This window comes from Micromonospora sp. NPDC005173 (genome assembly GCF_040608515.1).
Taxonomy (GTDB): Bacteria; Actinomycetota; Actinomycetes; order Mycobacteriales; family Micromonosporaceae; genus Micromonospora.
In genome coordinates this window covers 1-54377 of record NZ_JBEXIK010000005.1, presented here as the reverse complement: position 1 = coordinate 54377, position 54377 = coordinate 1, and the positions used below count along the sequence as shown (strand labels likewise).

At 69.9% G+C, this 54377-nt stretch carries 62 protein-coding genes, 1 tRNA gene and 1 pseudogene (1 of these 64 running past the window's edge); 39 read left to right on the top strand and 25 right to left on the bottom strand.

What is annotated here, in order from left to right:
- On the bottom strand, window positions 1-1202 hold the 5' portion of the coding sequence (locus tag ABZV00_RS08980) for a glycerophosphodiester phosphodiesterase family protein (RefSeq protein ID WP_355603264.1). It extends 841 nt beyond the left edge of the window; 1202 of the gene's 2043 nt are visible here — the first part of the coding sequence; its start codon is at window positions 1200-1202; the stop codon falls past the left edge of the window.
- Between the two features lie 191 nt (window positions 1203-1393).
- Here ABZV00_RS08980 and ABZV00_RS08975 point away from each other — a divergent pair, with 191 nt between their 5' ends.
- Window positions 1394-1816 carry a hypothetical protein gene (locus tag ABZV00_RS08975; protein ID WP_328425165.1) on the top strand — a complete coding sequence of 141 codons (423 nt, stop codon included), beginning with the start codon at window positions 1394-1396 and terminating at the stop codon, window positions 1814-1816.
- 70 nt (window positions 1817-1886) lie between these two features.
- On the opposite strand, the gene ABZV00_RS08970 is transcribed toward ABZV00_RS08975, so the two are convergent.
- Window positions 1887-4106: an ATP-binding domain-containing protein gene (locus ABZV00_RS08970; RefSeq protein WP_355603713.1), complete on the bottom strand. Its 2220-nt coding sequence runs from the start codon at window positions 4104-4106 to the stop codon at window positions 1887-1889.
- 223 nt (window positions 4107-4329) lie between these two features.
- On the opposite strand from ABZV00_RS08970, the gene ABZV00_RS08965 reads away from it, so the two are divergent.
- Entirely contained in the window at window positions 4330-4965 is a 636-nt protein-coding gene (locus ABZV00_RS08965) for an SGNH/GDSL hydrolase family protein (RefSeq protein ID WP_355603261.1), read from the top strand.
- Between the two features lie 139 nt (window positions 4966-5104).
- Here the strand turns inward: ABZV00_RS08965 and ABZV00_RS08960 are convergent, their stop codons facing one another.
- A complete protein-coding gene (locus ABZV00_RS08960; RefSeq protein WP_355603258.1) occupies window positions 5105-6229 on the bottom strand; it encodes a sigma-E factor regulatory protein RseB domain-containing protein in 1125 nt (374 codons plus the stop codon).
- A gap of 96 nt (window positions 6230-6325) precedes the next feature.
- Here ABZV00_RS08960 and ABZV00_RS08955 point away from each other — a divergent pair, with 96 nt between their 5' ends.
- Window positions 6326-6982 (top strand): response regulator transcription factor, encoded by a 657-nt coding sequence (locus ABZV00_RS08955; RefSeq protein ID WP_328425171.1) that lies wholly within the window; start codon window positions 6326-6328, stop codon window positions 6980-6982.
- Between the two features lie 191 nt (window positions 6983-7173).
- Window positions 7174-8535 (top strand): ATP-binding protein, encoded by a 1362-nt coding sequence (locus ABZV00_RS08950; RefSeq protein ID WP_355603711.1) that lies wholly within the window; start codon window positions 7174-7176, stop codon window positions 8533-8535.
- 31 nt (window positions 8536-8566) lie between these two features.
- Here the strand turns inward: ABZV00_RS08950 and ABZV00_RS08945 are convergent, their stop codons facing one another.
- Entirely contained in the window at window positions 8567-10393 is a 1827-nt protein-coding gene (locus ABZV00_RS08945; protein ID WP_355603255.1) for a tetratricopeptide repeat protein, read from the bottom strand.
- Window positions 10394-10450: 57 nt separating this feature from the next.
- Window positions 10451-10912: a MarR family transcriptional regulator gene (locus ABZV00_RS08940; protein ID WP_355603708.1), complete on the bottom strand. Its 462-nt coding sequence runs from the start codon at window positions 10910-10912 to the stop codon at window positions 10451-10453.
- Between the two features lie 49 nt (window positions 10913-10961).
- On the opposite strand from ABZV00_RS08940, the gene ABZV00_RS08935 reads away from it, so the two are divergent.
- Both ABZV00_RS08935 and ABZV00_RS08930 read left to right on the top strand, forming a co-directional pair.
- Window positions 10962-11483, top strand: a complete 522-nt coding sequence (locus tag ABZV00_RS08935; protein WP_252416419.1) for a VOC family protein — start codon at window positions 10962-10964, stop codon at window positions 11481-11483.
- Between the two features lie 24 nt (window positions 11484-11507).
- A complete protein-coding gene (locus tag ABZV00_RS08930) occupies window positions 11508-12401 on the top strand; it encodes a hypothetical protein (protein WP_355603253.1) in 894 nt (297 codons plus the stop codon).
- A 94-nt stretch (window positions 12402-12495) separates the two neighbouring features.
- Here ABZV00_RS08930 and ABZV00_RS08925 read toward each other — a convergent pair whose 3' ends face one another.
- Complete coding sequence (locus ABZV00_RS08925) at window positions 12496-12675, bottom strand: DUF4236 domain-containing protein (protein ID WP_053653605.1); 180 nt, start codon at window positions 12673-12675, stop codon at window positions 12496-12498.
- Window positions 12676-12923: 248 nt separating this feature from the next.
- Here ABZV00_RS08925 and ABZV00_RS08920 point away from each other — a divergent pair, with 248 nt between their 5' ends.
- From ABZV00_RS08920 to ABZV00_RS08890, 7 genes are all read left to right on the top strand, one after another.
- Window positions 12924-13001, top strand: a complete 78-nt coding sequence (locus ABZV00_RS08920) for a putative leader peptide (protein WP_349881247.1) — start codon at window positions 12924-12926, stop codon at window positions 12999-13001.
- Between the two features lie 131 nt (window positions 13002-13132).
- The gene (locus tag ABZV00_RS08915; protein ID WP_355603251.1) at window positions 13133-14164 is read left to right on the top strand and encodes an ABC transporter substrate-binding protein; all 1032 of its coding nucleotides are present in this window, start codon (window positions 13133-13135) and stop codon (window positions 14162-14164) included.
- A complete protein-coding gene (locus ABZV00_RS08910; RefSeq protein ID WP_355603249.1) occupies window positions 14161-15090 on the top strand; it encodes an ABC transporter ATP-binding protein in 930 nt (309 codons plus the stop codon). The genes ABZV00_RS08915 and ABZV00_RS08910 overlap by 4 nt, the downstream gene beginning before the upstream one ends.
- The gene (locus ABZV00_RS08905; protein WP_355603246.1) at window positions 15083-15949 is read left to right on the top strand and encodes an ABC transporter permease; all 867 of its coding nucleotides are present in this window, start codon (window positions 15083-15085) and stop codon (window positions 15947-15949) included. The genes ABZV00_RS08910 and ABZV00_RS08905 overlap by 8 nt, the downstream gene beginning before the upstream one ends.
- An 11-nt stretch (window positions 15950-15960) precedes the next feature.
- Window positions 15961-17295, top strand: coding sequence for an LLM class flavin-dependent oxidoreductase (locus ABZV00_RS08900; protein ID WP_355603244.1), 1335 nt, complete (start codon window positions 15961-15963; stop codon window positions 17293-17295).
- Window positions 17292-17861 (top strand): flavin reductase family protein, encoded by a 570-nt coding sequence (locus tag ABZV00_RS08895; RefSeq protein ID WP_355603241.1) that lies wholly within the window; start codon window positions 17292-17294, stop codon window positions 17859-17861. Before ABZV00_RS08900 ends, ABZV00_RS08895 begins: the two co-directional genes overlap by 4 nt.
- A gap of 67 nt (window positions 17862-17928) precedes the next feature.
- Window positions 17929-18540, top strand: a complete 612-nt coding sequence (locus ABZV00_RS08890; RefSeq protein ID WP_355603238.1) for a malonic semialdehyde reductase — start codon at window positions 17929-17931, stop codon at window positions 18538-18540.
- A 12-nt stretch (window positions 18541-18552) separates the two neighbouring features.
- On the opposite strand, the gene ABZV00_RS08885 is transcribed toward ABZV00_RS08890, so the two are convergent.
- The 3 genes from ABZV00_RS08885 to ABZV00_RS08875 are packed head-to-tail and all read right to left on the bottom strand — an operon-like array spanning window position 18553 to window position 20457.
- Window positions 18553-19071 carry a GNAT family N-acetyltransferase gene (locus ABZV00_RS08885; RefSeq protein ID WP_355603235.1) on the bottom strand — a complete coding sequence of 173 codons (519 nt, stop codon included), beginning with the start codon at window positions 19069-19071 and terminating at the stop codon, window positions 18553-18555.
- Window positions 19071-19526, bottom strand: coding sequence for an Rrf2 family transcriptional regulator (locus ABZV00_RS08880; protein WP_210785538.1), 456 nt, complete (start codon window positions 19524-19526; stop codon window positions 19071-19073). The genes ABZV00_RS08885 and ABZV00_RS08880 overlap by 1 nt, the downstream gene beginning before the upstream one ends.
- Window positions 19527-19569: 43 nt before the next feature.
- Complete coding sequence (locus tag ABZV00_RS08875) at window positions 19570-20457, bottom strand: AraC family transcriptional regulator (RefSeq protein WP_355603705.1); 888 nt, start codon at window positions 20455-20457, stop codon at window positions 19570-19572.
- A gap of 273 nt (window positions 20458-20730) precedes the next feature.
- On the opposite strand from ABZV00_RS08875, the gene ABZV00_RS08870 reads away from it, so the two are divergent.
- The gene (locus tag ABZV00_RS08870) at window positions 20731-21507 is read left to right on the top strand and encodes a glucose 1-dehydrogenase (RefSeq protein ID WP_355603232.1); all 777 of its coding nucleotides are present in this window, start codon (window positions 20731-20733) and stop codon (window positions 21505-21507) included.
- A 114-nt stretch (window positions 21508-21621) separates the two neighbouring features.
- Here ABZV00_RS08870 and ABZV00_RS08865 read toward each other — a convergent pair whose 3' ends face one another.
- Together ABZV00_RS08865 and ABZV00_RS08860 are read right to left on the bottom strand one after the other, a co-directional pair.
- The gene (locus ABZV00_RS08865; RefSeq protein ID WP_007457244.1) at window positions 21622-22053 is read right to left on the bottom strand and encodes an SsgA family sporulation/cell division regulator; all 432 of its coding nucleotides are present in this window, start codon (window positions 22051-22053) and stop codon (window positions 21622-21624) included.
- Between the two features lie 291 nt (window positions 22054-22344).
- The gene (locus tag ABZV00_RS08860) at window positions 22345-22557 is read right to left on the bottom strand and encodes a hypothetical protein (RefSeq protein ID WP_355603747.1); all 213 of its coding nucleotides are present in this window, start codon (window positions 22555-22557) and stop codon (window positions 22345-22347) included.
- Window positions 22558-22587: 30 nt separating this feature from the next.
- Between ABZV00_RS08860 and ABZV00_RS08855 the strand changes: the two genes are divergently transcribed.
- Both ABZV00_RS08855 and ABZV00_RS08850 read left to right on the top strand, forming a co-directional pair.
- Window positions 22588-23010: a TIGR02611 family protein gene (locus ABZV00_RS08855; RefSeq protein ID WP_355603702.1), complete on the top strand. Its 423-nt coding sequence runs from the start codon at window positions 22588-22590 to the stop codon at window positions 23008-23010.
- A 50-nt stretch (window positions 23011-23060) separates the two neighbouring features.
- A tRNA-Val gene (locus ABZV00_RS08850) sits at window positions 23061-23132 on the top strand.
- 77 nt (window positions 23133-23209) lie between these two features.
- On the opposite strand, the pseudogene ABZV00_RS08845 reads toward ABZV00_RS08850, so the two are convergent.
- Window positions 23210-23919 (bottom strand): annotated as a pseudogene (locus ABZV00_RS08845) (site-specific integrase); the annotation flags it as partial.
- A gap of 168 nt (window positions 23920-24087) precedes the next feature.
- On the opposite strand from ABZV00_RS08845, the gene ABZV00_RS08840 reads away from it, so the two are divergent.
- Window positions 24088-24696 carry a DinB family protein gene (locus ABZV00_RS08840; protein WP_355603229.1) on the top strand — a complete coding sequence of 203 codons (609 nt, stop codon included), beginning with the start codon at window positions 24088-24090 and terminating at the stop codon, window positions 24694-24696.
- Window positions 24697-25030: 334 nt separating this feature from the next.
- Here ABZV00_RS08840 and ABZV00_RS08835 read toward each other — a convergent pair whose 3' ends face one another.
- Together ABZV00_RS08835 and ABZV00_RS08830 are read right to left on the bottom strand one after the other, a co-directional pair.
- Window positions 25031-25462 (bottom strand): hypothetical protein, encoded by a 432-nt coding sequence (locus ABZV00_RS08835; protein ID WP_355603226.1) that lies wholly within the window; start codon window positions 25460-25462, stop codon window positions 25031-25033.
- A 102-nt stretch (window positions 25463-25564) separates the two neighbouring features.
- Window positions 25565-25804, bottom strand: coding sequence for a GntR family transcriptional regulator (locus tag ABZV00_RS08830; protein ID WP_282307120.1), 240 nt, complete (start codon window positions 25802-25804; stop codon window positions 25565-25567).
- 418 nt (window positions 25805-26222) lie between these two features.
- Between ABZV00_RS08830 and ABZV00_RS08825 the strand changes: the two genes are divergently transcribed.
- Complete coding sequence (locus tag ABZV00_RS08825; protein ID WP_355603223.1) at window positions 26223-26441, top strand: flavin reductase; 219 nt, start codon at window positions 26223-26225, stop codon at window positions 26439-26441.
- Window positions 26438-26611 carry a hypothetical protein gene (locus ABZV00_RS08820; protein ID WP_355603220.1) on the top strand — a complete coding sequence of 58 codons (174 nt, stop codon included), beginning with the start codon at window positions 26438-26440 and terminating at the stop codon, window positions 26609-26611. Before ABZV00_RS08825 ends, ABZV00_RS08820 begins: the two co-directional genes overlap by 4 nt.
- A gap of 343 nt (window positions 26612-26954) precedes the next feature.
- Here ABZV00_RS08820 and ABZV00_RS08815 read toward each other — a convergent pair whose 3' ends face one another.
- Both ABZV00_RS08815 and ABZV00_RS08810 read right to left on the bottom strand, forming a co-directional pair.
- Window positions 26955-28085, bottom strand: a complete 1131-nt coding sequence (locus ABZV00_RS08815; RefSeq protein WP_355603218.1) for a serine hydrolase domain-containing protein — start codon at window positions 28083-28085, stop codon at window positions 26955-26957.
- 50 nt (window positions 28086-28135) lie between these two features.
- Window positions 28136-28723 carry a TetR/AcrR family transcriptional regulator gene (locus ABZV00_RS08810; protein ID WP_355603215.1) on the bottom strand — a complete coding sequence of 196 codons (588 nt, stop codon included), beginning with the start codon at window positions 28721-28723 and terminating at the stop codon, window positions 28136-28138.
- A gap of 77 nt (window positions 28724-28800) precedes the next feature.
- Here ABZV00_RS08810 and ABZV00_RS08805 point away from each other — a divergent pair, with 77 nt between their 5' ends.
- Complete coding sequence (locus tag ABZV00_RS08805; protein WP_355603213.1) at window positions 28801-30120, top strand: YbfB/YjiJ family MFS transporter; 1320 nt, start codon at window positions 28801-28803, stop codon at window positions 30118-30120.
- A gap of 131 nt (window positions 30121-30251) precedes the next feature.
- Here the strand turns inward: ABZV00_RS08805 and ABZV00_RS08800 are convergent, their stop codons facing one another.
- Window positions 30252-30740, bottom strand: coding sequence for a cupin domain-containing protein (locus ABZV00_RS08800; protein ID WP_355603211.1), 489 nt, complete (start codon window positions 30738-30740; stop codon window positions 30252-30254).
- A gap of 111 nt (window positions 30741-30851) precedes the next feature.
- On the opposite strand from ABZV00_RS08800, the gene ABZV00_RS08795 reads away from it, so the two are divergent.
- Entirely contained in the window at window positions 30852-31328 is a 477-nt protein-coding gene (locus tag ABZV00_RS08795; protein ID WP_355603208.1) for an Rrf2 family transcriptional regulator, read from the top strand.
- Between the two features lie 21 nt (window positions 31329-31349).
- On the opposite strand, the gene ABZV00_RS08790 is transcribed toward ABZV00_RS08795, so the two are convergent.
- A complete protein-coding gene (locus tag ABZV00_RS08790; protein WP_355603206.1) occupies window positions 31350-31946 on the bottom strand; it encodes a TetR/AcrR family transcriptional regulator in 597 nt (198 codons plus the stop codon).
- A gap of 92 nt (window positions 31947-32038) precedes the next feature.
- Between ABZV00_RS08790 and ABZV00_RS08785 the strand changes: the two genes are divergently transcribed.
- Window positions 32039-32971: an SDR family oxidoreductase gene (locus ABZV00_RS08785; RefSeq protein WP_355603203.1), complete on the top strand. Its 933-nt coding sequence runs from the start codon at window positions 32039-32041 to the stop codon at window positions 32969-32971.
- 121 nt (window positions 32972-33092) lie between these two features.
- On the top strand, window positions 33093-33485 hold the full coding sequence (locus ABZV00_RS08780) for a VOC family protein (RefSeq protein ID WP_355603200.1): 393 nt from the start codon (window positions 33093-33095) through the stop codon (window positions 33483-33485).
- 247 nt (window positions 33486-33732) lie between these two features.
- Here ABZV00_RS08780 and ABZV00_RS08775 read toward each other — a convergent pair whose 3' ends face one another.
- The 3 genes from ABZV00_RS08775 to ABZV00_RS08765 form a co-directional block, all read right to left on the bottom strand.
- A complete protein-coding gene (locus ABZV00_RS08775; protein WP_355603198.1) occupies window positions 33733-34617 on the bottom strand; it encodes an RNA polymerase sigma-70 factor in 885 nt (294 codons plus the stop codon).
- Window positions 34618-34730: 113 nt separating this feature from the next.
- On the bottom strand, window positions 34731-35093 hold the full coding sequence (locus tag ABZV00_RS08770) for a sigma factor (RefSeq protein ID WP_355603196.1): 363 nt from the start codon (window positions 35091-35093) through the stop codon (window positions 34731-34733).
- Between the two features lie 29 nt (window positions 35094-35122).
- On the bottom strand, window positions 35123-35557 hold the full coding sequence (locus ABZV00_RS08765; protein WP_355603193.1) for a hypothetical protein: 435 nt from the start codon (window positions 35555-35557) through the stop codon (window positions 35123-35125).
- 209 nt (window positions 35558-35766) lie between these two features.
- Between ABZV00_RS08765 and ABZV00_RS08760 the strand changes: the two genes are divergently transcribed.
- Window positions 35767-36354 carry a copper resistance protein CopC gene (locus ABZV00_RS08760; protein WP_355603190.1) on the top strand — a complete coding sequence of 196 codons (588 nt, stop codon included), beginning with the start codon at window positions 35767-35769 and terminating at the stop codon, window positions 36352-36354.
- Here the strand turns inward: ABZV00_RS08760 and ABZV00_RS08755 are convergent.
- Window positions 36295-37680, bottom strand: coding sequence for a low temperature requirement protein A (locus ABZV00_RS08755; protein WP_355603188.1), 1386 nt, complete (start codon window positions 37678-37680; stop codon window positions 36295-36297). The two genes, ABZV00_RS08760 and ABZV00_RS08755, sit on opposite strands and share 60 nt — an antisense overlap.
- A 223-nt stretch (window positions 37681-37903) precedes the next feature.
- Here ABZV00_RS08755 and ABZV00_RS08750 point away from each other — a divergent pair, with 223 nt between their 5' ends.
- The 8 genes from ABZV00_RS08750 (at window position 37904) to ABZV00_RS08715 (ending at window position 45735) form a co-directional block, all read left to right on the top strand.
- Window positions 37904-38551, top strand: coding sequence for a SigE family RNA polymerase sigma factor (locus tag ABZV00_RS08750; protein ID WP_355603185.1), 648 nt, complete (start codon window positions 37904-37906; stop codon window positions 38549-38551).
- A gap of 140 nt (window positions 38552-38691) precedes the next feature.
- Window positions 38692-38859, top strand: a complete 168-nt coding sequence (locus ABZV00_RS08745) for a hypothetical protein (RefSeq protein ID WP_355603182.1) — start codon at window positions 38692-38694, stop codon at window positions 38857-38859.
- On the top strand, window positions 38856-38945 hold the full coding sequence (locus tag ABZV00_RS08740; RefSeq protein ID WP_355603179.1) for a potassium-transporting ATPase subunit F: 90 nt from the start codon (window positions 38856-38858) through the stop codon (window positions 38943-38945). Before ABZV00_RS08745 ends, ABZV00_RS08740 begins: the two co-directional genes overlap by 4 nt.
- Window positions 38945-40636, top strand: coding sequence for a potassium-transporting ATPase subunit KdpA (gene kdpA / locus ABZV00_RS08735; protein ID WP_355603176.1), 1692 nt, complete (start codon window positions 38945-38947; stop codon window positions 40634-40636). The genes ABZV00_RS08740 and kdpA overlap by 1 nt, the downstream gene beginning before the upstream one ends.
- Before the next feature lie 154 nt (window positions 40637-40790).
- A complete protein-coding gene (kdpB, locus tag ABZV00_RS08730; RefSeq protein WP_355603699.1) occupies window positions 40791-42803 on the top strand; it encodes a potassium-transporting ATPase subunit KdpB in 2013 nt (670 codons plus the stop codon).
- Window positions 42803-43333, top strand: coding sequence for a potassium-transporting ATPase subunit C (locus ABZV00_RS08725; RefSeq protein WP_355603173.1), 531 nt, complete (start codon window positions 42803-42805; stop codon window positions 43331-43333). The genes kdpB and ABZV00_RS08725 overlap by 1 nt, the downstream gene beginning before the upstream one ends.
- A gap of 202 nt (window positions 43334-43535) precedes the next feature.
- Window positions 43536-45071 (top strand): ATP-binding protein, encoded by a 1536-nt coding sequence (locus ABZV00_RS08720; protein WP_355603170.1) that lies wholly within the window; start codon window positions 43536-43538, stop codon window positions 45069-45071.
- Complete coding sequence (locus ABZV00_RS08715; RefSeq protein ID WP_355603167.1) at window positions 45049-45735, top strand: response regulator transcription factor; 687 nt, start codon at window positions 45049-45051, stop codon at window positions 45733-45735. The genes ABZV00_RS08720 and ABZV00_RS08715 overlap by 23 nt, the downstream gene beginning before the upstream one ends.
- A 13-nt stretch (window positions 45736-45748) precedes the next feature.
- Here the strand turns inward: ABZV00_RS08715 and ABZV00_RS08710 are convergent, their stop codons facing one another.
- The gene (locus ABZV00_RS08710) at window positions 45749-46531 is read right to left on the bottom strand and encodes a helix-turn-helix domain-containing protein (RefSeq protein WP_355603165.1); all 783 of its coding nucleotides are present in this window, start codon (window positions 46529-46531) and stop codon (window positions 45749-45751) included.
- Between the two features lie 237 nt (window positions 46532-46768).
- Here ABZV00_RS08710 and ABZV00_RS08705 point away from each other — a divergent pair, with 237 nt between their 5' ends.
- The 6 genes from ABZV00_RS08705 to phnE all read left to right on the top strand — a co-directional run bounded on the left by ABZV00_RS08705 (window position 46769) and on the right by phnE (window position 51240).
- Complete coding sequence (locus tag ABZV00_RS08705) at window positions 46769-47434, top strand: DUF4097 family beta strand repeat-containing protein (protein WP_355603162.1); 666 nt, start codon at window positions 46769-46771, stop codon at window positions 47432-47434.
- Window positions 47406-47708 (top strand): hypothetical protein, encoded by a 303-nt coding sequence (locus ABZV00_RS08700; protein ID WP_355603159.1) that lies wholly within the window; start codon window positions 47406-47408, stop codon window positions 47706-47708. The genes ABZV00_RS08705 and ABZV00_RS08700 overlap by 29 nt, the downstream gene beginning before the upstream one ends.
- A gap of 114 nt (window positions 47709-47822) precedes the next feature.
- Window positions 47823-48410, top strand: a complete 588-nt coding sequence (locus tag ABZV00_RS08695; protein WP_355603156.1) for a DinB family protein — start codon at window positions 47823-47825, stop codon at window positions 48408-48410.
- Window positions 48411-48700: 290 nt separating this feature from the next.
- Window positions 48701-49618, top strand: coding sequence for a phosphate/phosphite/phosphonate ABC transporter substrate-binding protein (phnD, locus tag ABZV00_RS08690; RefSeq protein WP_355603153.1), 918 nt, complete (start codon window positions 48701-48703; stop codon window positions 49616-49618).
- Between the two features lie 4 nt (window positions 49619-49622).
- Window positions 49623-50348 (top strand): ATP-binding cassette domain-containing protein, encoded by a 726-nt coding sequence (locus ABZV00_RS08685; RefSeq protein WP_355603151.1) that lies wholly within the window; start codon window positions 49623-49625, stop codon window positions 50346-50348.
- A gap of 67 nt (window positions 50349-50415) precedes the next feature.
- On the top strand, window positions 50416-51240 hold the full coding sequence (gene phnE / locus ABZV00_RS08680; protein ID WP_355603148.1) for a phosphonate ABC transporter, permease protein PhnE: 825 nt from the start codon (window positions 50416-50418) through the stop codon (window positions 51238-51240).
- A gap of 6 nt (window positions 51241-51246) precedes the next feature.
- On the opposite strand, the gene ABZV00_RS08675 is transcribed toward phnE, so the two are convergent.
- Together ABZV00_RS08675 and ABZV00_RS08670 are read right to left on the bottom strand one after the other, a co-directional pair.
- Window positions 51247-52560 carry a nucleotide disphospho-sugar-binding domain-containing protein gene (locus ABZV00_RS08675; RefSeq protein ID WP_355603145.1) on the bottom strand — a complete coding sequence of 438 codons (1314 nt, stop codon included), beginning with the start codon at window positions 52558-52560 and terminating at the stop codon, window positions 51247-51249.
- Between the two features lie 146 nt (window positions 52561-52706).
- Window positions 52707-53669 carry a TIGR03619 family F420-dependent LLM class oxidoreductase gene (locus tag ABZV00_RS08670; protein WP_355603141.1) on the bottom strand — a complete coding sequence of 321 codons (963 nt, stop codon included), beginning with the start codon at window positions 53667-53669 and terminating at the stop codon, window positions 52707-52709.
- 128 nt (window positions 53670-53797) lie between these two features.
- Between ABZV00_RS08670 and ABZV00_RS08665 the strand changes: the two genes are divergently transcribed.
- The coding region (locus tag ABZV00_RS08665; protein WP_355603138.1) for a transposase at window positions 53798-54377 on the top strand (580 nt) is incomplete at its 3' end.

The following is a 54377-nucleotide window of genomic DNA, read 5'->3' as shown; positions in this document are numbered from 1 at the left end:
CGGTCGTGCAGCACGACGAGCTTGCCGTCGGCCGTCACGCCGGTGTCCAGTTCCAGCGTGGAGATGGCCCGGTTGGCCAGTGCGTTGGCGAAGGCCGGCAGGGTGTTCTCCGGCCGGGTGGCCCGACCGCCGCGGTGCGCCTGGATGTCGAACGGCGCTGCGTACGCCTTCGGCAGCCGGTAGCCGCGCTGCGCCAGCAGGCCGCGCAGCCGGTCCGGGTAGTCGGTGATGATGCCGTCCACGCCGTCGTCGATCAGCTTGGCCATGGTCGGCACGTCGTCGATCGTCCACGGGATCACCTTGATCCCGTACCGGTGCGCCTCGGCGACCATCGCCTTCGTCACGTACGGCTTGTAGCCGGGGTCGGTGACCGTGCCGTTCTGCGGGAAGCCGTGCACCGGCGAGAAGGCGCTGGCGCCGAAGCTGCGGATCGCCCGGATCGGGTCACCGCCGAAGTCGTCGATGTCCAGCCCGCCGAGCCACGGCGAAACGCCCGGCTGGCCGGTCTGCAGGAAGTCGTAGTTGGTCAGCGCGACCAGCGGCAGCTTCGGCTCGACCTGGCGCATCCGCATCAGCGCGCCCCAGTCGAAGCTCTGGATGGTGACCTGCTTGAGCAGCCCGGCCGCGCGGATCTCGGCCGCGGTGACCCGCACGAACTGCTCACGCGGCGCGGTCTCGGTCGGCGCGCCGGCCTCCACCTTGGTCTCGACGTTGAGCGTCACGCCCTTCGCCCGGTAACGGTTGACCAGCGCGAACACCTCACGCAGCAACGGCATCCGGGCACCCGGCACGGCGAGCTGACCGGGCTTGTCCGACAGGGTCTTCGAACCGCAGTCGAGAGTGCGCACCTGGGCCAGGGTGAGCGTGTTGACGTACTTCCCGACGTACGGGAACTCCGGGTCGCCGACGGTCACCGGAGCGGTGTCGACGCACTTGGTGCCGGTGACCTTCCGGTCGTGGGTGACCACGGCCTGGCCGTCCTCGGTGATCTGCACGTCCAGTTCGAGGGTGCTCACCCCGAGCTGGAGGGCGTTGCCGAAGGAGGCGAGGGTGTTCTCCACCCGCAGCCCGAGGCCGCCGCGGTGGGCCTGCACGTCGAATGTCCGGTCCGGTCGCGGCTTCGCCTGGACGGGCACCGCGAGCCCGGTCGTCACCGTCGCGGCCACCAGGGCCGCGATGGCGGTACGGCGTACTCTGCGCACGCTGTCATCCCCTCCTGCCGGCGGGCGTCTCCCACCGGTCGCCGGACAGCATGGACACCGGGAAAGACCTGTGGGCGGCTGGCGGGCGGCGCGACGGTGAACCGGGGTGGACGACCTCCCGGTCACGGCGGGTTTGGTCGGCCGGTGGCCGGGCACGCAGTCAGTTCCACAGCTTCTGCGAGGTGATGGACGTGCGTGAGGACGACATGCGACAGGACGCCGCTCGCCGGGCCGAGGACCGGATCGCCGGCGGTGTGTACGGCAAGGGCGCCGTCGACGAGGTGACGCTGCCCCGCACGGATGTGGAGCGGGTGATCCAGGACGAGGACCCGTACGACCCGGCGCACCAGCCGGTCGACCCGAACGTGCTGCGGGACGGCGGTCCCACCCGGGGGCAGGGCGCGGTGACCACCACCGGCGGCACCGCCGGCCCGGCGAGCGTGCGTCGGGTCGCGCGGCAGCCGGAGCGGCACCGGGGCACGGTGGCGCCGACCACCACCGGCGACGCCACCACCGGAGGCCTGAGCACCCCGGCGGACGGCGGCAACACCAGCGACCAGTCCACCTCCGCCATCGGCCCAGCCAAGTCCATCAGGGACAGATCCCGAGACTGACCGCGGAGCGCGAGCGTGCCAGCCGCCCCCGCCGATCGACGGATCGGTGGGGGCGGCGGGCGGACGCCGGTCAGCGGGTGGGGCGCAGGATGCCCAGGCGTTGGGTGGCGCGGGTGAGCGCGACATACAGGTCGCTGCGCCCGCGCGGTGACTCGGCCACCATCCGGTCCGGGTCGACCACCAGCACCGAGTCGAACTCCAGCCCCTTGGCCTGCGCGACGGTCAGCACCACCACCCGGCTCTCCAGCTCCGGATGCTCGCCGATGGCGGCTTCCGGCAGCGCGGCGGTCACCGTCGCCCCCAGCACGTCCACCCGGCCGGCCGGCACGATCACGCCGAGCCGGCCGTCGGCCAGCCCCGCCGCCTCCCGGGTGGCCGCCGCCACCAACTCCGCCGCCAACTGCTCGTCGGGCACCGCCCGGTCCCACGGCGGTACGCCGCTCTCGCGCACCGAGCGCGGCGGCCGCAGCGCCGGGTCGATCTCCGCCAGTACGTCGGCCGCGACCGCCATGATCTCGGCGGGGGTGCGGTAGCTGACCGTCAGCTCGGTCAACCGCCATCGCTGCGCCACGTACGGGGCGAGGGCGTCCGCCCAGGAGGGCGTGCCGGTGAGCGCACCGGTCTGCGCCACGTCCCCGACGATCGTCATCGACCGGCTCGGGCAGCGGCGCATCAGCAGCCGCCACGCCATCGGCGACAGCTCCTGCGCCTCGTCCACGATGACGTGACCGAACGCCCACTTCCGGTCGGCAGCGGCGCGCTGCGCGGTGGTCAGGCGATCGGCCTCCTCCTGCCGCTCCAGCAGCCGATCCGCGTCGATCAGGTCGATCACGCCGAGGATCTCACCGCCCTCGGCCTCGTCCTCGACGTCGATCGAGCGGGAACCCCGGGCGATCTCCAGCACGCCCTCGGCGTACTCCCGTTCCATCATGCGGATGCGATTCCGCCGGGCGGCGGCGGCGCGCTCGTCCTCGCCGAGCAGCTCGGCGGCCTCGTCCAGCAGCGGCACGTCGGCCGGTGTCCAGCCACCCGGCTCGCGGTGCAGCAGGGCCCGCTCCGCGTCGGTGAGCATCGGGGCGGCGGTGGCGATCCGGTCCGGGTCGGCGTACAGGTCGGCGAGCAGGCGCTGCGGGGTGAGCACCGGCCAGAGCCGGTCGAGGGTGGCCCGGATCTCCGGTTCGTCTCGCAACTCCCGGCGGATCTCGGCCCGGTCGGCCTCGTCGAGCAGGTTGTCCCCGCCCAGCGGGTCGGCGCCGATCCGTTCGGCCACCTGGTCGGCGAGCGCGTGCACGATCTCCACGTCGAACAGCGCCCGGGCCAGGTTGTGCGGCCGGTCGGCGCGGCGCACCCGGTCCCGGGCAGCGCCCACGGTCTCCGGGTCGAGGGTCAGCGCCTCCCGCTCCACCTCGATCTCCAGCGGCTCGTTCGGCACCCACTGCCGGTCCTGTACGGCCAGCGCCAGCACCTCGGCCAGCATCGCTCGGCCCTTGAGCGCGGCGGTCTCGGCCGGCTCGGTCCGTTGCGCACTGACCCCGGGGAAGAGGTTGCCCTGGGTACGCAGCAGCACGCCGGTCTCGGCCAGCGTGGGCAGCACCTGGGAGATGTAGCGCAGGAAGGTCGCGTTCGGGCCGACCAGCAGGACGCCCCGGCTGGACAGCTCCCGCCGGTGTGTGTAGAGCAGGTACGCCGCCCGGTGCAGCGCGACCGCCGTCTTGCCGGTGCCCGGGCCGCCCTGGACCACCATCACCCCCGGCAGATCGGCGCGGATGATCCGGTCCTGCTCGGCCTGGATGGTCTCCACGATGTCGCGCATCCGGCCGGTCCGACCGGCGTTGAGCGCGGCGAGCAGCGAGGCCTCGCCGGTCAGCTCTTCGTGGGCGTTCGGAGCGGCGGTGTCGATGTCGAGCACCTCGTCGTTGAGCCCGGTCACCTTGCGCTGACGGGTACGCAGGTGCCGGCGGCGGCGGACGCCCTGCGGGTTGGCGGCGGTGGCGAGATAGAACGGGCGGGCGGCGGGAGCTCGCCAGTCCATCAGCAACGGGTCGTAGTCGCCGGTGGTGTCGAAGATGCCGATCCGGCCGATGTAGCGGCGGGAGTCGTCGTCGCCGTCGAGACGCCCGAAACAGAGCCCGTCCTCCACGGCGGAGAACTGCTCGACCTGGTCGGCGTACATCGCTACCGAGCTGTCCCGCTGGGAGCGGTCCTGGCGGGTGCCGCCGGTGCTGCGCAGCTCGTCGGTGAGCCGGGAGGCGGCCTGCTCACGCAGCCCGTCCAGCCGGTCGTAGAGCATCGAGACGTACTCCTGCTCGCGGCCGATCTCGTCGTCGAGCGGCAATTCGCCGGAACCGCCGGAGTGCCTTGACAAGCCGTCTCCCTAAAGATTAGAATCCTTTGCAGGAACGGCTTTTAAGCCGTTCTTTTTTGTGCCCTCGAACTGTTGAAGATAGCGCGTCTCGCCGGCTCGGACCAAGCCGGACGGGCGGGCGCGCCCGGTGATCGTGAGGTGGCGGCGGATGATCCTGCGGACCGGGCAACGGGTGGTCTTCATCGGCGACAGCATCACCGACTGCGGCCGGCAGGGCGCCGCCGCGCCGTACGGCGAGGGCTACGTCAGCCTCGTCCGCGCCCTCGTCAGCGCCCGCCACCCCGAGTTGGAGCTGGAGTGGGTCAACCGGGGTGTGAGCGGAGACACCGTCCGGCACCTCGCCGCCCGCTGGGCGGGCGACGCGATCGCCGAGTGCCCCGACTGGCTCTCCGTGATGATCGGCATCAACGACATCTGGCGGCGCTACGGCGACCGGCCGGACGAGGCCGTCCCGATCGACGAGTACGAGCGCACCCTGCGTGACCTGCTCCGCCAGGCGGTGGACGCCACCGGCTGCCGGCTGATCCTCGGCGACCCGTTCCTGATCGAGGCCGACCGCAGCGAACCGCAGCGCGCCGACACCGACCGGTACGCCGCGGTGGTGGCCGCGCTGGCCGCCGAGTTCAACGCGGTGCACGTGCCCACCCAGGCGGCGTTCGACCGGGTGCTGGCGGTCAGTCCGGCGAAGCGCTGGGCCGACGACCGGGTGCACCCCCACCTGCCCGGCCATGCGGTGCTCGCCGACGCGTTCCTCACCGCTCTCGGCGCGACCGTCAGCGCCTGACTCAAGCACTGTCGACGCCGGCGCGCGTCGCTCGGCCGTGCGCGGCGACGCCGGACACCAATGGGCCGGGCGCGGCGGGGCCGTAGACGAAGACGCGCCGGGCCGACCGCAAGGTCGACCCGGCGCGAACACCGCTGGATCAGCCGCGGGCGACCTGGTAGAGCCGCTCCGGCGTCACCGCGCCAGCGAGTACCCGGCCATCGTCGGTGAGCAGCACGCTGAAGAGCTTCCCGCTGAGCAGCCGACCGCTGCCCCAGTCACCGCTGACCGCCGTGAGCCCGCCGAGCAGCTTCGACATGTCCACGTCGGGTGAGCCGGCCGGCTTGTCACCTGCAGGCTTGTCACCGGCCGGCTTGCCGCCGGTCGCTTCGTCGAGGCGGGCGACCAGCACGGTCGTCCAGCCGGCGCCAACCGCCTTGACCTGTGGATCACCGGCCGGCGCGGAGTGGGCGGGTCGGCCCGCGGCCGACGGCTCGGCCGTCTCCTCGGTGACGGTCACCCCGGGCGGCGGGTTGAAGGTGAACTGGTCGGCGTCGGGGCGCTGGTAGTCGACCTGGGTGAAGGCCACCTCGAACGCCGGCTGGTCGCTGCCCTTGGCGAGCACCTCGAAGCGCAGCGGCACGTGCTGCTTGGCGTCGATGGCGATCCGCAGTTGGTGCACCAGCGAGTCCTTGTCGCGCGGCTGGAGCACCAGCTCGTACGCGTCCCGGCCGGCGACGGTGGCCGACCGGCCGACGCTGACCTCGGTGGTCGGGTCGATCGCGCCCAGGGCCAGGTCGGCGGCCTGCTGCGGGGTGGCCGGCAGGCTCGGGTCGGTCTCCGGTGCGGGCTTGCCCGCATCGGCGCCGAGCGTGCGGTGGCTGGCGGTGTTGCTGCGGCTCTGCCACGTCCACAGGTCCCGACCGTTGCGGATCACGTCCTGCTCGCCGAGCGTGTCCAGCAGCGCGACCCGCTGCTGCTCCGGCCCGGAGTACCAGACCCGCAGGGTGTGCGTGCCGGTCAGCAGGGTGGTCAGGTCGTTGCCGGGGACCAGCCCGACCAGCGGCGGCAGGCCGAGGTCGGCGCGCTGCACGACGGTGCCGGACAACCCCTCCAGCCGGGAGGTCTGCAGATCGACCAGGAGCTGGGCGGCGGTACGCGGCGGCAGGCTCGGCTCGGCCTCGGCGGCGAACGTGCCGATCGCCGCGCCGCCACCGATGACGGCGACGGCGGCGGTCGCCGGGACCAACCAGCGCAGGACGGGACGACTTCTCAGAACGGACATGGTGGGCACCTCCTGCGACCATCCTGCCCGGTCGCCGCTGTGAACGTGCTGAGGACGCAGATCCGTCTCAATTGACCCGGGTGGCACCCTTGAGTCGTGCGGTTGCTGGTGGTGGAGGACGAGGCCCGGTTGGCGGCTGCCCTACAACGCGGCCTACAGGCGGAGGGGTTCGCGGTGGATGTGGCGGCGACCGGCCCGGCCGGCTTGGACGCCGCCCGACACGGCGGGTACGACGCGATGATCCTCGACGTGATGCTGCCCGGCCTCTCCGGCTACGAGCTGGTCCGGCGGCTGCGCGCCGAGCAGCACTGGCTGCCGGTGCTGATGCTCTCCGCCAAGGACGGCGAGTACGACCAGGCCGACGGCCTGGACTGTGGCGCCGACGACTACCTCACCAAGCCCTTCTCGTACGTCGTGCTGCTGGCTCGCCTGCGGGCGCTGCTGCGCCGGGGCGCGCCGGAACGCCCGGCGGTGCTCGCGGTCGGCGACCTCCGGCTTGACCCGGCCCGGCGGCGGGTCACCCGGGCAGACGCGGAGGTGGCGCTGACCGCGCGGGAGTTCGCGCTGCTGGACTACCTCATGCGCCGACCCGGTCAGGTCGTCTCCAAGATCGAGCTGCTGGACCACGTCTGGGACGCGAGCCTGGAGACCGCACCGAACGCGGTCGAGGTGTATGTCGGATACCTGCGTCGCAAGCTCGGCCGGGACCGGCTGGAGACCGTCCGGGGCGCCGGCTACCGGTTGGCGACGTGAGCACCGACGTGCCGGCCGACCTGACCGCCGGTGTGTCGCCCACTCCCGCGAACACCCCGCCGCCCGCCGCCGGCCCGACGACTTCCGCCGGCCCCCCGACGCCCGCGGGCCCCCCGACCGCCGCGGGCCCGACGACTGCCGGCAGGCCTTGGCGCGGCCGGCTGCCGGTGCTCGGGCTGCGGGCCCGGCTCATGGCGATCGGGGCGTTCGGCCTCACCGTCGGGCTGGCCCTCGGCGGGGTGGTGCTGCTCGGGGCGCTCGGCTTCGTCCTCCAGCGCACCGTGGACACCGAGGCGTTCCGGACCGCCGACGCGGTCGCTCTGCTCGCCGCCGAGGACGCGTTGCCCGATCCACTGCCGGTGGCCGGCGGGCAAGTCCGCGTCCAGGTGGTCGACGCGCAGGGGCGGGTCCGGGCCGCCTCGATCGACGCCGACCGGCTGGTACCGATGGTCCGCCCGGAGCGGTTGGAGCGCGACCGCCGGCAGCGGCTGGAGGTGTCGGCGGAGCGGGTCGGTCTCGCCGGCCCGGTCCGGGTGGTCACCGTTCCCGCCGGGACCGCAGCCGACCCGCTGACCGTGCTGGTCGCCCGTTCGATGGCCGACGTACGGCACAGCATGCACGTGGTCCGCACCATCCTGCTGGTGGCGTTCCCGCTGCTGCTGGCGGTGCTGGCCGGGGTGGCCTGGCGGGTGGTGGGCGCGACCCTGCGGCCGGTGGAGGCGTTGCGCCAGGGCGCCGAGGAGATCACCGGGCGGGCCGGGACCGGCCGACTGCCGGTACCCGCCTCAGCCGACGAGATCCACCGGTTGGCGGTCACCCTCAACGGGATGCTGGACCGGTTGGAGTCCGCCCGGGTTCGGCAGCGGGCGTTCGTCTCCGATGCGGCGCACGAGCTGCGCAGCCCGCTGACCAACATCCGGACCGAGCTGGAGGTGGCTCAGCGCCTCGCCGGTCGAACGGACTGGACGGCGGTGACCGCCAACCTGCTCGCCGACACCGACCGGCTGAGTCGGCTGGTCGACGACCTGCTGCTGCTGGCTCGCCTGGACGAGACGCCACCGGCCCGGGGGACCGGGCCGGTGGAGCTGGGAGCCCTGCTGAGCGAGGTCGCCGCCCGGTATCCGTCGCCGCCGGTGCGGGTGGTGCCGCCACCCGGCCCGCTGTGGACCGCCGGGAACGCCGACGAGCTGCGCCGGGTGCTGGCCAACCTGGTCGACAACGCGGTCCGGCACGCGCAGGGCAGCGTCCTGCTCGCGGCCGAGGCGACGTCGGTGCAACACCGGGAGGCGGCGTACCACCTGGTGACGGTGACTGACGACGGCCCGGGGATTCCGGTGGCCGACCGGGGTCGGGTCTTCGGCCGGTTCACCCGGGTGGACGACGGGCGGGCGCGTGACGACGGCGGGGCTGGCCTGGGCCTGGCCATCGTGTGGGAGCTGGTCCGCCGCGCCGGTGGCAGCATCACGCTGACGGACGCCGACAACCAGCGCGGGCTACGGGTCTGCCTGCTGCTGCCGGCGTTGCCAACCGAGCCGACCGCCGACACCCCGTGACGGGCCGCCACCACGCTCCGGCTCACCATGCTCAGCGGCGGCGGGTACAGACCTCGTCGGCGCTGGCGATGGTGTCGGTGGACCAGACGACGGCCACCGTGAAGCAGTAGTCGTTGGTGCGGCTCAGCGCGTAGACCACGAAGCTGGTGGCGCCGGCGGGCAGCGTGGCGAACGGGCTCTTGCCCTGACCGACCCGACCGCCGGAGACGACCACCGGCCCCTCGCCGCCGGCCGGGTAGGTCCAGGACAGGGCGATGTTGTCCCGGTTGTCGCGCAGGGCCACCGTGCCCGGTGGGGTGCCGGGTGCGGCTGCGGGCGGCGCCGCGCCGGGCGGAGTCGCGCTGGTGGTGGCCGGTGTGGAGCTGGCCGGTGCGCCCGTACCGGTCGGGCCGGCACTGGGGGAGCCGGTGTCCGGAGTGGGCGCCTGGTCGTCCCGGTCGCCTACCCGGGCCACCCCGGCGATCACCGCTGCGGCGCCCAGCAGGACCACGACCACGCCGCCCACCAGCACCGGCACCAGCCGGTTGCGCTGCGGCGGTGGTGCCCGGTGGACGGGCACCGGCAGCAATCGGGACGGCGTGTACGGCTCGACCGGCCTGTACGACTGGGACGGCGTGTACGGCTCGGCCGATGTGTACGGCTCGGTCGACGTGTACGGCTCGGTCGGCGGACCCGGCTCGGACGGCGCGCCGGGTCGGTGCAGCCGGTACACCCCCGACGCCTCTTCCTCGCCGCCGGCGAGGCCGACCACCGACGGGGGCACCGGCGGGTCGGTGGGGTGGGGCGTGGACTCGTTGGTCGGACCGGGTGGCCACCATGAGCCCGCCGGCCCACCGGGTTCGTCGGCCGGCACACGGGGATTCGGCACCGCACCGCCGCCCGCGACGGCCCCGCCGCCGGCCGCCGCACCGCCGCTGGCCACGGGTCCGCCTCCGGCCGCCGCGCCTCCGGCCGCCGCGCCTCCGGCCGCCGCGCCGCCGGCAAGGGCGCCGCCGCCGGCCGCGGCCCCACCGCCGGTAACGGCAGCGTCGGTGGACGCCGGGCCGGAGTGGTGCGGCGAGGGCTCCGGCGGGTGGTAGCCGGACCCGACCCGCCCGTCGCTGTGCGGCGGGGTGCGGGCGGCCGGCACCGCCGGGGTGTCCGGGGCAGTCGGCGGGTCGTCGGCGCACACGTGGTCGGGGTTGGCCGCCGCGCGGGCCAGTGCCGCCACCTGCAAGGCCAGCGGGTCGTTGGCGGCCAGGTGCTGCCGGCACAGCTCACGGGCCAGCGCCAGATTGTCGTGTGCCTCGGCGAACTGCCCACAGTCTCGCTGCATCGCGCCGAGCCGGGCCAGCATCTTGATGCCGCTGGGATGGCCGTCGCCGTACACCTCGCGGTGCAGCTCCCAGGCGTCCTGGAGCCGGTCGCGGGCCACCGTGCACTGGCCGCGGGCGTACTCGACGGTGGCCAGGTCGGCATGGGCGGCGAGCACCCGCAGCGACTCGGGGCCGTCCTGCGCCGTCAGCTCGATGATGACTTCCTGGTAGAGCCGAGCGGCACGGGAGTGGCTGCCGACCCGGTGCAGCACCGCGGCCAGGGTCGCCGCGGCGGCCACCGTGCGGGGGTCGGTGCGGCCGTGCAGTCGGTTGGTGGCCGCGTACGCGAAGGCGGCCCAGCCCCGCGCGGAGTGCGGCTCGCCGAGGGCGACCAGCACCCGCGCCTGGAGGCTGGCCGCCTCGGCCAGATCGGGGCTGGCGTTGGCCGGGCGGGGGTCGGCGTCGGTGAGCGCGTCGGAGAGCAGCCGCTGCGCGCCGGCCAGGTCACCGGCGGACACGAGGTGGTGCGCCTGATCAGTCAGTTCGCCGAAGCCGGAGGACACGCCCCATCGTGCTCATTTGACGACGGTAAGTACAAGTCCCGCGCCGGTGTCGATCGGTCAGGATCCGGTCAGGTGCTCGGCCAGTGTCTCGCTGATCCGGCGTAGCTGGTCGACCTGGGCCGGGCTCAACGCGTCGAACAGATGTCGGCGTACCCCCTCGACGTGGCCGGGTGCGGCGGCGGCGAGGGTGGCGAAACCGGCGTCGGTGAGCAGCGCGACCTGCCCGCGCCGGTCCGTGGGGCACTCCTCGCGGCGCACCCAGCCGGCCGACTCCAGCCGGGCCACGGCGTGCGAAAGGCGGCTGCGCGACGATCCGGTCACCTCGGCCAGATCGCTCATCCGCAGCTGGCGGTCGGGGGCCTCGGAGAGCCGGACCAGGATCTCGTAGTAGGCGTGCGGCATGCCGGCGTCGCGTTGCAGCTCGCGGTCGAGCGTGTCCATCAGCGCCCGTGAGGCGGTGAGGTACGCCCGCCAGGTGCGCTGCTCGTCGGAGTCCAGCCAGCGGGTCATGACCGCCATCATACCCGAGATAGTTGAACGCTCAACTAAACCGCGCTAGCCTGGGGTCATGGGTATCCACCGGCTCAACCACGCGGTCCTCTACGTCAGTGACCTCGCCCGCAGCGTCGCCTTCTACCGCGACGTGCTGGGCTTCCGCCCGGTGGCGATGACTCCGGACGGCTTCCGGGGCGCCACCTTCCTCCAGGCCCCCGACTCGACCAACGATCACGACCTCGGCCTGTTCGAGATCGGCGCTGGCGCCGGACGGTCGACCGCCGGCCGGGCCACCGTCGGGCTGTACCACCTGGCCTGGGAGGTGGACACCCTCGACGAGCTGGCCGCCACCGCCGAGCGGCTCACCGCCGCCGGCGCGCTGGTCGGCACCTCCGACCACGGCACCACCAAGAGCCTCTACGGGCAGGACCCGGACGGCCTGGAGTTCGAGATCGTCTGGCTGGTCCCGGCCGACCGGCTCGACGACGCCGCGCTGGCCGCGCGCAAGCGGATCGGCCGGCTCGACCTGGCCGCCGAGCGGCAGCGCTACGGCGGGCAGACCCGGGGCGGGGTGGGGATCTCCGTCCCGGCCTGACCGGCCATACGGTAGAACGGACCGATGCCGACCAACCGGACCACCGACTTCCTTCGCGAGCTGCTGGTCCGCCAGTTGACGACCTGGCTGCCCGCGGCCCTGCAACGCTCCCGGCGGGCCACCGTCGCCCTGGCGTGGGCGGGCGCCGACGAGGGCGGCGGCGCGGAGGCCGCGCTGCGGGTGATCGCCGGGCACGCCGACCAGGTGCGGGGCCGGCGGGTGACCGTGCTGGTGCTGGCCGACGGGGCGGCTGACCTGCCGGCCCGGCTCGGCCCGGTCGAGGCGGAGTTGCCCGCCGAGGTCACCGTCCACCTACTGCCCGGTGTTCCGGACCGGCTGCCGGTCGCGGTGAAGGCGGCCGGCGCGGCCGGCTCTCCGCTGTTCTCCTTCGTGGACCTGCCCGGCGCCGCGACTCCGGAGTTGCTCACCGCCACGAGCAACGGCCGCGCTGGCGAGGTGCTGCTGCACGCCGGGAGCGGCGCCCGCGACGCCCTCATCGCTGCCGGCTTCCCGCTGGTCGCCGAGGTGGTGCCGGTGCTCCCGGGCGACGAGGCGGCCGGCGTGATCGCGTTCGGCAGCCGCTCGGACCGGAGCCTGGAGGCGGTCCGCGACGCGCTCTGGGCGATCGGCGCGGATCTCGACGTGCGCTACCGCGACCCGGCCGACCCGGCGGGGGCGCCGGTCGACGTGGCCGGCGATCCCGACCCCGAGGCGCTGGCCCGGGAGCTGCTGGCCGAGCTGCGCCGGGGCGGGTCGCGACCGGTCACCGAACTACGCCGGCACACCCTCACCACCACCGTCTACCGGGCCGCCGACGCCAACCGGGCGCTCGCCGCCCTGCTCGAGGCGGGCGACGTGCGCCGGGAACGCGAGGCCGGCCGACTGGCCGGCGACGAGATCATCACTGTGCGGGGTTGAGTGCGGGCGGACAGCGCCGGACGGCGTTCCCCTGCCCACAGACGCCGAGCGGGGTGCCGGTGATTCACCGGCACCCCGCTCGACTCCCGGGATGCTACGACCGGGACTTGTCCTGCTTCCAGGACAGCGGACCCGGCAGGTCGACCCGGTGCGCCTTGGCCTTCGAGTTCCAGGACCAGCGCCCGATCTTGATGCTCCAGGAGGAGAAACCGTTCTCGGTGAAGTTCAGGATGATCGGACCGTACTTCTTGCGCTTGCGAAACATGAGGCCCATCGGAGGACTCCCTTCGTCACCGTTCCCTGCCGTGTCGAGATCGAACATGCCCGAACCGGCGACTTCCGAAACCCTCTACGGGTCCGGTCTGGACAGTGGACCGCACGCACCACAAATCTCTATCCAACAGATAGATGTTGCCGGGCGGTAAACGCTGGTGGAGGCGGCTCGTAACATAGTCAGGGACATAAATCTCACCTTCTGGAAGACCGTTGACCGGTCGATCCCACCGCCGGCAGCATGGGGTCATGTCGCAGCGGGATGAGCTTCTCCTCACCGCTCGCGTGCACGTCGACCTGGTCCGGCACGCGAGCGCGCTCTGTTGAGCTGACCGGTTCATCCGGCTCGGCTCCAGCACCGCACTCCCACCGCCCGCGCTCAACGCGGAGCAGCGTGCCTTCGCGCCCATCACCTGGGCGTCCTGCGCTCCCATCGTGGACAGATCAGGAGACTCCTCATGTCCCCACCCCGTCGTGCCGTCCTGCGTACCCTCGCCACCGCCGCCGTACTGGCCCTGGTCACCAGCACCGCCGGCTGCGGTGGCGACGCCGAGGCCGGCGCCGGACAGGCCACCGAGCTGCGCTACCAGGGCTCGGTCGGCCAGGTCACCCTCCCCGAACTCGCCGCCGACCTCGGCTACCTCGGCGACGTCCGGCTCAACTGGATCGGCAACGTCACCGGCGGCCCGCAGGACATCCAGGCCACCGCCACCGGGCAGAGCGACTTCGGCGGCGCGTTCAACGGCGCCATCGTCAAGCTCGCCGCCGCCAACGCCCCGATCACCGCCGTGGTCAGCTACTACGGCTCCGACGCCCAGAGCTTCCAGGGCTACTACGTCCTCGACGACAGCCCGATCCGCGGCCCCCGCGACCTGATCGGCAAGAAGGTCGGCATGAACACCCTCGGCGCGCACGCCGAGGCGGTGCTGAAGACCTGGCTCGCGCGCGGCGGGCTCACCCCGGCCGAGATCAAGCAGGTCGAGCTGGTCGCCCTGCCGCCGGTCAACACCGAACAGTCGCTGCGCCAGAAGCAGATCGACGTCGCGGTGCTCGGCGGGGTGATCCGGGACAAGGCGATCGCCAGTGGCGGCATCCGTACCGTCTTCACCGACCACGAACTGCTCGGTGCGTTCAGCGCCGGCACCTACGTCTTCCGTGACGACTTCATCAAGCGCAACCCGGACACCGTCAAGGCGTTCGTCACCGGGGTCGGCAAGGCCATCGAGTGGGCTCGCACCCAGCCGCGGGAGACCGTGGTCGCCCGGATGCGGGACATCATCGCCAAGCGTGGCCGCAACGAGGACCCGTCGCTGGTCGCGTACTGGAAGAGCAGCGGCGTCGCCGGTCGCGGCGGGGTGATCGGCGAGCAGGAGTTCGGCACCTGGATCGACTGGCTCGCCGCCGAGGGCGAGCTCAAGGGCGACCGGCCGAAGCCCGCCGACATCTACACCAACCGGTTCAACCCCTTCGTGGACGGGGGCGGCGCGTGAGCACCGACAAGATCCTCTTCGACCAGGTGAGCAAGACCTTCCCGGTCCGCGCCACCCGGCGTGGCGCTGCGGGCGCGGTCACCGCGCTGGACCGGGTGACCCTCGGGGTACGCCCCGGCGAGTTCCTGGTCGTCGTCGGCCCCAGCGGCTGCGGCAAGTCCACCCTGCTCGACCTGCTCGGCGGGCTCACCGAGCCGACCGGCGGGCAGGTGCTGGTCGATGGCCGCCCGGTCACCGGCCCCGGCCTGGACCGGGGCATCGTCTTCCAGCAGTACGCGCTGCTGCCCTGGCGCACCGCCGCCGGCAACGTCGCGTTCGGGCTGGAGGCCAAGGGGGTGCCCCGGGCCGAACGCGCCGACCTGATCGACCACCACCTGGACCTGGTGGGCCTGCGCGGCTTCGCCGACCGCTACCCGCACGAGCTGTCCGGCGGAATGAAGCAGCGCGTCGCCATCGCCCGCAGCCTCGCCTATGACCCGGACGTGCTGCTGATGGACGAGCCGTTCGCCGCGCTGGACGCGCAGACCCGCGACTCGTTGCAGGACGAACTGGTGCGGATCTGGGCCCGCACCGGCAAGACCATCGTGTTCATCACCCACGGCATCGACGAGGCCGTGCACCTCGGCCAGCGGGTGGCGGTGCTGACATCCCGGCCCGGGCGGGTCAAGGAGGTCATCGACATCGACCTCGGCGACCGGGACGCCGTCGAGGACGTCCGCTCCACCGACGCGTTCCGCCACCACCGGCACCAGATCTGGACGCTGCTACGCGACGAGGTGCGCGCCGCCCAGGCCGCCGAAGGCGCCGCCGCCAGCCGCACCGCCCACACCGGAGCAGCCGGTGGTCGTACCCCTGCCGTGGCCGGAGCCGACGCGCAGCGTGCGGCGCCGGCGGCGACCCGTACCGAGGAGGCCCGCGTTGGTTGACATCGCCGAACGTCCAACCCGGCTGGAGGCGCCACCCGCCGTGCCCGGCGCGGCGGCCGATCCCGCCCCGCCCGGCCTGGCCGGTCGGCTGCTCGGCGCGGGCGGGAGGGTGCTGCACCGCACCGTCGCGATTGCCGCGCTGGCCGCGATCTGGGAGGGCGCACCCCGGCTCGGGCTGGTGGACCGGGTCTTCCTGCCCCCGCTGTCCGAGGTGCTGGTGGCCTGGTGGGAGCTGCTGCGCAGCGGGCAGCTCGCCGAGCACGTCGGGGCGAGCCTGACCCGGTCGCTGGCCGGGCTCGGCCTGGCCGTGCTCACCGCCATCCCGCTCGGGCTGCTGATCGGCTGGTACCGGCCGCTCGCCGAGCTGCTCAGCCCGCTGCTGGAGGTGTTCCGCAACACCGCCGCGCTGGCGCTGCTACCGGTCTTCGTGCTCATCCTCGGCCTGGGGGAGACCTCCAAGATCGCGTTGGTGCTGTACGCCTGCTCCTGGCCGATCCTGCTGAACACCATCGCCGGGGTGAAGGGCGTCGACCCGCTGCTGATTCGGTCGGCCCGCTCGATGGGGCTCAACCACCTGCGGCTGTTCCAGAAGGTGATCCTGCCGGCTGCGGTGCCGACCATCTTCACCGGCATCCGGCTGGCCGGGGCGTACTCGATCCTGGTGCTGGTCGCGGCCGAGATGGTCGGCGCGAAGGCCGGCCTCGGCTACCTCATCAACTACGCGCAGTACAACTTCGCGATCCCCGACATGTACTCCGGGATCATCACGATCTCCGCCATCGGTCTGGTCGTCAACCAGCTCCTCGTCGCCCTGGAACGCCGCTTCTCCACCTGGCGCGTCGACGTCTCCGCCGGATAGGACAGATACCAATGACTCGTACCCTGCACCTCAACGCGTTCCTGATGGGCGTCGGCCACCACGAGGCCGCCTGGCGGCACCCCCGCACCGACCCGCGTCGGGTGACCGACGTGCGGCATTTCCAGGAACTGGCCCGCATCGCCGAGCGTGGCACCCTCGACTCGCTCTTCCTCGCCGATGGGCTCTCGGTCGGGCCGAACCCCCGGCACAACATCCACAGCGTCTTCGAACCGCTGACCCTGCTCGCCTCGCTGGCCGCGGTGACCGAACACATCGGTCTCATCGCGACCGTCTCCACCACCTACAACGAGCCGTTCCACATCGCCCGCAAGTTCGCCTCATTGGACCACCTCAGCAGCGGTCGAGCCGGCTGGAACATCGTCACCTCCGCCCAGGAGCGCGAGGCGGTCAACTTCAACCGGGACAGCCACCCCGCACACGCCGACCGGTACCGGCGGGCCGCCGAGTTCGTCGACGTGGCGATCAAGCTCTGGGACAGCTGGGAGGACGACGCGCTGGTCTTCGACACCGCGGCCGGGGTGATCGCCGACACCGACCGGGTGCACGAGGTGGCCCATCGCGGACCGGAGTTCCAGGTCCGTGGTCCGCTGAACATCCCCCGTGGGCCGCAGGGCCGGCCGCTGCTGGTGCAGGCCGGCTCGTCACCGGACGGGATCGGATTCGCCGCCCGGTACGCCGAAGCGGTCTTCACCGCCCAGCAGACCCTCGCCGACGGCCAGAGCTTCTACGCCGAGCTGCGGCGGCAGGTCACCGCCGCCGGCCGGGACCCCGACCTCGTGAAGGTCCTGCCCGGCATCGCGCCGGTGATCGGCGGCACCGAGGCCGAGGCGCGGGCGCTCGCCGCCGAACTGGAGGAGCTGATCGTCCCCGACTACGCCCTCGCCCAGCTCTCCGGCATGCTCGGCATCGACCTGACCGGCCTGCCGCTGGACGGGCCGCTGCCGGAGCTGCCAGACGCCGACACCGTGCAGGCCCACCAGAGCCGCTATCAGCTCGTCACCGAGCTGGCCCGCCGCGAACAGCTCACCATCCGGCAGCTGATCGGCCGGCTCGGTGCCGGCCGGGGCCACCGGGTGGTCGCCGGCACCCCGGAGCAGATCGCCGACCAGATCGAGCTGTGGTTCACCCGAGGCGCCGCCGACGGCTTCAACATCATGCCGCCGCACCTGCCCGGCGGGCTGGCCGACTTCGTCGACCACGTGGTGCCGGTGCTGCGCGCCCGTCGCCTGTTCCGCAGCGAGTACACCGGCCGAACCCTGCGCGAGCACTACGGCCTGCCCCGGCCGGCCAGCTCGTACGCCACGCCGGCGCTGGTGCCGGCGTGACCACCGTGGAACGTCCGCAGACGGACGCCGCCGAGTTGCGGCCGGTGGACCGGGACCTGTTCCGCGCGTTGCTGCGCCGGCAGGCCACCAGCGTCACCGTGGTCACCGCGGTGGCGCGGGCCAACGACCCGGCCTGCCTGGGCGGGATCGGCGCGCCGATCCGGGCCGGGTTCACCGCCACCTCGTTCACCTCGGTGTCGCTGGACCCGCCGCTGGTCTCGTTCTGCCTCGGGGTCGACTCGTCGAGCTGGCCGGTGCTGGCCCGGGCCGAGCACGTCGCGGTACACCTGCTGGCCGCCGGGCAGCGGGAGGCCGCTCGGGTCTTCGCCACCAGCGGCATCGACCGGTTCGCCGCGTACCCGGACTGGACGGCCGGGCCGTTCGGGGTGCCGCTGCTGACCGGAGTGCTGGCCCGGTTGCTCTGCCGGGTGGTGCACCGGGTGCCGGCCGGTGACCACACGCTCGTGATCGCCGAACCGCTGGCGCTGGGCGACGGCGCCGACGGCCCGCCACTGGTGCACCACCAGGGCGGCTACACCACGGCCATCCCGCCGGTGCCGGCGTGAGCGAGCGAACCTTTGGGCACAGCACTGTGGCGCGTCGCGCCGGCACGCAGCGAAGCGGAGTGCCGGCGTGAGCGCACCGGCCCAGACCGACCTGCTCGCGCTGGACCGGGCCGCCCAGGACCTGCTGTTCCGGGCGGCCCGCACGGCCAACACGTTCACCGACGAGCCGGTCACTGACGCCCAGGTCACGGCGATCCACGACCTGATCCGGTACGGGCCGACCGCGTTCAACGGCCAGCCGCTGCGGGTGCTGCTGCTCCGCTCGGCGGCGGCCCGGGCCCGGCTGCTGCCGTACCTCTCGTCGGGCAACCGGGCGAAGACGGCCACCGCCCCGCTGGTGGCCGTGCTCGCTGCCGACGTGGACTTCCACGATCGGCTGCCCGAGCTGTTCCCGCACCGCCCGCAGGCCCGGGACTGGTTGACCGACCGGGCGGCGCGGGCCGAGCAGGCACGGCTCAACGCGACCCTCCAGATCGGCTACCTGCTGGTGGGCGTACGCGCGGCCGGGCTCGCCGCCGGCCCGATGGCCGGGTTCGACGCGGCTGGCGTGACCCGGGAGTTCTTCCCGGACGGCCGGCACGAGACGCTGCTGCTGATGAACGTGGGCCGCCCCGGCCCCGACGCCTGGCACGACCGCCTGCCCCGGCTGGACGCGACGGAGGTGATCAGCATTCGGTGACCTGACTCGGGCTCAGGCCGGTACGGTCTCCCGGTCCAGGGCGAGGACCCGGGTGACGCTGCCATCTTCCTCGGCCATGTCGCGCTCGTGGACGAAGCCAAGTTTGGCCAGCAGCCCGAGCGAGGCGTGGTTGGCGTCGGAGACCGTGGCGTACACCCGGGTCAGGTCGAGGCGTTCGAAGCCGTACCGGATCACGGCCGTGGCCAGCTCGGTGCCCAGCCCGCCGCCCCATGCCGACGTCGCCAGGGCGTAGACGATCTCGTGGCCGTCGACGTCGTCGGTCCGCTTGATCTCGGCGTGCCCGACGTAGCGGCCGTCCCGGCGGACCGCCCACACGTCGAAGAGGTCGTCGGCGTAGACCCGGCTGAACACCCGTCCGAACAGGTCGGCGGCGTCCGTCACGGTCATCGGCCCGTCGCCCATGAACCGGCCCACCTCGGGGTCGGCGAGCAGCGTGACGAAACCCTCGGCGTCGGCCGGCCGGTAGGGCTCCAGCAGCAGGCGCTCGGTGTGCAGGGTCGGAGTGGACATCAGCGTGGCTCCCAGGCGTCGGGCAGGGCGGTGAGCTTGCGGACGTGGGCCGGCAGCCGGCCACTGACGATCTCGGCGAGGCTCACCTCGTCGACCACCCGCCGCACGGCGGCGCGCACCGCCACCCACAGGCCGGGCAGGTTCTCCGCCGAGCCCTCGTACCGGGTCTCCTCCGGGCGCAGGCCGCGTACCCCGGCCAGCGGGCCCTCCACGGCGCGCAGCACCGCGCCGACGGTCACCTCCCGCGGCGGGCGGGCGAGCGTGTAGCCACCCTCGGCGCCGCGCTGGGCGCGGACGACGCCGGCCCGGCGCAGATCGGCCAGGACCGCCTCCAGGAACTTGCGGGGCATGTCCTGCTCCGCGGCGATGGCCTGGGTGGACAGCAGCGAGGGGTACGCGGTGGCGAGGCTGAGCGCCGCCCGTACCGCGTAGTCACCGCGCGCGGAGATCTGCACCCTGCCATCATGCCCGGCCGCCGCCGCTGTCTGGTCTGGCGGGCTACCAGGGTCGGATGGCGTGACCGCCGTTGGCCGGTTCGCCGGGGTCGCCGGGTCGGAACCGCCCGCCGTTGGCGCTCGCCGCCTCGACGGGCGGGCGGGGCCGGACCACCCGGACGGCCGGTTGCTCCCGGGCGGCCCGGAACGCGCCAGGGCTGACCCCGACCTCCCGCGTGAAGAAGCGGCCGAAGTTGGTGGGCTCGGAGAAACCGAGATCCCGGCCGATCCGGGCGATCGGCTCATCGGTGGCGGCGAGCAGCCGCCCGGCCTGCAACGCGACCCGCTCGTCGATGACCTGTTTGGCGCTGCGCCCGGTGACGGCCAGGCAGGCACGGGTCAGGGTCCGCACCGAGCAGCCGAGGCTGGCGGCATAGTCCTCCACCCGCCGGGTGTGGTGGTAGTCGTGCTCCACCGCCCGGCAGAACCGCTGGAACGTCTCCGCCTCGGGTCGGGGTGGAGACCGGTCCGCGCCGGGCAGGGTCAGTCGCAGCAGCAGTACGGCGAGTTGGTGGCGGAGCAGGGCGCGGGCGGCGGAGCTGTCGCCATGCCGCTGGCAGTCCACCGCGAGCTGACTCACCTCGCTGATGACGGCGTCCTCGTCCTCACCGGCCAATTGCCGCCAGGTTGGCGCGTCCGGGTCGACGTCGAAGCCGCTGAGCGCCTGGGCGTCCCAGCCGACCACGGTGGCGTCGAACTGCGGACCGGCGCAGCGCAGCACCTGGCCGGCATGGACCCGCAGCAGCGTGCCCGGTCGGCACGGCAGCAGGTGGAAATCCAGCTCGGCGTCCCCATGCCCACGGGTGGTGAGGATCAACAGCTCCCGCTCGACGAGCACCGGCCGACGCCAGCCACGGTCGCCGGCCAGGTCGGCCAGCGCGAACGTGGCCATCTCGTCGGGTACGGGTCGAGCCGTTCCGATCGGTGGCGCGGTGAAGGGACCGGTGGAGAGCATCGCCTGCGACGGTAGCCCGAACCGCAGGTCACCGCATCCCCGACCGATGATGCCCGCCGCACCGGACCCGGCGCGCCGCCACGGGGTTGTCGCGGTCCCGACAGCCGGGCTACGTTACCCGGCGGTAGCGCCGTCCGGTTTCGGCCCGCCCGGCGCCCCGCCGGCCGTACGCCGAGCCGGCGGACCTCGCCGACTCGCGATGGGATGGGCATGACGCAGCTGTTCTCGGTCGAAGGCAAGACAGTCCTGGTCACCGGCGGGTCGCGGGGGATCGGTCTGATGATCGCCCAGGGCTTCGTCCGGGCCGGCGCGCAGGTGATCATCTCGTCCCGCAAGGCGGACGTCTGCGAGGCGGTCGCCAAGGAGCTCTCCGCCGAGGGTCGCTGCGAGGCCATCCCGGCCGACCTCAGCGACGACGCCGGAGCCGAGGGGCTGGCCGCCGCCGTGCGGGAGCGCTTCCCCCGCCTCGACGTGCTGGTCAACAACGCCGGTGCGACCTGGGGTGCGCCGCTGGAGAACTACCCGGAGGCCGCGTTCGACAAGCTCTGGGCGGTCAACGTCAAGGCCGTCTTCCGGCTGACCACCGCGCTGCTACCGGCGCTGCGCGCCGCCGCCACCGCCGACGACCCGGCCCGCGTGATCAACATCGGGTCGATCGACGGCGTCCGGGTGCCGTGGCTGGAGGTGTACGCGTACTCGGCCACCAAGGCGGCCGTGCACATGCTCACCCGCAGCCTGGCCCACCAACTGGCCGGCGAGCAGATCACCGTCAACGCGATCGCGCCCGGCCCGTTCGAGAGCAAGATGATGGCGTTCGCGCTGAACGACCCGACGAGCCGGGCCACCATCGAGCAGCAGGTGCCGCTGGGTCGCATCGGCCGCCCCGAGGACATGGCCGGCACGGCCATCTATCTGTCCTCGCGGGCCGGCGCGTACCTCACCGGCGCGGTCATCCCGGTCGACGGCGGCATCACCACGCACGGCTGAGGCACCGGCCGACCCGGGGCGGGCGGGCCCGCGTACCCCCGGGTGTGCCGGAGCCGCGCGGTCGGCAGATCCGCGCGGCCCCGTGATGGCCGGTGTTGCCCGTTCGGGCGGTGGTCAGCGACCGGCGAGCAGCCGGTTCACCGCCGTGTCGACGTCCAGGTGCTCGGCCTCCCGGCCGCGCGGGACGACGACGTAGGTCCGTCGAAGGAAACGCACCAGGACGCTGCGCGGCACCTCGAAGAGGGCGTTGCCGTCCGGTGACGAGAGGGCCAGCGCGACGAAGTCGCCGCGCGGGGTGGCCCAGGGCCAGACCCGCACATCCCCGATTCCGGCTGGCTCGTCCAGGCCGGTGACCAGCAGTTCGCGAGCAAAGGACCAGCTCACTGCCTCGCCACCAGCCGATTCGGCATGAAACAGGACATGGACCGCATACGGGTCAGCAGGGTCGTAACGCAGACTGGCACGCACCGGCAATGCGGTGGCGTCAGGCGCGACGAGCCTTAGCGACGTCTCGACCTCTACGGTCGTCGGTCGAATGACACTCATGGACGTTCTCCCCCCGGCACCGCTGCGGAACGCGCGTGTCCCGCTTTTCCCATACTCAGGTGCTACTCCTGGCTACGCTCCGCCATACGCTGACTTCACCCAGTGGTGGGAAGGGGGACGGAAACGCCTCGTGAATGCGAGGATTCATGTAGGATTTCCGGTTCTGCCCAGTGCGTGATCCCGCCCGGCATCGGGTGGTTCAGTCGTCGACTTACTCCGGTAACGTCCAGTCGACCGTTGCAGTGACGGGCCCGAGCGACACTGGGGGGTGAAATGGTTACGAACCGATCCTCAGTGGATCCGGCCGTGGCGTCCGGCCCACCGAACGTCGCGGTCCGAGCAGCCGAAAAGCGGGGGTACGGAGTGCCGAGGAAGCAGCCCGAGTGGTCCGGTCGGCCGGGGTCCGACGCGGAACGCACCGGCGGTGGCGCGCGCGCCGGTGATGGCGGTGCTGACCAGTCCGGCGATGGCGCGGGTCGTGCCGGCGGCGGTGGTGCCGGTCATGGCGGTGCGGGTCGTGGTGCCGGTGGCGTCATCGTCGTGGCGGACCCGCCGCGGCACCCGCGCTGGCGGGGGCGAATCTCGACCACCCTCGACCTGATCCGGGCCAACCCCACCGGCCGGATCGCCCTCAAGGTCTTCATCGCGATCGCCGGTGCGCTGGTGGTGACCATCGGCATCGCCCTCATTCCGCTCCCCGGGCCGGGCTGGCTGCTCGTCATCGCCGGGCTGGGCATCTGGGCCGTCGAGTACCACTGGGCCCGCCGGCTGCTCGGCTTCACCCGCCGACACGTGCACGGCTGGACGCAGTGGGTGAAGCGGCAGTCACTGCTTGTGCGGATCGTGCTCGGCTCGGTCGGCCTGGTCTTCGTGGGCGTGGTGGTCTGGCTGTCGCTCAAGTACAGCCTCGGCATCGACGTGGTGGCGAAGGCGATGCACTACCTCGCGACGCACTGACCCCGGATTTCCGGTCTGGTTCCACGATCGGGTAGAGTCATCGGCGCTGAGGGCGATTAGCTCAGTGGGAGAGCGCTTCGTTCACACCGAAGAGGTCGCTGGTTCGATACCAGCATCGCCCACGCAGGTCAAAGGCCACTTCCCGGGTTCGGGAGGTGGCCTTTCTGCTGTCGTACAGCAGCTAAGTACAGCAGCCCGGCTATTGCGTTAGCGATTCGCCGAGGCGCTTGAGTGCGTCGCTGGTCGCTCTCGACGAGACCCGGGTGTAGATCTCCATCGTCACCGAGAAGCGGGCGTGCCGGAGGATCTGCATGGCAACTCGCGGGTGGACGTCGAGGTCGGCCAGGAGCGTGGCGCAGGTCCGCCTCGCGTCGTGGACGGTCATCAGCTTGACTCCTGCCTTGTCGCATCGGGTCTGCCAGGATCGCTGGAAGTTGCGGGGCTCGATGGGTGTGCCATAGCGGGTGGTGAACACGAGGTCGTTCTCGTGCCACGCCTTGCCGGCGGTTGCTCGGGCTTCGTCACGTTGCTCGCGTCGCAGCTTCAACGCGGTCAGGCAGATGTCGGGCAGGGGCAGGGTGGCGTCGGACGCCGGGGTCTTGGTGTCGCTGTGCAGGAGTTGCCCGCGCACGCGTTGCAGTTGGCGGCCGATCGTCAGCTCTCCGGCGTCGAGGTCGACGTCCTCCCCGGTGAGTCCCAACGCCTCGCCTTTCGCAGACCGACGACGAGGACCAGGGCGTAGGCGGCGTAGAGCGGGTCCTCGTCGTGGCGGGCGGACTCCAGGAACGTGCGGGCCTCGTCGCTCGACCACGACTTGCCCCGTCGACGGCGGACGGTGGCCAGGGTGACCGCCACGGCCGGGTTCTTGGTGATGAGGTCTTCGGCCTGGGCGTGAGTGAGGGCAGCTCGACTGTCCGAATGCCTGTCGTATGGGGTTCTCCGCGGCTTCGGACACAAGTTGAACCTCGGGCCTGGCACTGCAGATCGTCGTCGGATTCGTGTCGGCGAGTTACGAACCACGGCGCTGTGAGGTCCCAGAAGTGCTCCGCTCGCTGTCGGATGGCAAGCTCGTGTCCCATGATCGATGATTTCGCGAAGGACTGCCTGCATGGCCGGCTCAAAGGGATCCGGGAGGCACTGGTCTGGAAGCTCGACGGCCTGTCCGAGTACGACATCCGGCGTCCCCTGACAGCGACGGGGACCAACCTCCTCGGCCTGGTGAAGCACATGGCGACGTTGGAGGCCTGGTATTTCGGTGAGGTCTTCGGCCGCCCGTCCCCGGATGCGCTGGGGCGATGGCAGGACGCGGACGGCAGCGACCTGTGGGTGACCCCGGGCGAGACCCGCGAACAGATCATCGACTTCTATCAGCGTGCCTGGGGGCATGCGGACGCGACGATTCAAGCGCTTCCCCTCGACGCGCCCGGCCACGTGCCGTGGTGGTCGCGGTCGGACGTCAAGCTGTTCGCCATCATGATCCACGTCCTTCAGGAGACCACCCGGCATGCCGGACACGCCGACATCCTGCGTGAGCAACTCGATGGCCGCACCGGAATGAGGCCTGAGTACGAGGAGCAGATCGACACGGCGGCCCGCGAGGCGTACCGGGCGAAGATCGAGCGGGCTGCGCAGGAAGGGGCGGGCGGCTCGCGTCATGCCGGCCTGTCCGACACGCATGGTGCATAGTGCCGCACCGTAGAGCTGCTGCGCCACGATGGTCGTCGGGAGAAATCTGGGAGACGATCTTGCTAGCGGACCCGTCCGCACCCAAGCATGCCGACGACTGCCCCCACTCGAAGCAGCGCAAATAGTTGTCGATGCATGTCGGGGCGCCGACCTGACCTTGTTCACACCGAAGGGGTCACTGGTTCAAACCAAGCAGAGCCCACCAGCTCCGAGGGTGCTGGACGAGACGGGCAAGATCCGGAATATGCGCGGAATGATCAGCGGGAAGGCGAGCGAGTGATCAGGCATCTGTCCTGGTAGGAGACCGGTCCGGCCGACGAGCGCTATCCCGTTCCTAAACCGTGTGTCGGTCGAGCTGGCCCGCATGCACCCGGAACAGGCATTGTCCGTCCTCGGCTTCGACCCCGTGCGGTGCGGTTGAGACGACGAGTGCACCGACGTCTCGGCCGACGATGCTGCACAGGATGTGAACAGGTGCAGGCAGGCGAGCCTCAAGGCGCGAACTGTCAGCCGTGAAGACCGGGACCTTGTCGACGAAGTACCACGACGTGTTGTTGACGTCGACGAGGCGTACCCGCACCCAGCCCGGGAAGTCCTGGCTGATCCACGAAACTGCTTCGCAGCGGAGGTGGGCTTCTTCGGGAGTCACGAATCGATCGTGCCGGGTTGCCTGCGGCGATGGCAACAGTGCCGGACGCCCGCCGTCGCCGACTCCGACAGCAACGATCCCGAACAGCGATGTCGAGACGGGCACGGAGAGGGACACCGTCCGCGAGTGCAGATCCACTCGCGGACGAGCGCGGACGCGTGGTGCACGGAGCTTCCAAGCGAGGGATCGCGGTCGCGGCGGCTGGCTCTGCGGAGGGATCTACTCGGCGACGAAGACGCCAACGCCGGGAAGCGTTTCGGTCATCCCTTTGATCCGTAGTACCTGCATGGCACGGTCGATCACCGGCTCGGTGACCCCGTAGTGCTCGATCAACTCTCGCCGACTGGGCAGCTTGGAGCCAGGCTGGAACTCGCCTGACGCGATGCGTTCGGCGAGGTCGTCGGCAATCTGCTCGTAGCGGTAACGCGGTGGCACGTCGTTCTCCTCGGTTGGCAACACGAGTAGACCACCTACGCCAGCCCTTGACTACGCAACGGTACCTATGGGGGGTTGCCGAGGAGGTCGATTCCCTCGGTTGGCGCTGTGGGCCGTCCTCGCCGGCGTGGATGTTCGGCGCGTCCCCCGCGTTCGGACATCCACGCCTCCAGATTGCTGCGGCACAAGGAGGTGGCGGTGCTTCCTTCGATTTGGGCAGTACGGCAGACCATGGCGCGAGCGGGAGCGGCGAGCCGTTGAATCGAGTCTCGTACGACGAATACGTGCTGGCGGTGGCGCTGACTCTCGCTCGCCGTCACCAGCCCGTCTGGTCTTGGCGGCACTGGCGGTTTATCTGCCGCTGCGGAGGCGATCTGCCATGCCGGAGCCGTCACCGCATCCCGATCAACCGCGGCCACTGGCCCAGCCAGGACGGCCCGCAGTGACCACTCACCGCCCGATCAAGCCGGCCTGGACGTGCGGCGGCTGCGCGGGGGAGTGGCCATGCCAGACCCGGCGCCGAGAGCTGCGAGCCGAGTACGACCGCGCCCCGGTGTCACTGGCTCTCTACCTGGCCGCCCATCTCGTCGACGCTGCCCAGGACCTGGCCCACGTTCCCGCCGGCCACCTGCATTACCGATTCCTCGGCTGGACCCGATGAGCATCCTGCGGCCGGGTGACGAGAAGTTCCACTACAGCGACGGCTCGCACAAGTGGATCCCACCGGACCCGGACTACGACCAGGAGGTCTGGGACGAACAGGTCCGCCAACACAAGCAAGGACACCTGAGAAACGTGCACCCGAAGGTGCGGATCCAGCGCCTCGTCTGATGCCAGCAGTACAGCAGCGAAGTACAGCAACGGCGCCAACCGAACCGAGCCGAGAGGCGCGCCAACAGGCCGTCTGACCTCGCATCAAGCCCGATCCGATCAGCTTGCCGAGAGTTCACACCGAAGAGGTAGCTGGTTCGATACCGGCATCGTCGACCGCAAGTATCTGCAGGTCAGAAGCCCGTTACCGAAATAGTCGGCAACGGGCTTCGCTCGATGCGTGGTTTGAATTGGGAGCAGTTTGGGAGCAGCGGTGGAGGTGACGCGGTCCCGGTCACCGGAGCCACCCGGCGCCGAGGCGGAGGTCCACTCCGGCCGCGTGTGGATCAAACTGGCGAGCAAATTACGCCACCGAGGGCCGCCCTCCGGCCGGCCGGTCGGCGACCGCCTCATGGAGAGCGGTGAGCAGGCCGCGGGGACGGCGATCGGGATACTCGGCCCGCGCTTCATTCATCGCGTACGAGAATGCGACCTGCCGATCCGGCCAGGCTCCATGCCGGGAACCGCCCGCGCCCGCATGGCCGAACGCGTCAGCCGCCGGTCCGAAGACCTGCGCCGCGGTGGCGAGCTCGAATCCGGCGCCGTAGGCCATCGGGCTGCCCCACAAGGGGGAGATGCCCCGTCGCCGCTCCCGTCGACCGAGTTCCACGGTGGAGGCCTGTAGTACACGTACGCCGTCCAGGGAACCGCCGGCGGCCAGACAGGCGTAGAACCGGGCCATCGATCTTGCGGTGGCGAACGCACCCACTGCGGCCAGCCCAGCGCGGCGAAACTTCGGGCTGTTCCACAGTTCCGGTGAGTCGGGGACGACGATCGGATTGTGGGTGAGCACCGCGAGCGGGTCGTTGCTGGCTGGTTGTGCGTCGAGAAGGAAACCGGGGGCGGCCAGCATGGTGGACGCCCGGTCGTGCTGCTCGTCCGACAGCCCGATCCAGACGTCGAGTCCCAGTGGGCGCGCGAACTCGTCGGCGAAGAAGGCGCCAACCGTGCGCCCGTCCACTCGCCGGACCAGTTCGTCAACGAGCCAGCCCCAGGTGAGGGCGTGGTAGATGAACCCGGCCCGCGCATCGGTCTCGGGTGGCTGCTCGGCGAGCAGCTTGGCCATGATGGCGTGATCAAGCAGGTCGTCGTCAGTGACTGGCTGCCGCACGCCGGGCAGCCGCGACTGGTGCGACAGGATGTCTCCGACGGTGACGGTGCCTTTGCCGGCCGCCGCGAACTCGGGCCAGTACCGGGCGGCGGATGCATCGAGGTCGAGCACGCCGCGCTCGACGAGCAGCAGTGCGCAGGCGGTCGCGAGGCCCTTTGTCCCCGAGAAGATCAGCTGCAGGGTGTCGGCCTGCCACCGGCGTCCGGTGTCCGGATCGGCGACCCCACCCCACAGGTCTACCACGAGGTCTCCCTTGTGGTACGCGCTGAAGGCGGCGCCCGTCTCGCCGAATTCGGTGAAGCTTCGCTCGAATGCGTCGGCCACCGGTTCAAATCCGGCAGCGGTGAATCCTTCGACCACAGGATGTTCCTTCCTCAGCGTTTGGCAGTGGACAGCAGCGTCAGCGCGGCCTGCTTGGCGTGCTCCGCGGCGGCATCAGCGGTGTCGTGATGGTCGGCGACGACGGTGGCGCCCTCGATCAGGATCAGCAGTTGCCGGGCCAGCACCTGCGGTTCACGCGCTCCGGCGCGCTGCGCGATGCCGGTCAGCAGGTTGAGGTAACGGCCCAGATGTCGGACGGCAACCGTGCGGGCGGGGTCGGCGTGGTGCTGCGTGGCGGCGTTGACGATGGCGCAGCCCCGGAAGGCCGGCTCGGCGTACCAGGTGCCGAGGGCGTCGAAGATCGCCGCCAGCTCTGCCTCGGGATCCGGCCCGGCCGCCTGTGCCACGTCGGTGAGCCAGCGGATGACCCGATCGCTGCGGGCAGCGAGGACGGCATCGACGAGCCCTTCCTTCGAGCCGAAGTGACGGTAGAGCGTCTCCTTGGACGCACCGACCGCGGCGCACAGCTCGGCGATCCCGACACCGTCGAGCCCTCGCTCATAGAGCAGGTCGGTGGCGCAGGCAAGGATCGCTTCCCGGGTGCGCGCCGGATCGAGTGAGGTTCCTTTGGCCACTGGCATGAAGCAGATGGTACCGATCGGTTCGATCTTTCGCTAGGGTCATCGTACCGCTCGGTACCATCACTGAAGGGAGTTGCATGACCCTCGAAACACCCGTTGCCGCCTCGCGGGCGACGCCCTGGTGGCCGTCCATCGGCCTCGCCCTCGGCACCGCCTCCGCTCTGGGACTCGGCCGTTTCGCCTACGGACTGTTCGTGCCGGCCATGTCCCAAGACCTGCAGTGGACGATGACCACCGCCGGGGCGCTGACCGCCGCGAACGGCGCCGGATACCTGCTTGGCGCCGTTCTCTCCGCAGCAGTGATCCGCCGTGCCGGACTGACGGCGACGTTCCGCGCCGGGATGGTCCTGACTGCCGTGGCGCTCGCCACCACCGGCCTGGGCATGTTGACGTGGGGACGCGCGGCGGCCGGACTCGGCGGAGCGCTGACCTTCATCTCCGGCGCTGCCCTGGCATCCCGACTCGCCGACCGCGCCGCAACCCTGACCCCCGTGACCGTCTACTTCGCTGGTGCGGGAGGTGGCATCGCGATCACCGGCGCCGGCGTCCCGCTCCTGCTGCACGTCCACCCCGAGCGCTGGGTCGTCGGCTGGTGGGCGCTGGCTGGTGCGGCCGCGCTGGCCAGCGCGGCCAGCTGGCGCGCGGCGGCCGTCCGCGACGCCACCACGCCGACCGCGGCGGTAAGCGGGAGGCACCTGTGGCCTCAGCGACGGATCGCTGCGGCATATCTGCTGTTCGGCGCCGGTTACATCGGCTACCTGACGTTCCTGTCGGCGTACCTGGTCGACCGGCATGCATCGCTGCCCATGGTTTGCCTCACCTGGATCCTGGTCGGAGCGAGTGCGATGGCCGCACCCGTCCTGTGGAGCCGCCCGATCGTGACCTGGGGCGGCAACCGACCGCTGTGCGTGATGATGCTGGGCGTCGCTGCAGCGGCCGCGCTGGCCAGAGCAGCGCCTACAGCGGCCGGGACGACGGCATCCGCCGTGTTGTTCGGCCTGGCGTTCATGATGGTCCCGGCCGCCGTCACCGCCCATGTCACTCGAAGCGTGCCACTCGAAGCGATCAGCGCCACGCTCGCAGCGTTCACCGTGGTGTTCGCGATTGGCCAGTCCATCGGCCCATGGATCTCCGGGATCTTGGCCGATCACAATGGCGCGGGCGCGACCCTGACCGTAACAGCGCTGCTGTGCACGCTGGCCGCGTTTCTGGTCGTCAGGCGATCGGCGGAACCGGCCGGTGCCAGGGATGACGGCCGAGGGTTGGCGGCTGGCCCTTCCGCATCGCGTCGACATGGGCCCGGTGATGGACCGGCGCCCGGGGGAGTGCAGCGCGCAAGAGCTGGCCGTTCAGTTGGCAGGACCGCCGCCGCACCCTTGGTTTCGACGATCATCTAGGTGGACATCTCCTGGCCCACAACCTCGCCACAATCACCGCAGTCGACGCTGCCAACGCCCGAGACCCCAGCCCTCCAAACGATCCCGGGATACCGCCTCGGCCACACCCATGCACGGCCACCCCGCCGGAACTACTTCTTCAGGTCGAGGTAGTTGGCCGCGCGGCCTGCCCACACCGGGCTGTCCACGTAGTGGTTGTCGTAGCGGTCCTGGGTCTCGCCGACTTCCTGCCAGGTGGCTTCGCCCTGGTGCACCTTGTCGAGCAGTCGGTAGTAGTCGAACCGGGGCTTGCCGGGGGTGATTACGACGAGGAAGTCGACGTCCTGGTCGTCGGCGGGGGCGAAGGCATGCGGGGTGTTCGGCGGGACGAAGAGCACGTCTCCCTTGTGCAGGGTGTGCAGTTCGTCGCCGACGAGCATCTCGAGGGCGCCGTCGAGCACGAAGAACAGCTCGCCGGAGTGGGTGTGCAGGTGCGGCGGCGCGCCGTCGGTGCCGTGCTTGAGCAGGGTGCGGTTGCTGGTCAGGGCGCCGCCGGTGTGCTCGGGGTCGAGCAGCAGCGTGATCACGCTGGCCGGGTCGCTGTGGAGAACCTCGGCCTGGGCTGCGCGTACCAGTGTCATTGTCGGCTCCTTCGTTGTTTGACTGTTTCCTGGACACTAGATGTCCAGGATTGTTCGGCGCTAGTGATCATGGCATGCGTCACAAATTCTGGACATGTAAAGTCCAGGACTATGCGGATGAGTCAGGGCGTCGAATGGGCCCTCCACACGTGCCTCAACCTGAGCTGGCTGGACGCCCCGGTGCCAACCGGCACCCTCGCGGCGTTCTACGAGCTGCCGCCGGCCTACCTGAACAAGCAACTCCAGGCCCTGGTCCGGGCCGGGATTCTGACGTCGACCTCGGGGCCGCGCGGGGGCTTCCAGCTGGCCCGGGCCCCGGGGTCGGTCTCCCTGTTGGACATCGTGGCCGCGATCGAGGGCCCGGAGGAGTTGTTCCAGTGCGACCAGATCCTCAGCAAGGGGCCGGGGGAGCACGCGGGCGTCGATTATCGACAGTCCTGCGCGTTCGCCCAGGCCATGCGGGGTGCCGACCTGGCCTGGCGGCGGGAGTTGGCCGGCAAGACCGTGGCTGACGTCCGGGCCGACGTCGAGCGCGGGCACCCCGAAGCCCTGGCCAACACCCGGGCCAGGATCGCGCAACTTCGCTAGGACTATTGCTTTCCGCGTCGCTCAGCGTGGCTGTGCTTTGCCTTGTGGCCGCGGGCCGTGTTCGAGGGTTGCCAGGAAGCTGTCGGCCGCGTCCTGGACGCGGTCTTGGTCGCCCGTGGCCAGCAGGTCGAGCAGCAGCCCACGGATCGTCGCGATCACCAGGGTGGCCGTGCGCGTCGCTGTCTCCACGTCGGTGCCCGGTCTTTGCGCGTCGACCAGGGCGCTCATCCAGTCGGTCACGACGCGATCGAGGAACTCCGTGAACTGTTGCGGTGCCTGTAGAGCGCGTCCGTAGACCGCGAAGAACAGTCGGAACTCCGCCCACTGGCGCGGGTCGGAGGCGCGGGTCCAGACCGCACGCGCGGCCGAAGCCAGGTCAGGCTGGTCGCCGACCGCTTCGCTCGTGGCCGTGAAAGCACGCTCCCGCAACCGCCCGAGTATGGCCTCGAGCATCTGCTCCTTGGTGCCGAAGTGATGGACCAGCGTTGTGGTCGACACCCCGAGGGCGCGGGCCACCGGCCGCCACGACAGCTCGGCGAACCCGTGCTGCATCGCGTAGTCGACCGCGGCGTCGAGCAGGTCGGCCCGTCGCTGGTGGTTGACCGGCCGTCCCGTCATCGCTGCCTCGTGATCCCTCTGGGTTGCGGTTCCTAGAACGATCGTACTACATTCTTTCCTTGTACGGTCGTTCTAGGAACTGGGAGTTCCTCATGCGTGTGTTCGTTACCGGAGCGTCGGGCTGGGTCGGTCGAGGGCTCGTCCCCGAGCTAATCTCCGCCGGCCACAAGGTCACCGGGCTGGCCCGCTCGGATGCGGCGGCCCAATCCCTGCGGGCGATGGGGGCCGAGGTCCGCCCGGGATCGCTCGACGACCTCGACGCCCTGCGCGACGCGGCCGCCGCCTCCGACGGCGTCGTCCACCTCGCGTTCAAGCACGACATGTTCTTCGCCGGCGACTTCGCCAGCGCCACCGACGCCGATCGCGCGGCGATCGACGCCTTTGGCGAAGCCCTCGCCGGCACCGGCAAGCCGTTCGTCATGGCCTCCGGCATGCTCGGCGTGCTCGGGCTACCGTCCGGTGTCGTCGCCACCGAACGCGACGGGCTGGCCCCGGATACCGGCAGCACGGGCCCGATCAGCGGCGCCGGCGGACGGATGGCAAACGCCCGGCACGCTCTCACGCTCGCCGGCCACGGGGTCCGCTCCTCGATCGTGCGGCTCCCACCAGTCACGCACGGCAAGGGCGACAACGGCTTCACCACCACGGCGATCGGCTTCGCGCGGCAGAAGGGCGCCGCAGCGTACGTCGGCGACGGCAGCAACCGCTGGCCCGCCGTCCACCGCGATGACGCCGCGCGACTGTTCCGCCTCGCGGTCGAGTCCGCGCCGGCCGGCTCAGTGCTGCACGCGGTCGGCGACGAGGGCGTGCCGATCCGTGTGGTCGCCGAGACTCTCGCCGCACATCTGCACCTTCCCGCAGTCTCCGTCAGCCCCGAAGAAGCTGGCGACTACGTCGGCTGGCTCGGCGGCCTCTGGGCAATCGACGGGCCTGCCTCGGCGCAGATCACTCGTGACCTTCTCGGATGGCAACCTGCGGGCCTCGGGCTTATCGCCGACCTCCAGCAGGGCCACTACTTCGCCTGAGGGCAGGCCCGCCACTGTTCGAGCACGCGACTGGGTGATGGGCCCAGCGACGTGGTTATCCGCATTTGCCGCAGTCCGAGCTCAGTGGCGAGCCGGACGAGATTTTCCCTACGCTGCCCCGGTGCAGATCGACTTGGTTGCTCTGATCGTCGACGACTACGACCCCGCGATCGAGTTCTTCGCTGGCGTGCTGGGTTTCGACCTCGTGGAGGACTCACCCTCACTGACGAATGACGGGAGACCCAAGCGGTGGGTCGTTGTCCGGCCGCCGGGTGCACAGACCGGAATTCTGCTCGCTCGTGCGGATGGAGACCGTCAACGCGCTGCTGTGGGTGACCAGGCAGCAGGGCGGGTCGGCTTTTTCCTCCGGGTCGACAACTTTGATGCCTCGTACGCGCGCTTGGTCGAAGCCGGGGTCACCTTCGTCCGAGCGCCGCGCACCGAGCCTTACGGCCGGGTCGCGGTCTTCCTCGATATCGCCGGTAACCGCTGGGATCTTCTCGGCGAGGCCTGACTCCCTTGACCCTGCGGTATCTGCCGTAGATTGTTCGTCCCGGTTCCCAGCCGGCGTTCCTCGCCGATGTCCTCTCCACCGAGGACCGCCCTCCGCGACCGGCGCTCCCATCCGGACGTGACTGACCCGTCCGTGTCACGGAGGTAGCCGCTCCGACGGCGCCAGTCGACCTCAAGTCAGGCGGCTTCAGTCAGCGGGACTTTGTCGCCCCGATCGGCGTCGCCCTGCTGGTCACCGGCGCCGACGGTTACCGCTGGAACTGGGCTAGTTTCTGTGGGTTGAGGACGATCAGCACTCGTTCGATTCCGGCGGGTGAGGCGTCGATGGTGACCAACGCGACCGTTGCTCCGGGCCGCGAGATGAGGATCGCGGCTTGGCCGTTGGATTCGACGATCTCCGTTGAGAGGTCGTGGCCGAACTTCCGGATCAGTCCCAGGATGTAACGCGCGACGTTGTCACGTCCGACGATGGGTGCCTGGGCGGCCCGTACGGTGCCGCCGCCGTCGGCGTAGGAGGTGGCTGTTGTAGCGAGCAGTTCCTCGAGCCGGGTCAGCTCACCGGACCGGGCGGCGGCGAGAAAGGCACGCAGCAGGCGGCCGTGGTCGGCGCGGGCGACCGGATCGCGCCGCTGCTGGGCCAGGTGCGTACGGGCGCGTCGGCCGAGCTGCCGTGCGTACGCCTCGCTGATGTCGAGTACCTCGCCGATCCGCCGGAACGGGTAGTCGAACGCCTCGCGCAGCACGTACACCGCCCGCTCGGCCGGGGTGAGCCGTTCCAACAGGAGCAGCACGGCAAGTCCGAGTGACTCGTTCCGTTCGGCCTGGAGTGTCGGGTCGGCGGAGGTGTCGACGGGCTCGGGTAGCCACGGTCCGGGATACAGCTCGCGTCGGGCGCGAGCCGATGTCGCGGCGTTCAGAGCGAGCCGAGAAGTCGTCGTGACCAGGAACCCGATTGGGTCCCTTACCTGGCTGCGATCGGTCTGTTGCCACCGAAGCCAGGCTTCCTGCACGACGTCCTCGGCCTCCGCGACACTTCCGAGCATTCGGTAGGCGATGCCGAAGAGCCGCGGACGGACCGCGTCGAACACCTCTAGCGCGCCGATCAGTGTCCCGTCTGTCCCTCGCCCTACCATGACCGCCCGCCTCGTCGCTTCTATCCCTGAATCTGCAGGTGATTTCGAACTACCGCCGATATCGCCACTGTCCGTTGGGCACCAGCGCATACAGATACCCCTACGCGGCCGGACTACAGCATTGGTGCATGGCGCCAGGCACCCCACCTCTGAGGTGGAGGGCCCGCAACATGGAGGCGACCTGCTCGATCGGCGGTCTGGCCACCGGAGCGGGGCGGCGACGAGTCGAGCAGACCGATACAGATCTGCACGAGCGTGCCGACGAGCCAAAGGAAGGGCCTGTCGATGCCGTCCTGTTCGTCGTCCGGCATCGTGTACCAGCCGGCGTACGTCTCCTGCACCGCGTGTTCGGCCACGTGGACCGAACCGAGCAGGTGATATGCGAGGTTCTTGAGGAGGCGTCGTTCGGCGACGACGACGCAGAACGTGCTGGGTAGCGCGTTTGACCGAGGTGGCCGGCGGGGTTCGGGAACCATCGTTTCTCCCACTGGTTGGTCCGGAAGGTTCAGTGGGCGGCCCGAGCCGACTCGAAGCCGCGCCGAGCCACTCGACGGTCGCGCAGCACCGTCAGCAGGATGATCACCAGGCCGATGAGCGCCACGGCCGCGTTTGCGGTGGTGAGGAGGATCGCCTCACCTACCGTCGCCTGCTCCATGTTCGTGATGTGGAAGAAGAAATGCGGCACCGCGAAGACCGAATAGGCACCTGCGGCAGGGATGACGAAGTGGGCCCTGGGTTTGACCGCCGCGATGCCCAGCAGCAGGGCGATCGCCAGTGATGCCGTACCGAAGTCCCGCGCGTAGTGCTCGCTGAACGGCGGCGTGAGGTCCACCGTCGGGAAGTTCGTGTAGAAGCTGGCCGGCCAGAACGCGTTCCAGGCCCCGACCACGAGGTTGTCGACAAACAAGATCGCCAGCGCGATGCGGATGATGATGGTCACGAGTTGCTGCTCCTTGCGCTGTCTCGGATGCCCGCCGCCGGTGGGCGAGTGTCACCAGGTACGGACCGAGCAGGTCTCCGATTCGTGACAGATGGCCCGGCGGCGAGCTCTGCTGTCACGGATCGGGGGGCCGCTCGGTCCAGTTCGCAGATGCCGCGGTCGTTCGCGGCGGAGGGGAGCACGCCATGAAGAGAAGCGTCGCGGCAGGCGTGACCGGCGAGTCGGACACCGGTCGGGCGCCTCGCATTCGTCGTACCGTCGGATTGATCGTCGCGGTCGCGCTTGCTGCCGGTCTCCCGCTGGCGGTCAAGCCCGCCCCCGCGGTCGCCCATGGCGCGACGCATTCGATCACGCCGGCCGCCGGTGCCGCGCTCGCGACTGCTCCGGAACGGGTCGAGGTGGTGTTCGCCGCCGAGATCATGTCTGACAGCACCGTCACGATCATGGACCACACGGGTACGGATTGGGCCGGCGGTCGGCCGGCTGTCCAAGGAGCGACGCTGATCGACCAGGTGAAAGCAGGTATGCCCGACGGCGGGTACGAGATCAGCTGGCGAGCAACCTTCACCGACGGACACCCGGTAGCCGGCACGGCGGAGTTCACCGTGGGAGCGGACGCTGCAGCGGCCGCCACAGCGAATCCGTTCCGGGCCCGGGTCACCCACGGTGGGGTCGTCGCGTTCTACACCGCCGCAGGCATGGCCGTACTTGCTCTCCTTCTCGCGATCATGACGCTCTCACGCGGTGTCTACGGCACCAACAAGCGTGCGGCCACACGTGACGGCTCCACCCTTTAGACCGACCTGCTCGGTTTCCGCCTCTGTGCGGCCTGCTCGTCTGAAGGCGTCGACCCGCCGCCGGTGGTCATGTGCTGCTGGAGCGGTGGGGACCTGGTGGGGAGATCGGTGCGGGTGCCGTCGTACGCGAATGTTGTCGGCGATGACGATGCCGGTGAGGACTGCGCCGCTAGCGAAGGCATTGATGAGCGGTGGCAGGAGCAGCATCGGCGGAAGGAGACAGGCGAGCGCGACCAGCCCGATGACGCGGCTTCTGGAGACGTGGCTGAACACCAGGTACTCCAGGAGGATCCGACCGGCAAGGAACAGCGCGGTACCGCCGAGGATGGTGACGGTCGGGATCGCGCGTGGATGGCCTAGTGGATCGTCGATGACCAGTTGGGCGCCGACCGAGGCGACGACGAGGCCGGCGATCATGACCAGGTGTGCGTAGGACGCCAGGGTGCCGAGACGGTCGGGATTGGCTGATGCCCCGATGGCTGGCCCGACGTCTTCTCCGGCACGGAAGATGTAGATCCGCCAGATCAATGCGGTGACGGCGAATGTCAGCACGAACGCCACGGTCCGATCGGTAGCAAAACCGCGACTGGTGAGGCTCGATCCGATGGCCAGAATGACTTCGCCGAGCCCGATGACGAACAGTGCCCGGTTGCGCTCGGCCAGGAACTCGCCGCCGGCCGGCACCTGTGCACCGCCCAGGCGCATGAGTCTTGGCAGGGGGTAGCTGAACCACCGTGCGGCGTAGATGAGGACAACCGCGAGCGTCCACAACGCCGTGCGTACTCCGCTTGAGGCGACCGCCCCGACAAGCCAGGGCACCCCGGTGACGGCATGCCAGATCGCCGCCCGTCCCGCAACACGTTGTACCTCCTGGCCCCGCAACAGGACCACGAGGAAAAGACTGCGACCGATCTGGATGGCAAGGTAGGCGACCGCGAAGATCAAGCCGGTCCTGCCGAACGCCTCGGGGACCGCCGCCGAGAGCACCAGGGCACCCACCATGGTGGCGATGACCATCAGTTGCACCGGCGACCGTCGCGGGTTCAACTGCCCGGTCACCCTCGCGGTGAGGGACCACACCCATCCGATGGCCAGCAACAGCACCAGTGCCTGGAACGCGCCGGACCAGGTCAGGTTGTTGAGCAACTGCTGGGCGAGCGCGCGGAGCGCGAAGACGAACACGACATCGAAGAACAGCTCCAGGAACGACGCTCGCGCGACGTCCTCAAGCCTGCGAACCAGTCCGCTTGCGCCACTTCCCGTCACTGGCTCGCCCGTTCCTACCGATCTTCGGTTGGTATCAGGGTATCCGTCCTCTTCGTCCATGTGGCCCGGTACCCGACCTCTCCCTCGAGATCGTCCAGCCGGCCTCTCCGAGCACCGTTGAAGTAGTCAGGTGCTGCTGCTCCCAGGACGCCTGCTGGCAGGCACGGCGCGCGCGGGGCGCCGACGAGGGCGCCAGTGACCGCGCGGTGGAAGTTCAATCGAGCGGGGTAGAGAATCGGTGAATATCTACTACTCCTACGCCGACGTGTGAGACGTGTAGGGGGTGCTCGTTGACAACGCGGAACCTTCGTTCGAGGCGTACGTGCAGTCTCATATCCACACCTTGGCTCGAGTGGCATACCAGTTGACCGGCGATCACGACCTCGCCGAGGACCTGGTGCAGCAGGTCCTGCTGGGCATGGTCGGGAGATGGCAACGGGTTGCTGAGGGCAGTAATCCAGACGGCTACGTGCGCCGCGCCCTCTACACCCAACACCTCAAGTGGGGGCGGCAGAGTCGCCGGATCCGCGAGGTAGGGGAGGAGACGGCGCTCGAACGCCTGTCGCCCGACCGCAGCGACGAGATCGCGCTCGCACTCGCCGTCCAGGATGCCCTCGCCAAGCTGGCGCCAAAACAGCGCGAGGTGCTGGTGCTGCGCTACTTCGAGGACCTCACCGCGGAACAGGTCGCCGAGGCACTCGGCTGCTCGATCGGTACGGTCAGGAGCCAGACCCGGGACGCGCTTGCGCGGCTGCGGGCCCTGGCACCGGAACTGCGGGGCCAGATCGAGTCGGAGTTTCGGGCGGGAACGGGCGGCAGCCGCGCAACGAGGAGATCCACACGCGCCTCGCGCTCTTGCCCGACAGCCGGCCCGTCGGTTCGTCGCACACCGCGCGTGCTCAGCGAGAGCCCGCGCTGTTCCGCGTTCTAACGGCGACAACAGCGCCCGTACGTGGCCCGTTTCCGCGGCTCCACGGCGAAGCCCGGCCGCCATTCCGGCGACCTCCCGCGATCCTTCAGCTGGGGCGCGAAAACCCTCGCGAGGCGAGTACCTGACACGGCGGCGGGCCCGTGACGTGGCCGTTCACCGATCATCCACCGGCACCGGCAGTCCATTCACGCCGCCGCTACCGGGCCTGGAGCGATGCTCTGAGCATGGCTGACTTTCTGGTTGTCCTGGGCGTCATCGGCTTCGTCGCCGCGATGCTGGGCTTGATCTGGGGATTGGAGCGGGTGTGAGCCTCACCGACGGGCTGCTTCTGATTCTTTCGTTCGGCGTCTTCATCTTTCTGGGCGTCGCGCTATTTAAGGCGGAGTTGTTCTGATGACCTTCGCGTGGACGATCGTCGCGCTCGTGGGCGTGCTGGCGATCTGTTGGCGATTCCTCGGGGCGTACATGGTCGCGGTGTTCGAGGGCCGGACGAGATGGCTTGCATTCGTGGAGCGGCCGGTTTACCGGCTGCTGAAGGTCGACACCAGGACTGAGCAGTCCTGGCAGCGGTACGCGACCTCGGTGATCATGTTCTCCGGCGTCGCGTTGCTGTTCGGCTACCTGATCTTCCGACTGCAGGGCCATCTCCCGCTCAACCCGCAACATTTCGCCGCAGTCCGATCGGACACCGCGTGGAACACGGTGGTGTCGTTCGTGACCAACACGAACTGGCAGTCCTACGCGGGTGAGACGACGATGTCGTATCTATCGCAGATGGGCGTGCTGGCGCTGCAGAACTTCCTGAGCGCCTCGGTGGGTATCGCGGTAGCGGTAGCGCTGATTCGCGGGTTCTCGCGTAAGGGCTCGAAGACGATCGGCAACTTCTGGGTCGATTTCGTTCGCACCACGCTCTACGTCCTGCTGCCGATCGCATTCGTCGCTGCGATGATCTTCATCGCTCAGGGTGCGTTGCAGACGTTCGCGGGTCCGGCCGAGGTGTACAACACCCTGACCGGGGCGACGCAGACCCTGCCGCGCGGCCCGATCGCTTCACAAGAAGTGATCAAACAACTGGGTACGAACGGCGGCGGCTTCTTCAACGCCAACGGCGCGGGGCCGTTCGAGAACCCCACCGGGTTGACGAACTTCCTGTCGATCGTGCTGATCCTGTGCATTCCGGTGGCCCTGACCTACACCTTCGGGAAGATGGTTCTCAGCATCCGGCAGGGCGTGGCCATTCTCGCGGTGATGGGCATTCTGTTCGGCGGCTGGCTGGCAATGGCCACGGTGGCCGAAGGGCAGGGCAACCCGGCCGTTGCCGCCGCCGGCGTGACCCATCAGCCCGAGGGCAACATGGAGGGCAAGGAGACGAGGTTCGGTACAGCCTCATCGACGCTGTACAACATTACCGCCACGCAGACATCGACCGGCAGTGTCAACTCGGCGGCGGACTCATACACGCCGATGGGTGGGTTCGCAATGCTCACCGGAATGATGCTCGGCGAAGTGAGCCCCGGGGGTGTCGGTACCGGTCTCTACTCGATGCTGCTGTTCGCGGTCATCACGGTCTTCATCGGCGGGTTGATGGTCGGTCGAACGCCGGAGTACCTGGGCAAGAAGATCCAGGCGCGGGAGGTGAAGCTCGCCGCCCTGGGCGTCCTCGTCATGCCGATCACCGTGCTGGTGCTGACCGCGATAGCGACGGCGGTCGGGGCGGGACGTGCCGGGCCGCTCAACGCCGGGCCACACGGCTTCTCCGAGATCCTGTACGCCTACACGTCGCAGACGAACAACAACGGTTCAGGGTTCGGCGGCCTGAGCGCCAACACCCCGTTCTACAACATCACCGGTTCCATCGCTCTTTTGATGGGGCGGTTCGCCATCATCATCCCGGTGCTCGCCCTGGCCGGGAGCCTGGCCGCGAAGCAGGTTGTCCCGGCCTCCCGGGGAACCTTCCGGACGGACAAGCCGATGTTTGTGATTCTGCTGACCGGGGTCGTACTCATCATCGGTGGGCTGACGTTCTTCCCGGCCGTCTCGCTGGGCCCGATCGTCGAGCACTTCAGTCACGGAAAGCTCTTCTGATGAATTGTCTGACTAAAGCTATTGCTGCAAGGCGCGCGCGGGCGGCCAGCCGACCCGATCGCGGAAGGGTCTTCTGATGCCCGACAACAATGTCCTTTTCCACCCGGGTTCGGCACCGGAGCGCGACGGCGGTGCGGCGGTATCCGCCCGCGGCGTGGTGAGCCGGCGCAGCCTGTTCGACACCGCGATCATGCGGCGGGCTGTGATCGACGCGGTCCTCAAGCTGAATCCGCGCGTTCAGATCAAGAACCCGGTGATGTTCGTCGTACTCATCGGCACTGCGGTGACCCTGGTGGACTCGATCGCCCATCCGAGCGTGTTCGCCTGGTCGGTCACTGTCTGGTTGCTGTTGACCGTGCTGTTCGCCAACTTCGCCGAGGCGATGGCCGAAGGGCGTGGCAAGGCCCAGGCCGACACGCTACGCAGGACCCGGACCGGTACTCAGGGTCGCCGCCTCGACAACAACGGCAACGAGCAGCGGGTCGCGGCGGCCGAGCTGGTCTCCGGCGACCTGGTGGTATGCGAGACCGGCGACGTGATCCCCTCGGACGGGGAGATCGTCGAAGGGATCGCGTCGATCGACGAATCGGCGATCACCGGCGAATCGGCTCCGGTGATCCGGGAGGCCGGCAGCGACCGGTCCGCGGTAACCGGCGGCACCATCGTCCTCTCCGACCGCATCGTCGTTCGGATCACCGCCGAGGCGGGCAAGTCCTTCCTCGACCGGATGATCAGTCTGGTGGAGGGAGCGCGGCGCCAGAAGACGCCGAACGAGATCGCACTGAGCATCCTGCTCGCTGCGTTGACGATCATCTTCGTACCGGTCGTCGTGACCCTCGCGCCGTTCGGCGAATTCGCCGGTGGCAACGTATCGGTGATCATTCTGGTGGTCCTGCTGGTCTGCCTGATTCCGACCACCATCGGCGCGCTGCTGTCGGCTATCGGTGTCGCCGGTATGGACCGCCTGGTCCAGCGCAACGTGCTGGCGATGAGCGGCCGGGCCGTCGAGGCGGCTGGCGACGTGCAAACGCTTCTACTGGACAAGACCGGCACCATCACGCTCGGGAACCGGATGGCATCGGCCTTCTACCCGGTCGCCGGCCACCGTGAGGAGGACCTGGCCGGAGTCGCCCAGCTGGCATCGCTGGCGGATGAGACGCCCGAGGGACGGTCCATCGTGGTGCTGGCCAAGGAACGCTACGGGCTACGTGAGCGCGAGTTGGGGCCGGAGCACGTCTTCGTTCCGTTCAGCGCGAACACACGGATGTCCGGACTGGATGTCGGTGCTCGGCGAATCCGCAAGGGCGCCGCCGACGCAGTCAAGCGCTGGGTGGCCGACCAGGGCGGGGACCTACCGGCCGAACTCGACCAGATCGTCGAGCGGGTGGCGCGTGCGGGCTCGACCCCGCTGGTGGTGTCTGACGGACCGCGCGTGCTCGGCGTCGTCGAACTCAAGGACGTCGTCAAGCAGGGCATCACGGAGCGGTTCGCGGAACTGCGCGAGATGGGCATCCGAACGGTCATGGTCACCGGCGACAACCCGTTGACCGCGGCCGCTATCGCTCAGGAGGCCGGCGTCGACGACTATCTCGCCGAGGCCACTCCCGAGACGAAGCTGCAGCTCATCAAGGCCGAGCAGGAAGGCGGCAAGCTCGTAGCGATGACCGGCGACGGCACCAACGACGCGCCGGCGCTCGCCCAGGCGGACGTGGGTGTCGCCATGAACATGGGTACCACGGCCGCAAAAGAGGCCGGCAACATGGTGGACCTGGATTCCAACCCGACAAAGCTTATCGATGTCGTGGAGATCGGGAAGCAGTTGCTGATCACCCGCGGCGCGTTGACGACGTTCTCCATCGCCAACGACGTGGCGAAGTACTTCGCCATCATCCCCGCGCTGTTCGTGGCGACTTTTCCGGAGCTGAACAAGCTGAACATCATGGCGCTGCACAGCCCTCAGACCGCCGTGCTCTCCGCGGTGATCTTCAACGCGTTGGTCATCATCGCGCTGATTCCGTTGGCGTTGCGCGGAGTGCGGTTCCACTCGTCCAGCGCATCGGCGATCCTTCGCCGCAACGTGCTCATCTACGGCCTCGGCGGGCTGATCATTCCGTTCGTGTCCATCAAAATTATTGATCTCATACTCACCGCTATCGGGGTCTTCTGATGCTGGTAAATCTCCGGCGGGCAATCGTCGTCTCGCTCGTGTTCTTCGCCCTACTCGGTCTGGCCTATCCGCTGGCCGCGACCGGCGTCGGACAACTCCTGTTCCACGATCAGGCGAATGGATCCCTGACCGCCAACGGCTCGACCCTGATTGGGCAGGCATGGGAAGGCCCGGGATGGTTCCAGGGTCGGCCGGACGGGTTCGACCCCAACGCCACTGGCGGGTCGAACCTCGGCCCCCGTTCGCAGGAACTGTCTGACAGCGTCAAGGAGCGGATCGACGCGCTGCAGGACAAAGGCATCGACCCTACGAATCACCTGGTCACCCGCTCCGGTAGCGGGGTCGACCCGGACATCTCACCGGACGACGCGTACGCCCAGGTAACCGCCGTCGCGAAGGCCAGGGGGCTTTCCGAGGATCAGGTACGCGACCTGGTGTCCCGGCACGTCACGGGACCGCAGTTCGGGTTCCTCGGCGCCCCTCATGTCAACGTTCTCCAGCTCAACGAGGCGCTCGCGGCACTTCAGTAAGCAATCGGCGTCGGCTGAGAGAGGCGAGTGGGAAGGAGGGCCGTGCCGGGCGGGGTGCCACCCCGCCCGGCACCGGCATCCTGTTGGTGCCCGCCCCGGCAAGGGTGCTTCGCACGGAGGATCCCCGCCCTGCCGGGGTGTGCGCCCGGCCACAGGCGGGAGCGCCCCGGGCGAGAGACCATTGGCCCCGGCCAGGACATCGGTGGCCCCGGTAGGAGGGACAGACACGGACACCATCACGATCCGACGGGACGTCATCGGCTCGCTCGCGGCGCTCGCCTGCATGGGCGTACTTCTCGCCGGGATGCTGCCGCTGCGTCCGCACCTGAGCGTCGCAACGTCCGCACTGGTGCTCGTTGTGCCAGTCGTCCTCGGTGTCGTACTTGGTGGCTTCCGGGCCGGCGTCGTCGCCGTGATCGCCGGATTTCTCGTCTACGACGTTCTGTTCATCCCGCCGTACATGACACTCAATGTCGGCGCCGCCGAGAACTGGACTGCCCTCGCCGTCTACGCCGCAGTCCTGCTGCCGATCGCCCGGGTGGTCGCCGGGATGAACGCTGCGCGGGCGAAGGCCCAGCAGCGTGGTATGCAGATCAGGGAACTGTTTGCACCATCCGGTCTGCTCGTCGAGGACAAGCCGTTCGACGAGCTGAAGTCGATGATCGTCAACACCGTGCGGGATGTATTCGATGCACGTCAGGTGGTGCTGCTGTTACCGAGAGAAAACGATCTGGACATCGTCGCCTCGGCCGGCGCGCCGCTGACCGAAGAGGACCGCGGCAAGCTCATCCCCGCCCCGGGACAGCTTGCCAACCTGGATAGCTACCCGGCTATTGACAAGGACCGCTTCGGGCTCGCGCTGATCGCGGCCAACCGCCCCGTCGGCCTGCTCGTGGTGTCCGGTCAGCGGCTCGCCAAACAGGAGCGCGAACCCCTGCTCCTGTTCGCGAACCAGGCCGCCCTCGCCATCGAACGCGCGCAATTGCGCGAGCACGCTTTGCGTACGGAACTCACCGAAGAGGTCGAACGGCTGGCCCGCATGCTGGTCGCCGCGGTGTCACACGATCTGCGCACACCGCTTGCCTCGATCAAGGCATCGTCCTCCATCCTTGCCGATCCAGACCTCGACATCGGCCGCGCGTCCCAGCTGGAGCTGGCCGAGCTCATCGACACTCAGGCCGACCGGCTCGCGGCGCTCGTCACCAATCTGCTGGACATGAGCCGGGTCCAGGCCGGTGTGCTGCGTCCCAGGTACACCGTCACCACCGTTGCGGATCTGGTGGCGACCGTGCTGCGCGACCTGTCGCCGGCGCTGGGCGCGCGCCTCGTGCGCGTCAACGCACCGGTCGACCTGCCGCCGATCGACATCGATCTGGTTCTCATCACCCGCGTCCTGACCAATCTGCTGGTCAACGCCGCCCGACACGGTCCCGGGAACACGCCGATCACCATCGACGCCGAGCTGACCAGCGCCGGGACCATCACCGTTGCGGTCACCGACCGTGGCCCGGGTGTTAGCCCCGATCGGCGCAGCGAAATCTTCGGAATGTATTCCCGGCGACCGGGGGACGCGGGCACCGGACTCGGCCTGACCATCGCCAAGGCCTTCATCGACGCCCACGAGCAGCGCATCTGGACCGAAGACGCGCCCCAGGGCGGCGCCCGATTCTGCTTCACCCTGCCCGTTGCGTCGCCACTTCCCGAGGAGATCCACCTTGTCCCGCATCCTGATCGTTGACGACGACAGCGACCTGCTCAACGCCTGCCGGGTCGGGCTGCGGGCACTCGGTCATGACGTACGGACCACCGAAACCGGCATCGACGGGCTCAACGAGGTCGCGCTGCGACCACCTGAGGCGATCGTCCTGGACCTCGGCCTGCCGGACATCGACGGCTTGGAGGTCTGTCGACGCATCCGCACCTGGAGCGACCTTCCCGTCGTCGTTCTGTCGGCCGACAGCTCCGAAGACCGTAAGGTGGACGCCCTCGACGGCGGTGCCGACGACTACATGACCAAACCGTTCGGTATGCGGGAACTTGATGCGCGCGTACGCGTCGCACTCCGCCACCACCTGGCGGGTACCGCGGACGATCAGACGACAGAACTGCGCGCCGGCCCCCTTCGTCTCGACCTCGTGCACTACGAGGCCACCTTCGACGGTCGTCCTCTTGACCTCACCCCGAAAGAGTTCGACTTCCTCGCGTACCTCGCCCGCCACGTCGGAAAAATCTGCACCCGGCGGATGATCCTGGAAAACGTCTGGGGAGCCGCGTACTCGAAGGAGTTGCAGTACCTCAAGGTCTACGCGTATCGGATCAGACGGAAGCTTCACGACGAGGACGGCCACTTCCTGGAGAACGACCCCTCCGTCGGCTACCGGCTGGTGGTCGCGGACAACTAGCGGACGCTTCGTCTCATGGCTGTGGCGGTCGAGACGGCTGCCTATCCGTGGTCTGGACCTGGTTGGCCGGTGCCGCCGAGGTTGTTTCGAGTTTGGTGTGGAGGACTTCGCGGGCCTGTTCGGCGGCACGGGTGATGCTCTCGCTGATGAAGTCGAGGAAGCGGGCGATGTTCTCCAGGCGGGTGGCGGCGGGGGTGTTGGGGCCGAGGATGGCGACGCCTTGGCGTGCGGTTTCGACGAGCTGGTCGTTGGATCGGGCGCTGGCGATCGTCGCCTGGTAGAAGAGTTCGTCGTCAACGACGTAGCGGTCGCGGCGGCGTTCGTCGCGTTCTCGACGGACGAGGCTCTGGCTCTCCAGGAAGGTGATCGCTTTGGAGATGGACGCCGGGCTGACCTGGAGGCGCTGGGCGAGTTGGGACGCGGTGAGGCTGCCCGCGTCGGTGGTGAACAGGCAGGTCAGCACCCGGGCTGTCATCTTGGTCAGGCCGGAAGCCATGAGGACGGTAGTGAACGTCTCCTCGTACTCGGCCACGGCCTCGGCGTCGCGTCCGTGCGGCTGGGGGACTGATTCCGCCCCCCGGGAGGAGGCGGGCCTGCGCCGGTGGGCGCGGCGTTCGGTGGCGCGGTGGGCCAGGTCGGCGCGGTAGGCGGTGGGGCCGCCGTTGCGCATCACCTCACGCGTGATCGTCGAGGTGGGACGGTCGAGGCGTCGGGCGATCTCTGCGTAGGGGAGGCTGTCGGCCACCCCCAGCGCGATCTGCTGGCGTTCCTGCTGGCTGAGCCTGCCTCCCGGCATCGCGATCTCCTTGGTGGTCCTTCATGGCGGTCCCTGATCCCCCCACTATAGCGTTCACTTCTCATCCATTGCAATGATCAATGCGTTCATCGTTGCATTGAATCCAGAGCCGTTGCAACACTTTCCAGGCTCCCACCTGCACATATGCCCATCCGGTGCAACAGAAGTGTTGCCCGGTTGTGGAAAGCAACGTAGCGTTTCCGGTGTCAGAAACACGAACGAGCACAGGAGAGCACGATGCAGAAGTTCGCCACCCCCACCCCGATCTCCGCCGTCCTGGACATCCCCGCCGGGCGCATCCAGTTCATCGCCGCAGACCGCGCCGACACCACCGTCGAGGTCCGGCCCGCCGACCCCTCCAAGAGCCGCGACACCAAGGCCGCTGAGCAGACCACCGTCGCCTACGCCGACGGCGTCCTGCGGATCACGGCCCCGACCCCCAACAGCCAGCTCTTCGGCCCCTCTGGATCCCTGGAGGTCACCGTCCAGCTGCCCGCCGGCTCCCACATCGAGGCCAAGACCGCCAGCGCCGAGCTCCGCGGCGTCGGACGTCTCGGCGACGTTGCCTTTGAAGGCGCGTACCGCCAGATCAAGATCGACGAGGCCGCGAGCGTCCGCCTCACTGCGATCGACGGCGACGTCGAGGTCGGCCGGCTCAACGGTCCTGCGGAGATCAGCACCGCAAGGGGCGACATCCGGATCGCCGAGGCCGTGCGGGGCACGGTCGTGCTCAGCACCCAGTCCGGCAACATTTCGGTCGCCGCCGCCGCCGGCGTCTCGGCCGCGCTGGACGCCGGCACCGGCTACGGCCGCGTCAGCAACGCCCTCAAGAACGATGGCACCGCCGAACTCGACATCCGCGCCACCACCTCCCATGGCGACATCGCCGCCCGCAGCCTCTGAGAAGCAGAACCAGGGCTATCCGGCCGGGCCCACCGCGATCGAGATCCTGTCGGTCGCGGTGGGCCCGCCGTCCGTCCCGAGGGCTTGCGATCCACGCGTTCGTCTCGGCGCCATCCCGCACCCCGATGCCGAGGTCGAGCTCTGGGCGGCGCTCCTGCACACGTTCGTCGACGGACTCGCCTCCCAGATCATCAACACACCCCGCGAGGTGTCCGCCGACGCCGCCGCACGACTGCTGCGTTCGCTGCTGCAAGCCGTACCTTCCGGTTGTTGAGACGGCGCCTGGGGTCAGCCCATGGTGGCGGTCGGGAATGACGTCGGTCGGGCCTGGCCTCTTGTGGTGGTCGCAGGTTGAGGCGGCCGGGAGCACGTGGCAGGCTCATGCCCCGTGATCGATGACTTCGCGAAGACGCACCTGCACAGCGATCTGCGGGAGGTTCGCGAGGCGATCCTGTGGAAGCTCGACGGGCTCGGCGAGTACGACATCCGCCGCCCCCTGACCGCGACTGGCACCAATCTTCTCGGCCTGGTCAAGCACCTGTCGGTCTGGGAGGCCAGGTACTTCGGCGAGGTCTTCGGGCGGCCGTTCCCCGAACCCCTGGGCCGCTGGGAGGATGCCGAGGCGCGTGGCAGCGACATGTGGGCGACCGAGCACGAGACGCGCGAGGAAGTCGTCGACCGTTACCGTCGCGTGTGGGAGCACTCAGACACGACGATCATCACCCTGGCCATCGATTCACCGGGCTACGTGCCCTGGTGGCCGCGCCCACAGGTCACGCTGTTCGCCATCCTGGTCCACATGCTCACCGAGACGAGCCGGCACGCCGGACACGCCGACATCCTGCGCGAACAGCTCGACGGGTTGACAGGGACCGCAGCCCGGTACGCCAACCGGCAGCACGACGCGGCCTTCTGGGAAGCCATGCGCGCGCAGATCGATCGGGCCGCCAAGGCAGCCGATACAACCCTTGCCTGAGGCGCGTCCGTAAGCCGGTGATCGTCGACTGCCCCCGGTCCGCTGCTCGTGTTGGCGCCGGTATACCCGCAGATCATGTCTGTGCCGGAGCGCTACCTCGGACCTGACCTCGTACAGGCACGCCTGCCACAGGATATTTTCCCCGTCGCTGCGGCCGAGCACGCGCAGCCGGTCGGCAAGCAGCTGTCAGCCAGGAGTCTGGCCCATAGGTGGCCTTCGATATAATGATTCGTTGTGGAGTGTCGTCTGTGGTTGATGCCGACTCAGGTGCGGAGAGGGCGAGGAAGCAGATGCGTCGAGGTTCGTTCGGGCGGGTGGTGTTCGGTCTGTTGGCCATGCTGTTCGTAATCACGGCCAGCGGTTGCGGGTCCTCCGAACCAACCGGCGGGGCGCTACCGTCCCGGCTGCGGGTCGGCGTCGTGCCCAACGTCTCCCCCGAGAAGCAGCGCGCGTTGTACGAGCCGCTGCGGACCTATCTGGCTGACCGGCTCCAGGTCGAGGTGGAGCTCTTCGTCGCCAACAACTACGCGGGCGTGGTAGCGGCCCTGGTCGCCAAGCAAATGGACGTCGCCTACCTCGGTGGGTTGACCTACACGCAGGCGGCTGAGCAGTCGCCGGGTGTGGTGCCGTTGGTGACCGAGGTCGACGAGGAGACCGGCACCCCGCGTTACTGGGCCGCGGTCGTCGTGCGGGCGGAGGCCCCCACCAAGTCCGTCGCGGACGTCGTCGCCGCCGGTGGCCGGTTCGCTTTCGGGGACGTGGGCTCGACGTCGGGGAGCCTCTACCCGCGGATGATGCTCGTCGACGCGGGCGCCAAGTGCCAGCCGGACGACCTGAACGCCTGCCCCCCGCTGCGGAACGTCACCTTCACCGGGGGGCACGACGCGACCGCGCAGGCGGTGCTCAACTCCTCCGTTGAGGCTGGCGGGCTCGAACTGCGGATCCTGCACCGGCTGGAGCGGCAGGGCACCGTCCCGAGGGGCGCCCTGCGGGTGGTGGAGCAGCGCGAGGTGATGGGCTACCCGTGGGTGGCCCGGGATGGGCTCGACGAATCCGCCCGGCAGAAGGTCACCGACGCGTTCCTCGCCATCACGGACCCAGTCCTGCTGTCGTTGATGCGGGCCAAGTCCTACGCGGCGGTCTCGACCGCGGACTACACCGAGGTACGGCAGAACGCCGAGCGCCTCGGTCTGCTCACCAAGCGGTGACAGCATGGACGTCACGCTGACCGGGCTCTCCGTCAGGTTCGACAGCCAAGCCGTTCCGGCGCTGGAATCCGTGGATCTTCAGGTGCGCGCTGGCGAACAAGTGGCGTTGCTCGGCTCCTCGGGAGCCGGGAAGAGCACCCTGCTGCGGGTGCTGCTCGGCGGCGTACGGCCGCTGGCGGGGGAGGTCCGCGTCGGTGGCCGTGATCCCTTCGGGCCGGCCGCCGACGTGCGGGCGCTGCGGCAGCGGGCCGGGTTCCTCCGGCAGCGCGACGACCTCGTCCCCGGCGTCAGCGCGCGGACAAACATCCTGATGGGCCAGTCCTGGCGGTGGCGGGTCGGTGACTGGCTCACCGTCGCCCGGGGCGGCGTGCCGCGCCGGCACACCGCCCGCCTCGACGAGTTGGCCCACCGCCACGGGATCATCGACCTGCTCGATCGGCGGATCGAGCACCTCTCCGGCGGTCAACGCCAGCGGGTCGCCCTGGTACGGGCGCTGCTCGGCGGACCAGGGCTGCTGCTAGCGGACGAGTCGACGACGGGGTTGGACCCGGAGCGGGCCGCGGCCGCCGTGGCGGACCTGCGCGGGGCGGACGGCGTCACCTTGCTGCTCGCCACCCATGACGGCGCGCTGGCCCGGCAGTTCCCCCGCGTCGTCGGGCTGCGCGCGGGGCGGATCGTCGCTGACGGCCCACCGGACACGATCTCGATGGAGCAGCTCTATGCCGCTTGAGACGGAGGATCAGGACCCGCCGGTCGCGTCCGCGGGGCGGCCGGCCGGTCCGCGGACACGGGCACCGATGCGTACGTTGCAATGGGTGGGGCTGCTGGTCTGCGCCACCGTCGTGCTCTGGTCGCTCTCGGCGACCGGGGTGGGCGTCGGATCGCTGGTGCAGGGGCGGGAGGGCACCGTCCGGTTGCTCTCCGGGCTCTTCCCACCCGACCTGGACCCTGTACTGCTGCGCCGGATCGCCACCGCGACCGTGCAGACCCTGCAGATCTCGGTCGCCGCGCTTGTGCTGGGTGCCGTCCTCGGCCTGCCGATGGCGGTGCTCATCGCTGGCAACGTACGGGCACCGCGGGTGCTGGCCCTCCCGGCGCGATGGCTCGCCGCGGTGCTGCGGGGCGTACCGGAGTTGCTGTGGGCGCTGCTCTTCGTGGCGGCGGTCGGCCTCGGACCGGCCGCCGGGGTCTACGCGATCAGCCTGCACTCGGCCGGCATGGTGGCCAAGCTCTGCTCCGAGCAGATGGAGGCGGTCGACCCGGCCCCGGTGGAGGCGGTCCGTCTCACCGGCGCCTCCCGCACCGCGACCGCGCTCTTCGCCGTCGTCCCGCAGGCTCGGGGCACCATCGTGTCCCAGCTGCTCTACCAGTGGGAGTGCAACGTCCGCAGCTCGGTGGTGATCGGCTACGTCGGCGCGGGCGGGCTGGGCCAGGAACTCGGCGTGGCGCTGCACCTGTTCCGCTACCAGGAGCTGGCGACGCTGATGGCCGCCGTGCTGCTGCTGGTCCTCATCGTCGACGGCATGTCGGTCCTGATCCGCCGGCGGCTCGGGGTCATCGCCGGGCCGCCCGGCGACTGCGAACGACCCCGTTTCCGCCAACGCTGGCGCCCACAGCACTGAGTTGCTTCACACCGCCCCGGCGGGACGGGGCGCCAGCTCGATCGGACCCGTTCGTGGACCTGGGCGACGGGCGGGCGCATCGACGATTTCGGCGATCGCTTCGAACGGGTTGTACTGGCCGATCTCCTTTGCCACGATCCCGGCCTGGGAGCGGTAGCCCGGGTCGCGCAGCACCGTCTGCACGGCGGCGCGCAACTCGGTCGCCCCCGGCATGCTGGTGCGCAGGTTGACGCCGGTGCCGCTCCACTCGACGCGGGCGGCCACCTCCGGCTTGTCCTCGCTGGCACCGGCGACCACCAGCGGCACTCCGTAGTACAAGGCGGTCTGCACCCCGCCGTAGCCGCCGTTGGTGACCAATGCGTCGGCGTGTGGCAGCAGCCGGTCGAACGGCACGAAGCCGGCCAGCCGCACGTTGTCCGGCACTTCGGCCAGCGCCCGGCGTACCAGGTCCGGCCCGTCCTCGCGAACGGTGGCGGCCACCACGAGGACGTCGAGGTCGGCGAGGGCGCGCACCGTGGGGATGACCAGTTCGTTCAGATCGTTGTTGGCGACGGTGCCCTGGGTGACGACCACCACCGGCCGGCCGGCTGACAGCTCGGGCCACCATGGCGGCTCTACGTAGTCGCCGGTGGAGGCTGGAGGAAGCGTACCGACGAACTGCAGGTGCTCCGGAAGGTCGCTGCGGGGGTACTCGAAGCTGGGCACGGTCAGCTGCAGGTAGTGGTCCGTACGGCGGAACGGCGCGTCGAAGAGGTAGCCGGGCACCGTCACACCCAACGACTCGAACGTTGCCGCGCCGAATCTCTGCAGCTCGGCAAAGCCCTGGCGCACCTCAGCATTCATCGCGCGGTTGCGGGCGCGCGCCTCCTCGCCTGGCGTTGGCACGATACCGGCGCCGAACGCAGGAGTGTCCTCGCTCTGGATCAGCAGGGGGACAGAGCCCAGCGTCACGAGCGTCGGGCGTTCCTCCGGCGCTGTCGAGAGGCTGAGCACCGGTATCGACCAAAACCCAAGCTCACCAAGCACCACATCCGCGGGGAACGTCGCCAGCAGCGCCCGTAAACCCCGCACCTGCGCGGGCAGATGGCCGAGGAAGAAGTTCTCAAAGTCGAACGACAACTGGGCCGGTCCTGGTGGCAGCGTGGCCCGCACCGGAAAGAGGGTGTCCAACTTCCGGTCGTCGAGATCGGCTTCCGGCGGTAGTGCCTGGAATCGTGCTCCGATCGCCAGCGCGCGCTCCTCGAACCGGGATCCGGTGTATACGACCACCTCGTGACCACGCCCAACCAGGTCCGCCGCGACCGTGAGGACCGGGCTCACGTGTCCCTGAAAGGGAGTCGCTCCAACTATTACCTTGGCCATTCGAATCTCCTCATTTAGTACAGCGCCGGCTTCACCACGCGAGATTGGAGGGAGGTCCCGGCGTTCCGGCCCGATGGGCGCCGGAGCCCGCTGCTCGCTGATCCTCACGGCGCGAGGACGCCGAGGCGGTCGGCCGCCTCGATCACCTCACCGAGCAACCCGAGCCATTGGTCCACGTCGGCGGCCTTCAGGCCCACGTCGAGCCCGAGGCCCTGGCCGCCGGCGAGGTACACCTGGGTCACACCACTCTCGCGGGCGGCCATGAGGTCCTCGGCGATCTGCCGGGGCGATCCGCCGAGGAAGGGCCGGCCCTCCCCGATCGGCTCACGGGTGACCGGGGTCGGCCAGGGCACCTGGTTGACCACCATGAGATCCCCGGGGTCGCGGCCCGCCTCCCGGGCGGCGTCATAGAACGCGGACACGACGCCGCGCAGTTCCTGCGCCGAGGAGGTGATCGGGATCAGGCCGTCCGCGATCCGGGCGGCACGCTTGACGGCGGCCGGCGCATTCGCGGCCAGCAGCACCGGAATGCGGGCCTGGACCGGCTTGGGGTTCACCTGCGACGGCGCGATCCGGTAGAACTCGCCTTCGTGCCGGACCGGGTCCGGGCACCACGCGGCCCGCATCGCCGTGATGAATTCCTCCGTGCGGGCGCCCTTGCGGCCGCTCGACACGTTCGCCGTCTCGAACTCGTTGTGCTGCCAGCCCTGTCCCAGACCGGCGATGACCCGGCCGCCGCTGAACCGGTCCAGGGTGGCGAGCCGGCGGGCGAGCATCACGGGCACGTGCAGCGGCGCCACCAGAACCGCGGTGCCCAGCTTGATCCGCTCGGTCACGGCGGCGATGTAGCTCAGCGTCTCCAGCGGCTCGTACGTCGAGCCGTAGAACTCCGGCAACATCTCGGGTTCACCCCCCGTCCACAGCACGACCTTGTCGATCGGGCGGAGCAGGCGTTCAAACGTCCACAGGGCGCTGTAACCGAGCCGTTCGGCCTCCTTCGCGACCTTGACGATCGTCTCCGGCGAGGTCTGCGGCCCGGCGGTGGGCAGTGCGAGACCGAGTTCCATGGGTCCTCCAACAGGTCGAATTCATCAGGATCGCGGCGTGGAAACCCGGCCGTTTAGGGCCGGGGGAGGTAACGCCGCTCCCTCCCCTCGATGCTCGTCTTGCGTGATGGGTGGATAGAATGTGAGGCGTGGGTGAGGTGGTGAAGCGGGCGTACAAGTACCGCTTCTATCCGACCCCTGAGCAGGTTGAACAGTTGAATCGCACCTTCGGGTGCGTGCGCAAGGTTTACAACCTGGCCTTGGAGGCGCGCACCCGTGCGTGGGCCGTTGACCGGCAGCGCAGCACCTATGTGCAGTCCTCGGCGTGGCTGACCGAGTGGAAGCGCACCGAGGAGTTGGCGTTCCTCAACGAGGTCAGCTCGGTGCCGTTGCAGCAGACGCTGCGGCACCTGCAAGCCGCGTTCGCCGCCTTTTGGGGCAAGCGGTCGCGCTACCCGCGTTTCAAGGCCAAGCGTAAGTCCCGGGCGTCGGCGGAATACACCCGCTCGGCGTTTCGCTGGCGTCACGGGCAACTCACCCTGGCCAAGATGGACGCCCCGCTGGGCATCGTGTGGTCTCGGCCCCTGCCCGAAGGGGCCGAACCGTCGACGGTCACGGTGTCCCGCGACGCGGCCGGTCGGTGGTTCGTGTCCCTGCTGGTCGATGACCCCACCGTCAAGGCACTGCCGCCGCTGTTCACGGCGGTCGGGGTGGACGTGGGCATCACGA

Coding starts and splice junctions, on each gene's coding strand:
- ABZV00_RS08970 (WP_355603713.1), bottom strand. CDS start 4,106: ATGCTCTACGACCGGCTGGACGGGCTGCGTGAGCAGGCCGCCTCCCGG.
- ABZV00_RS08965 (WP_355603261.1), top strand. CDS start 4,330: ATGATCCTGCGGACCGGGCAACGGGTGGTCTTCATCGGCGACAGCATC.
- ABZV00_RS08960 (WP_355603258.1), bottom strand. CDS start 6,229: ATGTCCGTTCTGAGAAGTCGTCCCGTCCTGCGCTGGTTGGTCCCGGCG.
- ABZV00_RS08950 (WP_355603711.1), top strand. CDS start 7,174: ATGGCGATCGGGGCGTTCGGCCTCACCGTCGGGCTGGCCCTCGGCGGG.
- ABZV00_RS08940 (WP_355603708.1), bottom strand. CDS start 10,912: ATGGCGGTCATGACCCGCTGGCTGGACTCCGACGAGCAGCGCACCTGG.
- ABZV00_RS08935 (WP_252416419.1), top strand. CDS start 10,962: ATGGGTATCCACCGGCTCAACCACGCGGTCCTCTACGTCAGTGACCTC.
- ABZV00_RS08930 (WP_355603253.1), top strand. CDS start 11,508: ATGCCGACCAACCGGACCACCGACTTCCTTCGCGAGCTGCTGGTCCGC.
- ABZV00_RS08925 (WP_053653605.1), bottom strand. CDS start 12,675: ATGGGCCTCATGTTTCGCAAGCGCAAGAAGTACGGTCCGATCATCCTG.
- ABZV00_RS08920 (WP_349881247.1), top strand. CDS start 12,924: ATGTCGCAGCGGGATGAGCTTCTCCTCACCGCTCGCGTGCACGTCGAC.
- ABZV00_RS08915 (WP_355603251.1), top strand. CDS start 13,133: ATGTCCCCACCCCGTCGTGCCGTCCTGCGTACCCTCGCCACCGCCGCC.
- ABZV00_RS08900 (WP_355603244.1), top strand. CDS start 15,961: ATGACTCGTACCCTGCACCTCAACGCGTTCCTGATGGGCGTCGGCCAC.
- ABZV00_RS08885 (WP_355603235.1), bottom strand. CDS start 19,071: ATGTCCACTCCGACCCTGCACACCGAGCGCCTGCTGCTGGAGCCCTAC.
- ABZV00_RS08875 (WP_355603705.1), bottom strand. CDS start 20,457: ATGGCCACGTTCGCGCTGGCCGACCTGGCCGGCGACCGTGGCTGGCGT.
- ABZV00_RS08870 (WP_355603232.1), top strand. CDS start 20,731: ATGACGCAGCTGTTCTCGGTCGAAGGCAAGACAGTCCTGGTCACCGGC.
- ABZV00_RS08865 (WP_007457244.1), bottom strand. CDS start 22,053: ATGAGTGTCATTCGACCGACGACCGTAGAGGTCGAGACGTCGCTAAGG.
- ABZV00_RS08860 (WP_355603747.1), bottom strand. CDS start 22,557: ATGACCGGCACCACCGCCGCCGGCACGACCCGCGCCATCGCCGGACTG.
- ABZV00_RS08840 (WP_355603229.1), top strand. CDS start 24,088: ATGATCGATGATTTCGCGAAGGACTGCCTGCATGGCCGGCTCAAAGGG.
- ABZV00_RS08820 (WP_355603220.1), top strand. CDS start 26,438: ATGAGCATCCTGCGGCCGGGTGACGAGAAGTTCCACTACAGCGACGGC.
- ABZV00_RS08810 (WP_355603215.1), bottom strand. CDS start 28,723: ATGCCAGTGGCCAAAGGAACCTCACTCGATCCGGCGCGCACCCGGGAA.
- ABZV00_RS08805 (WP_355603213.1), top strand. CDS start 28,801: ATGACCCTCGAAACACCCGTTGCCGCCTCGCGGGCGACGCCCTGGTGG.
- ABZV00_RS08800 (WP_355603211.1), bottom strand. CDS start 30,740: ATGACACTGGTACGCGCAGCCCAGGCCGAGGTTCTCCACAGCGACCCG.
- ABZV00_RS08795 (WP_355603208.1), top strand. CDS start 30,852: ATGCGGATGAGTCAGGGCGTCGAATGGGCCCTCCACACGTGCCTCAAC.
- ABZV00_RS08790 (WP_355603206.1), bottom strand. CDS start 31,946: ATGACGGGACGGCCGGTCAACCACCAGCGACGGGCCGACCTGCTCGAC.
- ABZV00_RS08785 (WP_355603203.1), top strand. CDS start 32,039: ATGCGTGTGTTCGTTACCGGAGCGTCGGGCTGGGTCGGTCGAGGGCTC.
- ABZV00_RS08775 (WP_355603198.1), bottom strand. CDS start 34,617: ATGGTAGGGCGAGGGACAGACGGGACACTGATCGGCGCGCTAGAGGTG.
- ABZV00_RS08770 (WP_355603196.1), bottom strand. CDS start 35,093: ATGGTTCCCGAACCCCGCCGGCCACCTCGGTCAAACGCGCTACCCAGC.
- ABZV00_RS08755 (WP_355603188.1), bottom strand. CDS start 37,680: ATGGACGAAGAGGACGGATACCCTGATACCAACCGAAGATCGGTAGGA.
- kdpA (WP_355603176.1), top strand. CDS start 38,945: ATGACCTTCGCGTGGACGATCGTCGCGCTCGTGGGCGTGCTGGCGATC.
- ABZV00_RS08725 (WP_355603173.1), top strand. CDS start 42,803: ATGCTGGTAAATCTCCGGCGGGCAATCGTCGTCTCGCTCGTGTTCTTC.
- ABZV00_RS08710 (WP_355603165.1), bottom strand. CDS start 46,531: ATGCCGGGAGGCAGGCTCAGCCAGCAGGAACGCCAGCAGATCGCGCTG.
- ABZV00_RS08705 (WP_355603162.1), top strand. CDS start 46,769: ATGCAGAAGTTCGCCACCCCCACCCCGATCTCCGCCGTCCTGGACATC.
- ABZV00_RS08700 (WP_355603159.1), top strand. CDS start 47,406: ATGGCGACATCGCCGCCCGCAGCCTCTGAGAAGCAGAACCAGGGCTAT.
- phnD (WP_355603153.1), top strand. CDS start 48,701: ATGCGTCGAGGTTCGTTCGGGCGGGTGGTGTTCGGTCTGTTGGCCATG.
- ABZV00_RS08685 (WP_355603151.1), top strand. CDS start 49,623: ATGGACGTCACGCTGACCGGGCTCTCCGTCAGGTTCGACAGCCAAGCC.
- phnE (WP_355603148.1), top strand. CDS start 50,416: ATGCGTACGTTGCAATGGGTGGGGCTGCTGGTCTGCGCCACCGTCGTG.
- ABZV00_RS08670 (WP_355603141.1), bottom strand. CDS start 53,669: ATGGAACTCGGTCTCGCACTGCCCACCGCCGGGCCGCAGACCTCGCCG.